Origin of the sequence: Methanobrevibacter ruminantium M1 (genome assembly GCF_000024185.1) — an archaeon.
Lineage (GTDB): Archaea > Methanobacteriota > Methanobacteria > Methanobacteriales > Methanobacteriaceae > Methanobrevibacter > Methanobrevibacter ruminantium.
On record NC_013790.1, the window covers coordinates 57,672 to 115,342 of the forward strand.

The 57,671-nt window shown below is 32.0% G+C and carries 36 protein-coding genes (1 of these 36 only partly in view); 10 read left to right on the forward strand and 26 right to left on the reverse strand.

Annotated elements, in window-relative coordinates; translation table 11 throughout:
• Window positions 1–851 carry the 5' portion of an ATP-binding protein gene (locus MRU_RS00205; RefSeq protein WP_012954848.1) on the reverse strand. 385 nt of this gene lie to the left of the window's left edge, so the window shows 851 of its 1,236 coding nt (coding positions 1–851); its start codon is at window positions 849–851; the stop codon falls past the left edge of the window.
• A 1,104-nt stretch (window positions 852–1,955) separates the two neighbouring features.
• Here MRU_RS00205 and MRU_RS00210 point away from each other — a divergent pair.
• Window positions 1,956–5,090 carry an SAP domain-containing protein gene (locus tag MRU_RS00210; RefSeq protein WP_012954849.1) on the forward strand — a complete coding sequence of 1,045 codons (3,135 nt, stop codon included), beginning with the start codon at window positions 1,956–1,958 and terminating at the stop codon, window positions 5,088–5,090.
• A 149-nt stretch (window positions 5,091–5,239) separates the two neighbouring features.
• On the opposite strand, the gene MRU_RS00215 is transcribed toward MRU_RS00210, so the two are convergent.
• Entirely contained in the window at window positions 5,240–5,533 is a 294-nt protein-coding gene (locus MRU_RS00215; protein ID WP_012954850.1) for a hypothetical protein, read from the reverse strand.
• 395 nt (window positions 5,534–5,928) lie between these two features.
• Here MRU_RS00215 and MRU_RS00220 point away from each other — a divergent pair, with 395 nt between their 5' ends.
• Window positions 5,929–6,429: a hypothetical protein gene (locus MRU_RS00220; RefSeq protein WP_012954851.1), complete on the forward strand. Its 501-nt coding sequence runs from the start codon at window positions 5,929–5,931 to the stop codon at window positions 6,427–6,429.
• Window positions 6,430–6,674: 245 nt separating this feature from the next.
• On the opposite strand, the gene MRU_RS00225 is transcribed toward MRU_RS00220, so the two are convergent.
• The 3 genes from MRU_RS00225 to MRU_RS00235 all read right to left on the reverse strand — a co-directional run bounded on the left by MRU_RS00225 (window position 6,675) and on the right by MRU_RS00235 (window position 10,367).
• Entirely contained in the window at window positions 6,675–7,484 is an 810-nt protein-coding gene (locus MRU_RS00225) for a LytS/YhcK type 5TM receptor domain-containing protein (RefSeq protein ID WP_012954852.1), read from the reverse strand.
• A gap of 503 nt (window positions 7,485–7,987) precedes the next feature.
• Window positions 7,988–8,293 (reverse strand): hypothetical protein, encoded by a 306-nt coding sequence (locus tag MRU_RS00230; RefSeq protein ID WP_012954853.1) that lies wholly within the window; start codon window positions 8,291–8,293, stop codon window positions 7,988–7,990.
• 529 nt (window positions 8,294–8,822) lie between these two features.
• On the reverse strand, window positions 8,823–10,367 hold the full coding sequence (locus MRU_RS00235) for an MFS transporter (RefSeq protein WP_012954854.1): 1,545 nt from the start codon (window positions 10,365–10,367) through the stop codon (window positions 8,823–8,825).
• Between the two features lie 593 nt (window positions 10,368–10,960).
• Between MRU_RS00235 and MRU_RS00240 the strand changes: the two genes are divergently transcribed.
• Window positions 10,961–11,695 (forward strand): DUF389 domain-containing protein, encoded by a 735-nt coding sequence (locus tag MRU_RS00240; protein WP_012954855.1) that lies wholly within the window; start codon window positions 10,961–10,963, stop codon window positions 11,693–11,695.
• Window positions 11,696–12,024: 329 nt separating this feature from the next.
• On the opposite strand, the gene MRU_RS00245 is transcribed toward MRU_RS00240, so the two are convergent.
• The 16 genes from MRU_RS00245 to MRU_RS00315 form a co-directional block, all read right to left on the reverse strand.
• Entirely contained in the window at window positions 12,025–15,030 is a 3,006-nt protein-coding gene (locus tag MRU_RS00245; RefSeq protein ID WP_012954856.1) for a HEAT repeat domain-containing protein, read from the reverse strand.
• 940 nt (window positions 15,031–15,970) lie between these two features.
• Window positions 15,971–17,944, reverse strand: coding sequence for a phage holin family protein (locus MRU_RS00250; protein ID WP_012954857.1), 1,974 nt, complete (start codon window positions 17,942–17,944; stop codon window positions 15,971–15,973).
• Window positions 17,945–18,681: 737 nt separating this feature from the next.
• Window positions 18,682–18,966 carry a hypothetical protein gene (locus MRU_RS00255; RefSeq protein WP_012954858.1) on the reverse strand — a complete coding sequence of 95 codons (285 nt, stop codon included), beginning with the start codon at window positions 18,964–18,966 and terminating at the stop codon, window positions 18,682–18,684.
• Between the two features lie 3 nt (window positions 18,967–18,969).
• A complete protein-coding gene (locus MRU_RS00260) occupies window positions 18,970–19,212 on the reverse strand; it encodes a hypothetical protein (RefSeq protein WP_143714273.1) in 243 nt (80 codons plus the stop codon).
• A 1,350-nt stretch (window positions 19,213–20,562) separates the two neighbouring features.
• Window positions 20,563–21,249: a radical SAM protein gene (locus MRU_RS00270; RefSeq protein ID WP_012954860.1), complete on the reverse strand. Its 687-nt coding sequence runs from the start codon at window positions 21,247–21,249 to the stop codon at window positions 20,563–20,565.
• The gene (locus MRU_RS12015; RefSeq protein ID WP_012954861.1) at window positions 21,242–21,721 is read right to left on the reverse strand and encodes a hypothetical protein; all 480 of its coding nucleotides are present in this window, start codon (window positions 21,719–21,721) and stop codon (window positions 21,242–21,244) included. The genes MRU_RS00270 and MRU_RS12015 overlap by 8 nt, the downstream gene beginning before the upstream one ends.
• Before the next feature lie 371 nt (window positions 21,722–22,092).
• Entirely contained in the window at window positions 22,093–22,728 is a 636-nt protein-coding gene (locus MRU_RS00280) for a hypothetical protein (RefSeq protein ID WP_048812326.1), read from the reverse strand.
• On the reverse strand, window positions 22,713–22,889 hold the full coding sequence (locus MRU_RS11805; RefSeq protein ID WP_012954863.1) for a hypothetical protein: 177 nt from the start codon (window positions 22,887–22,889) through the stop codon (window positions 22,713–22,715). The genes MRU_RS00280 and MRU_RS11805 overlap by 16 nt, the downstream gene beginning before the upstream one ends.
• A 221-nt stretch (window positions 22,890–23,110) precedes the next feature.
• Window positions 23,111–23,329 (reverse strand): hypothetical protein, encoded by a 219-nt coding sequence (locus MRU_RS00285; RefSeq protein WP_012954864.1) that lies wholly within the window; start codon window positions 23,327–23,329, stop codon window positions 23,111–23,113.
• Between the two features lie 15 nt (window positions 23,330–23,344).
• Window positions 23,345–25,402, reverse strand: coding sequence for a phage head morphogenesis protein (locus tag MRU_RS00290; RefSeq protein WP_012954865.1), 2,058 nt, complete (start codon window positions 25,400–25,402; stop codon window positions 23,345–23,347).
• A gap of 23 nt (window positions 25,403–25,425) precedes the next feature.
• Window positions 25,426–25,923, reverse strand: a complete 498-nt coding sequence (locus MRU_RS00295; RefSeq protein ID WP_012954866.1) for an XkdF-like putative serine protease domain-containing protein — start codon at window positions 25,921–25,923, stop codon at window positions 25,426–25,428.
• A gap of 695 nt (window positions 25,924–26,618) precedes the next feature.
• Complete coding sequence (locus MRU_RS00300; RefSeq protein WP_012954867.1) at window positions 26,619–27,641, reverse strand: hypothetical protein; 1,023 nt, start codon at window positions 27,639–27,641, stop codon at window positions 26,619–26,621.
• A 1-nt stretch (window position 27,642) separates the two neighbouring features.
• A complete protein-coding gene (locus MRU_RS00305) occupies window positions 27,643–28,212 on the reverse strand; it encodes a hypothetical protein (RefSeq protein ID WP_012954868.1) in 570 nt (189 codons plus the stop codon).
• A gap of 5 nt (window positions 28,213–28,217) precedes the next feature.
• Window positions 28,218–28,790 (reverse strand): hypothetical protein, encoded by a 573-nt coding sequence (locus MRU_RS00310; RefSeq protein ID WP_012954869.1) that lies wholly within the window; start codon window positions 28,788–28,790, stop codon window positions 28,218–28,220.
• 337 nt (window positions 28,791–29,127) lie between these two features.
• Window positions 29,128–29,289 (reverse strand): hypothetical protein, encoded by a 162-nt coding sequence (locus MRU_RS11810; RefSeq protein ID WP_171776150.1) that lies wholly within the window; start codon window positions 29,287–29,289, stop codon window positions 29,128–29,130.
• The gene (locus tag MRU_RS00315) at window positions 29,290–29,490 is read right to left on the reverse strand and encodes a hypothetical protein (protein WP_143714274.1); all 201 of its coding nucleotides are present in this window, start codon (window positions 29,488–29,490) and stop codon (window positions 29,290–29,292) included.
• A 522-nt stretch (window positions 29,491–30,012) separates the two neighbouring features.
• Here MRU_RS00315 and MRU_RS11160 point away from each other — a divergent pair.
• The 3 genes from MRU_RS11160 to MRU_RS11815 all read left to right on the forward strand — a co-directional run bounded on the left by MRU_RS11160 (window position 30,013) and on the right by MRU_RS11815 (window position 34,652).
• Window positions 30,013–32,781: an MrcB family domain-containing protein gene (locus MRU_RS11160; RefSeq protein WP_012954870.1), complete on the forward strand. Its 2,769-nt coding sequence runs from the start codon at window positions 30,013–30,015 to the stop codon at window positions 32,779–32,781.
• Between the two features lie 103 nt (window positions 32,782–32,884).
• Entirely contained in the window at window positions 32,885–34,528 is a 1,644-nt protein-coding gene (locus MRU_RS00325; RefSeq protein WP_012954871.1) for a DUF2357 domain-containing protein, read from the forward strand.
• Complete coding sequence (locus MRU_RS11815; protein WP_171776151.1) at window positions 34,479–34,652, forward strand: hypothetical protein; 174 nt, start codon at window positions 34,479–34,481, stop codon at window positions 34,650–34,652. Before MRU_RS00325 ends, MRU_RS11815 begins: the two co-directional genes overlap by 50 nt.
• Before the next feature lie 121 nt (window positions 34,653–34,773).
• Here MRU_RS11815 and MRU_RS00330 read toward each other — a convergent pair whose 3' ends face one another.
• On the reverse strand, window positions 34,774–38,298 hold the full coding sequence (locus tag MRU_RS00330) for a lectin like domain-containing protein (RefSeq protein ID WP_048812329.1): 3,525 nt from the start codon (window positions 38,296–38,298) through the stop codon (window positions 34,774–34,776).
• Window positions 38,299–38,746: 448 nt separating this feature from the next.
• Here MRU_RS00330 and MRU_RS00335 point away from each other — a divergent pair, with 448 nt between their 5' ends.
• Window positions 38,747–39,811, forward strand: coding sequence for an NAD(P)-dependent alcohol dehydrogenase (locus MRU_RS00335; protein ID WP_012954873.1), 1,065 nt, complete (start codon window positions 38,747–38,749; stop codon window positions 39,809–39,811).
• Window positions 39,812–40,056: 245 nt separating this feature from the next.
• Here the strand turns inward: MRU_RS00335 and MRU_RS12115 are convergent, their stop codons facing one another.
• The 3 genes from MRU_RS12115 to MRU_RS00345 form a co-directional block, all read right to left on the reverse strand.
• On the reverse strand, window positions 40,057–40,191 hold the full coding sequence (locus tag MRU_RS12115; protein ID WP_265101238.1) for a hypothetical protein: 135 nt from the start codon (window positions 40,189–40,191) through the stop codon (window positions 40,057–40,059).
• A gap of 2,848 nt (window positions 40,192–43,039) precedes the next feature.
• Entirely contained in the window at window positions 43,040–44,911 is a 1,872-nt protein-coding gene (locus tag MRU_RS00340; protein ID WP_012954874.1) for a PP2C family protein-serine/threonine phosphatase, read from the reverse strand.
• Between the two features lie 142 nt (window positions 44,912–45,053).
• A complete protein-coding gene (locus tag MRU_RS00345) occupies window positions 45,054–45,353 on the reverse strand; it encodes an STAS domain-containing protein (RefSeq protein WP_012954875.1) in 300 nt (99 codons plus the stop codon).
• A gap of 628 nt (window positions 45,354–45,981) precedes the next feature.
• Between MRU_RS00345 and MRU_RS00350 the strand changes: the two genes are divergently transcribed.
• From MRU_RS00350 to MRU_RS00360, 3 genes are all read left to right on the forward strand, one after another.
• A complete protein-coding gene (locus tag MRU_RS00350) occupies window positions 45,982–54,045 on the forward strand; it encodes a non-ribosomal peptide synthetase (protein ID WP_012954876.1) in 8,064 nt (2,687 codons plus the stop codon).
• A 100-nt stretch (window positions 54,046–54,145) separates the two neighbouring features.
• A complete protein-coding gene (locus MRU_RS00355) occupies window positions 54,146–55,606 on the forward strand; it encodes an MATE family efflux transporter (protein ID WP_012954877.1) in 1,461 nt (486 codons plus the stop codon).
• Complete coding sequence (locus MRU_RS00360) at window positions 55,603–55,881, forward strand: hypothetical protein (RefSeq protein WP_048812330.1); 279 nt, start codon at window positions 55,603–55,605, stop codon at window positions 55,879–55,881. The genes MRU_RS00355 and MRU_RS00360 overlap by 4 nt, the downstream gene beginning before the upstream one ends.
• Before the next feature lie 497 nt (window positions 55,882–56,378).
• Here the strand turns inward: MRU_RS00360 and MRU_RS00365 are convergent, their stop codons facing one another.
• Window positions 56,379–57,440 carry a LytS/YhcK type 5TM receptor domain-containing protein gene (locus MRU_RS00365; protein ID WP_012954879.1) on the reverse strand — a complete coding sequence of 354 codons (1,062 nt, stop codon included), beginning with the start codon at window positions 57,438–57,440 and terminating at the stop codon, window positions 56,379–56,381.
• Between the last annotated feature and the right edge of the window lie 231 nt (window positions 57,441–57,671).

A 57,671-nucleotide genomic window follows, 5' to 3' on the forward strand; every position in this document is an offset into this window, starting at 1 on the left:
TTTTTTCCTTTTAGATGGAAACATTTGCATTTTGAAATGAAGAAGGATTGTTTTAAGTATTCATTATATTTGAGCAATGTGTCTTCTGAAGTATAGATATCATTGCTTTTTAAATAGTTTTTTATGCTTTTAGATGAGAATATTTCTCCAGTGCTACTAATCATATAGCGAGAGAAACGTTGTAGTAGGTCAATATTGCTAATATTAAATCGTGAAACCACATCTTCAAATAATATTGAATTATAAATGTCTTTCAGAGCCAATCTTTTAAACTCATCACTGCCTAATGAGAGAATACCAGGCATGCCTCCAAAGTTGAAGTATTCCTCATATAATTCATCAATTGAATACTTAGTTATTTCAACACCCTCAATTTCATTTTTATATTGTAAAAACTCTTTAAATGAGAATGGATAAACATGGATTGTGAGATATCTTCCAGTCAATAGTGTTGCCAGTTCACCAGACAATAATTTTGAATTAGACCCTGTAATGTATATGTCACTGTCAATGGAAACCCTATAGCTATTAATGGATTTTTCCCATCCCTTTACTTGCTGGATTTCGTCAAAAAATAGATATATTTTGCCTTCAAGATTTTCAACTTTCTTATAGACGAGTTCATCTAATTGCTCGCTGTTGTTGATGTGGATATATTCTCTTGATTCAAAGGACATGAATATTATATTTTCATCATTTACGCCATCTCTTTTAAGTTCGTCTATGATATTATGCATTAAACTAGTTTTGCCGGACCTTCTAATTCCTATATATACTTTAACAAAATCAGTGTTAACATAATCTTTTAAATCACGAATGTAAGCTTCACGTTTGATTATTTTGCTTGGCATTATTCTCAACTCACTTTAAAATGTTCTTTCTAATTTTTCTTTTGTATCTTGGATTTTTGTTAATTAAATTCGTTTGTAGATAGGAAATTTTTTAATATTTTAGAAAAATTCTTTTACAGATAGAAAATTTTTTAATATTTTAGAAAAATTCTTTTACAGATAGAAAATTTTTTAATATTTTAGAAAAATTCGTTTGTAGATGGAAAAATTTCTTAATTATAATTTTTTCTTTATTATTATTTAATATTTCCTATCAATTATCACTAGTTCTAATGATTAGAAAACTTTCTCTAATATATTAATTCTCCATTAGCCTATAAATTTGTTTAAAATGAAGCATTTTTAATGGATTTTCTAGGATAAAGATACTAATCAGCTATTTCACTTATTGTGATTAAGAGGAACAATTTAATTTTTAATCTATTATTGATTATCAATTGAAACAGATTCTATATATTTTTACCAATTGAATTGATTTTACAATTTTTTTTTCATATTTTTTATTTTGTAGAAACTACTTTGTAATGGATAGTATATATAGTTTCTCTATTAAAAATTCGTTATTTGGCTAATGGTTTATATATAATTTAATATGGTAAAAAATAAGTCCAAATTGCAGAGAAATTTATAAATAGTTATATATGGTAAACCGTTCTATAGGTTTAAATTAATTTTATTTAAAAATATATTCAATTGTTTTCACCTAAAAATTCTTCCTTAGAATGTCTTAAAAAAACACATTTTAATCATATGCTTTGATTTTTCAAAGTGTTTATTAGGATGTTCGTTTTTTATTAAACAAAAAAAATAATAAAATATGGTTTTGTTCAATAAAATAACAATTTGTTAAGTCACTTAATACTTCAGTCACTTAACATTTAAACATTGTTTAGAAAAATTAAAAAAATTTGAAAAAAATTATTATATAGAAAATATAAATTATATATTATAACACTAAATGTGTCGGAACTTAACTTGAAAGTTAAGTGAAATTTTATAAAATTTCTTAAAATAATCATTTTATGGGGATGTTCTTTTGGCTAAAAAGAAAAAACTAAAAAAGAAGATGCCAAATCAGGCAGTAAGCCATTAACTGCTGAAGAGGTGTCTGAAAAATATACAGTTGCAGAACTAAAATACATTTTAAAGGAAAACGGCTTAAAGGTTTCAGGAAGAAAGCCAGATCTTGTTGAAAGGGTTTTGCCTATCTTAAATGCTGAAGCAAGTGAAGAGGCCGTTGAAGAAGTTAAAGAAGAAGTTAAAGAAGAAACTGTTGAAGCAGAAATTGTAGAAGCTGAAGAAAAAGCTCCAGTGGATTTGACTTTCCCAGATACTGAGGAAGCATTAAGCTCCATACTTGCTCTGTATGGACTAAGCTATGACGATTTATCAATTAAAGATATAGAATTTGCCGATGGTAAAATTTGCATAAACGGTGAAGCTTTCATTCAAAACGGTTTAAGCATGTCAGATTCTACCATGTCAATAATAAATGCAGATCCAACTCTTAATCTGACAATGAATATTCCAGAAGTCGCCTATAGTGACTTTGAAAGCACTATCTTTAGATTTAAAGACCTTGATTTAAATCTTATTCCTACTGATGATAGTCTTGAGTTTAAAGCGGCTTTGAAAGGCTTGGACATAATGACTGATTTGAATAATATAATCCTAAAGGGCCTTGATTTCGCATTCAAGTCTTTCCCAGATAGGGGTGTAGAAATAGGTATTGATATAGACGATTTCATTTATCCTAATTTTTATAACACAAGCTTTAACTTTGAAAACCTTGATTTCAATATGGCAATAGGAGTGGATGGACAAAGCATTGCCATATCAGTTAATTTGCCTGCATTAGACCTACTAAACAAAGACTATAGGGTAAAATTATCTGATTTAAGTCTAAATCTAGTGCTCTCTGATTTGCAATTATCAGACCTTGACTTATCCATAGCAATATCAGATTTCCATTACACAAACTTTGATGATGTTGTCATTTATATGGAGGACATAGGTGTATCACTTGAACATATTCCAGATACAAACAGCTTCAATGTCCTTATTGGCTTGAGCGCTATGGATGCAGTTGGTTTAAATTCATTTGATGCCTTGTTCCCAATGATGGAAATCACTGGAGTAAACTTTAACTCTAAGGATTCAGACTCACTAATTAACTTTACAGGTCTTATATCTCCTATAGATCTTACTCAAATTGATTTATTAGAGCTTGGCGCCCTTTTAGGTTCAGGATTTGACCTTGACGCCTACACTAGAAATATGGCATATTATCCAGACATTGCAAGTGAAGGAGCATCAGATTTAGGTATTCCAGGATTGGATTTAGGTGCCATAGTTGCAAACTGTGACTATTCATGTTTAGGCGCAATCGAGCTTAATCTAACTGGACTCCTTGATTCAGCAGATATTGATTTATCTGATTTAGGCATTGACTTGTCTGATTATGATATTTCTTCAATCAAATTGTCTGACCTTATCGGTGCTGTAGGAGATTCTGAGTTTGTTATGTCTGCCATTCCAGCTGTCTTAAACATATTCTCACTTGACTTAACTGACGTTGACGTCTCTGGATTGATAGCTGACTTTGACGAAGAGAACTTTGATATCTCTTCTTTACTTGCTAGCCTTAATTTATCAAGCACAGATATTGCTGCTATTTTAGATATCTTAGATAAATCAGATATTGATTTAGGAGCCATATTTGCAGGCTGTGATATTTCATGCTTAGATGCAATTACCCTTGACTTGACTGGATTCATTGATTCATTAGGCATTGATTTGTCTGCATTTATTGATTTATCTGAATTTGACTTGTCTGCAGTTAGCTTAACTGATATTATTGCCATATTAAACAGTTTTGAATTTGATATGTCTACCATTTCAGCTCTCTTAAAGATATTCGGCCTTGACATAGGAGATCTTGACTTGGAAGGATTGATAGCAAGCTTTGACACTGAAAACTTTGATCTCTCTACTTTGCTTGCAAGCCTTAACTTATCTGACTTGGATATTGATGCTATTTTAGCTATCTTCAATAATCCAGACTTCGATTGGGCTGGCATATTTGAAAACAGTGACTTGTCATGCTTAGATGCTATTACCCTTGACTTGACCGGTCTTCTAGATTCAGCAGAGATTGACTTATCTGCCTTAGGCATTGACTTATCTGATTATGACCTATCTTCAATCAAATTATCTGAGCTTATTGGCGTATTTGGAAATCTTGACTTTGACATGTCTGATATGATATCTGGCATTGACTTCGAAAGCATTGACTTTGAGAATATTGACTTGGAAGGATTGATAGCTGACTTTGACGCTGAGAACTTTGACATATCCACCTTATTGGAAAGCCTTAACCTATCCAGTACAGACTTATCTGCCATTTTCGACATGTTCATCAATTCAGATGTCGATTTAGGCAAGGTATTTGAAGGCTGTGACTATTCATGCTTAGATGCTATTGTGCTTAATTTAAGCGGACTTCTTGATTCAATAGGCATTGACTTGGCTGATTTAGGCATTGACTTATCTGATTATGACCTTTCTGCAATCAAACTCTCTGAGCTTATCGGAATCTTAAATGGATTCGATTTAGATATGAACACTTTATCTGCTCTCTTGAAGATATTTGGAATTGACTTAGAAGAGCTTGACTTGTCTGGTCTTATAGCTATCTTTGACGGCGACAACTTTGATATGACTGCATTGTTATCCAGTCTTAATTTAGGAGGTGTGGATATTTCCGCTATTGTAGAGCTATTTGATAATTTAGGCTTTGATTTCGATGGCATGTTTGAAAACTTGGATATTTCATGCTTCGATGCAATCACCCTTGACTTGACTGGACTCATTGATTCAACAGGCATTGACCTTGCTGCTTTCGGCATAGATTTGTCTGCCTATGACTTATCTGCAATCAAGCTGTCTGATCTTATTGGTGTTGTATGCAGTTCTGAGTTTATCATGTCTGCCTCTGGTGCTGTCATGAAGCTATTCAATATAAATGTGGATGACCTTGACTTTGATGGATTGATTGCCAGCTTTGACGCTGAGAACTTTGACATATCTCCTTTATTAGAAAGCATTGAGCTATCTGGATTTGACATTTCAGAGATGTTGGAAATGTTTGATATGAATGGATTTGACTTATCTCAGTTCTTGAATCAGTTCATAAGCTCATTTATGGAGAATGCTCTTTTGGAATCTGGTGATGAATGAGTTTTTAATTAAATAATAGTGGATTATATTTCACTATTATTATTACTTTTTTTCAATTTTATTTATTTTTAAACATCTGATAATATTTTTTCTAATTTTTATCTTATTTTACTTATTAATTGCTTTAAATGCTTATATTTCATCTCCATTTAATCGCTCTTATAAAAGATGTATGCATTTTTGCTAAATTCATCGATTCCATTATCTTCGCAAAATTTAATCATATGATCATAGATTTCATCACGTGTGGAATATAGAGTTTCATCGCTTGTTCCATTTAGATTATTGAAACAAAAGAAATAATCTGCAGTATCAATGTCTCGCTCTTCCACTATGGTAAAATCCCCTAGAAAATCGTATTTTTTAGCGAATTTCTTTAGTTCTTCTGTATAGATCCTTTTAGGCTCTTCCATTTCCATTCTAAATTCATCGATTTTTAGCATCTTTTTTCTCACCTCCTTTTTCGGTTGGTACAAATTACTTTGTAATGGATAGTATTTATAGTTTTCTCTATGAAAAATTCGTTATTTGGCTAATGGTTTATATATAGTTTAATATGGTAAAAAATAAGTCCAAATTGTAGAGTAATTTATAAATAGTTATATATAGTAAACCGTTCTATAGGTTTAAAACTAATATTTTTTTTAATCATTGAAAATTGATTAATTATTCTTATTTTTATAAATGGTTATATATAGTAAACTAATTAGTTTATAAATAGTTATATATGGTTAATTTTTAATTTAAAGAGTATATATTCCTTATTTTTTAAAAATATTTATATATAAGTAATTATATAATTATGTCTTACAAAAAGAATTTTTATTGGAGGGTGTATATGTCTCAAGAAGAAAATAAAATGATAGATGAAGTGGAAATGAGTTCTGTAGAAGAAATAGGGAGGGATTCTGTAGAAGAAATTAAAATTGGCTCTCAAGATGAAATAGGGATGAATTCTGTAGAAGAAATGGATTTAGACTCTGCAGATGAAATAGATATGGACGATGTAGAAGAAATGGAAATGAAGATAGAAAACTATGAAAATAGAATCAAATTGCAAGATATATTAATAGAATCTTTAGGAGAAAGATGTGAGGGAGAAAAGGAGAGAAATAAGCAACTTCATGATAGAATCATCCAATTAAATGAAGAGTTAAAGAAAAAACAGGAACTGGAAATGGTAAGCGATATCAATTATTGGAGGGGAATTGAAAAAGCCCATATAGAACTGCATGATAAGTACTATAAGAGGATAATCCAGCTTGAAAAACAGAATTTCCTGCTTGAAGTTGAAAACGATGAGCTGAAGGATGAATTAGAGAGGATAAAAAATGTTTAATTTTCTCTCTATATATGATTCATAAAATAAGTGGTTTTAGAGAGGATAAAAAATGTTTAATTTTCTCTCTATATATGATTCATAAAATAAGTGGTTTAAAGGTCTTTCATTATCTTCTTTAATTATGCTTAGACATTTATCAAATCAACAAGCTTCTACTTCATTATTAATTAAATCCCTTCGCGAACTAATTTAATTTATGTTTTTTTGGTTGTTTTTATCCTTTCTATATTAGATGTTTTTTTTTATTTGTCCTTTAATTTCTGTTCCAATTGATTAAATTTTTTGTCGTATTCCTCTAGTTTCTGTTCTAACTTTTTAACTTTATCTTTATATTCATTCAATTCTTGTGAGATTTCATTTATATTCTGTGTGTCTGTATTCCTATTGTCAGAAACAGTTTGTTCATCGCTTTTTTCGGCTTCCTCTTTTTTCTCAGTTAAAAATAGGGTGAAGAGTAAGATTCCAAGAACAGCGCCAAATGTCATTGGAGCATAAAGGGCATTAGCAATAAGAACTCCCTTTGGTTGAGGGGTTAATATGGTTATTAGAAACATGTCAAAGCCGCTATATAGAAGCATTAAAAGTGCAGCCTTATATGGCCTTAGGAATTCGCCATCGTTCCATCTATAAACGAGACTTCCTACAATTCCAGCCATTATTGTTGCAACGCCACATGCCAAGGCAGTAATGCCTCCCATGCCATATCTCCAGACTCCGGCTATTATTCCTACAGGTATTCCAACATATGGTCCTCCAAGCAATGCGGATATCATTACAATCAATCCTCTTGCATTTGCAGGGATTCCATTTACATCCATAGTGCAATATGATGCAAGAATTCCTAGAATGGAAAATATGATAATCTGCCAGATTATGGTTTTACGGGACTGTTGGCCTCTGATTATAACTTTAAAACTTTTGGATTTGGTGGCTATGTATGTTAGAATCAAGACTACAGAAAGCATTCTAAACATTTCTAAAAATGGCGCCCATAATGATTCTCCATTTGCGGATTTGTTAAAATAGGAAATGGTGAGGCTTAACAAACCCATAATGATTAGATAGCCTATCTCATAAACTGATCCGTCTGTCAGCTCTTTAAGTTTTGTTAGCCTGGTTGAAATAAATCCTAATATTATGATTGCAGATATTATTGTAGTAATCTCATGGACGACTGTTATGCTTTACATGCTGAACAATGGATCATATAAGCAAAAAAGTTAATAAATAGGGCTATATTGAAGATTAACAATATTGAAAATAATATTATAATCTTTTTATCACCAGAGAGTTTGTCTTTTAACATGTTATCTAGTTTTTAAGTATATAAAATATAATATGGATTTAATTTTATTCTTAAGTTGTTTAAGTTTGGTCTCTTTTTTGATTCTATTTATTTTTATTTTCTTTAGTTTTTAAAGTTTTATTTTTAATCGCGTTTTATTTAGCTTTTTAATTTTATTTCTTAAGCCGTTTAAGTTTTTTTCTTAAGTTTTTTAATTTTATTTTTAGGCTTTTAAATTATGGAAATTGAATATTAGGTTTAAATTGACTATTAATATTTAAAGAAATCCCTACCCCAACTAAGGTTGCGTTTAACCTCTTGGATTTTCATTTCAGGGGTTTTTTCATAATTTCGATATGCTTTTTCTATTATCTCTATTTTTTTTTCACCATTCATTGATTTAGTAATTTGGCTGACAATTTCAATATTTTCGTCAACTTCGTCCATTTGATTAAATGCTTCATCTTTTATTTCAAAAAGAAGGTCTATAGCTTCTCCAAGACTAATTCCGCTCTTTTCTAATTCTTTCACTTTTTCAATTTGTTCATCTGTTAAATCAAATTCCATTTTAGTCATTTTTCCCACGCTCTTAACCTGTTTACTTAACTTAATTTATATTCATTATTTATAATATATTTTATCATATAATTTTGTTTTTCTTTTTCTTTGTTCCTTATTTCTGTGATTTAATCCTTTTTTTTATTTATTTTAGATTTAACAGAATTATATTTATTCTCATAACTGTTTTTAATTGCTAAGTTAAATGGAAATTTTTTAAAAGCTAATAAAAAGAGTTTTATTATTTTAAAGTAGTTATGGTAAGTTTTTTATTTAGAATTAGTTAAAAAGAGTTATTATTATTTTTAAACTAGTTATGGTAAGTTTTTTATTTAGAATTAGCTAAAAAGAGCTTTTATTATTTTTAAACTAGTTATTTAAGTTTTTTTTATTTAGAATTAGTTAAAAAGAGTTTTTATTATTTTTAAACTAGTTATTTAAGTTTTTTTTATTTAGAATTAGTTAAAAAGAGTTTTTATTCAAAAATAGTAAAAAAATTTTAATTTTAATTAAAAATAAAAAAAAAAGATAATGAGAGAATAAACTCTCATTGTTTTTTAAGTTTATCTGGTTTTTTAATCTCCTTATCCGAGAGCCGCAATGTCAAGACAAAGATTATGGCCATCAGAGCCATCGTTACATACATTACAAACGCCATGGAATCTCTAACAATGACATTTACAATATTCTGAATAGTGCTGTTCTCTGCTTTAACATCGTTTATGCTGCTTATTGATTGGAATCCCTCATAGACATCGTGTTCGAATGTCGCATTACCGGACTGATCCGGCACATAGGTATCAACTGCATTGCTGATTCCTCCAATGATGCCCAGAATAAGGATTACACCAATGATTGCTGTACCCATAGACTGACCTAAAGTCTGACCGGTTGTAACAATACCGGATGCATTGTTTTGACCTTCCTGCGGAATATTGCTTAATGCAATGTCCACACCTAAAGCCATTACAAAACCAAGTCCTGCTCCAAGTACGAAGAGTCCAGGCATTAGCTCAAGCATTGATGTCGCCATTGTAAACTGCTGGCTTAAAATAAGACATCCTATGATTGATATTATACATCCTATTGACATGAGGATCTTGTGGTTCAGTTTTGCAGATAGCTTTGGGGCTGTCAATGCAAAGAGAAGCAAACCTAAGGTCATTGGAAGCAAGGTCAAACCTGTGTTGAATGCAGATAAGGCCAATACGCTTTGCAGATAGACTGAGACTGCAAACAATGCACCGCCCATTGCAAGGTTAACCAACAGCCTAAGGAGAGTACCTACACGGAGATTTCTGTCTTTTAATAATTCAACATCAAGCAACGGTACGTTGCCTTTTCTTTTTCTTTTGATTTCAAAGAGTGCAAAGAGTGCTAGAACAATTAATCCTGCAGCCATTATAGCTATGCTGAAAGTGGTATCATCAGTTAGCATCAAAATACCCATAACAAAGAGGACAAGACCTACAAATGAGATTATAGCACCTGTAATGTCCAATTCGCTTTTGGATCCTGTAGCTTCGAAATAAGGTATTTTGCCCTGCAGTGCAAATACGATCAGGACGATTATAAATTCCACTGCAAATCCTAATCTCCAAGTGAAGTATGTTGTAACGACCCCACCGAAGAGCGGGCCGATAGCTGCTGCAATTGCAACCAGTGCGCTTTCAATTGCAAGGGCGAATGTAAGCTTTTCACCCTGATAGGTTCCGCTTATGATGGAAACTGCAGTAGGTGTCATCAATGCACCGCCTATACCTTCCAGCAATGCCCATCCTATAAATAACATTAGAGTATTGGCACTTAATGCTGCAGTCAAGGTACCGACGCCATAAATTCCAGCACCGATTAAAAAGAGCTTCTTTTTACCAACTATATCCTGAAGCTTGGTACTTAAGAGCATGAATGAGGCAGTGATGAGAGTATAGAATGATGAGATTGTTTGAATGGTACTCACATCAGTGTTCAAGTCAGCAACAACTGAGGAAATGCTGACGTTCATGAATGTTGTATCCAAAGCTATGATAAAGGTAGCAAAACAAACAAGGATTAAGGGAATCCAAGAGTGCTCCTTAATGGTTTCATTCATATTTGCAATTCTCCATATTTTTTAAAATCTATTTAGATGCATATGATTATATAAAAATCTATTTAGATGCATATGATAATTTTATTTATATATAAAATCCGTTTATATACATAAATAGGTTTAGTTATATTATTATTTATACTTAGTTTTATTAAAGCATATTTGTAGAAGAGGATAATTTTAATTTTACTTTGTTTTTATTGGGCATTTAGCTTTTAAAGGATTTTCTTTTAGTTAGGGAAGAATTTGTGGATTTTAATACTTTTTCATTTTGCTTGATTAGTTCTTATTGTACTTAATTTAATTAATAATGAATGCCAATATTATAATTAGGAAGAATATTCTAATGAAAGTCTTTTTTTAGTGAAAGGCTATTATAATTAGGAAGAATATTCTAATGAAAGTCTTTTTTTAGTGAAAGGCTATTATAATTAGGAAGAATATTTTTTTAGTGAAAGACTATTATAATTCTCATTTAAAAAGTCTTTTAAGTAAAAGACGATTATAATTCTCATTTAAAAAGTCTTTTAAGTAAAAAGAACGGATTATAATTATTAATTTTATTCCAAAAAAGATAGGGGGAAAATGACAACATGACTACTACTAATGATCAAGATGAATCAATAAGCGAACATATAAAAAAAGCGTTCTCCTTGAAGGAAGATACGGCCTCTAATGAAGAGATTCGCTCCCGCCTTTTAGATGGAGGCAAAATCACAGGAACAAACATGCGCGTTCTGGTATGTGCTATGGTGATTGCATCTGTAGGGCTTAACATGAGCTCAACTGCAGTAATCATCGGTGCCATGCTGATTTCACCTCTGATGGGAAGCATTCTTGCCTCTGCCTATGCAAGCGTGACCAATGACCGTCCCCTTCTTGGAAAGCATTTAACCGGATTTGCAATGCAGATTATAATAAGCGTAACTGCAGCAGCCATCTTCTTTTTCCTCTCTCCAGTTAAGGAGCCAACAGTAGAGCTATTGGCTAGAACATCTCCTTCATTTTATGATGTGTTAATCGCATTCTTCGGAGGACTTGCAGGAATCATAGGACAGACCAGGTCAGATAAGGTAAGCACAGTTATCCCAGGGGTAGCTATTGCAACAGCCCTTATGCCTCCTCTATGTACCTGCGGTTATTCAATTGCAAACGGAAGATGGGACATGCTTCTAGGAGCAGGTTATTTGTTTTTAATTAACTGCTATTTCATATTCCTCTCATCAAGCCTTATTTTAAGTGCATTGAAGATTCCAAAATTGAAGGAGTATACAGAAAAAGAATGGAAAATCCATAAGTGGAGAATGAGTTACGGAATACTATTTTAATTTGCTATTCCTAGTGTAATTGCGGTTTATTATATGCTTTAATCCTGTGCTATAGTAACGGATATAAAATTAATTTTAGGGTGTTTTTATAAAACACCTATTTTTACTTATTTTTAATGTTCGAATTTAAATCTTTTATTTTTTGTTTTTAATTAATTTATTAACTCATCCTTTTTATGTCCATATTCATTTTCATCGGATACTTATTTACCCATCTCATTAATGTTGGCTGGCTGATTGTTTTTAAATTTACAATTGTCCTCTTTTAAGATGCCCTTATTTACTATGGCATATCCGCTGTTGCCATCAAACCTTGGAACTTGCCATCTCTAAAGGCTTCCCTCATTTGCGATTGCTCCGCCGCTGCTAGGCACCTCCAATGAAAATCTCACTCCTCCCGCTTCAAAGTCCTTCCTTGAAGTGTTATTGTTAAACTCACAGTCAAATATTTTCAAGGATGAATCTTCACTGTTAAATACGCATGATCCGGCATTTGAAAAGTTATTTTTAAAGCTGCAGTTTCTTAAGGTCAATGAGGCATTATTGATTATGCATCCTCCTTTTTGATAGATTACCTTATTGTCTCTAAAGTTGGAATCTATGATTTCCAAGGAATCTGAATTGTTTTTCACGACTCCTCCAGATTGTCTGGATTCGTTATTTGAAAATTCACAGTTTATGATTTTTGCTGAAGCACTATGGGTTATGCATAATACTCCTCCCCCATCTTTTGAATTATCAAAATAATCCTGATAGTAATATCCGTTTTTAAACTTGATGTTTTTAATGACAATGCCATTTCCGGTTATATGGAATATTCTAGAGAGATTGTTTGCATCGATTGTATGGTATTGCCCATCAATTGTCAGATTGTCTTCGTAGATTTCTATTCCCCCTTCATAGAATGCCTGCTCCAGTTCATGCATTTGGATATTGCAGTCAAGGGTTATTTCACTTGAGCCGTCGTTAATCAAATCATCAAGATATTCAAAGCCCTTGAAGTTTTCTAAAATGCTTTCTGCATCTATATCTTCATTTTTAGAGCTTACTGTTGTTTCTTCACCTTTATTTATAGAGCTTGTTTCTTTAAGACCTTTATTTGTAGATCTTCTTTCTTTAAGACCTTCATTTGTAGAGCTGGTTTCTTTAAGATTTTTATTTATAGAACCTGTTTCTTCAGGACCCTCATTTGCTAGGTTTATTTCTTCAACATCATCAAAGGAAACTTTAAACTTCGCATTATTAAAGTTCAATCCTCCCTCTATTGCATCAACAGAAGTCTTTTTATTAGTTGAAAATTGACAGTTTTCAATATTGAGATAGCTGTCTTTACCGAATTGGGCAATGATTTCAGGAGCGTCATTTATCTTATCAGTGATGAACTGACAGTTGAAGAGATCCATAAATGCCAGGTTTAAAATGGAGTTTCCATGCTTAATGAAATGATATCTTCCAGTTGCGCGGCTAAATGAGCCATATCTCGGAAATTCAACCAGATTGTTTTTAAACTTGCACCTTGAAGCTGTTAGCCTGCCCTCATTGAAGATGGCTCCGCCGGATAATCCGGCCTTATTGTCTTCAAAGATGCAGTCATATAGGTTTATTGAGCCTATATTCCTAATGACTCCTCCATTCTTGTCGGTAGAATTCTTTGCCAATATGCATTTTGTAAGTTCCATTGAAGCGTTCTGCCCATTTGAAATGGCTCCTCCCCCATCATAAGGATTGCTATAATTTCTGCTTGCTGATTCCACTTTAGAATTTTCAATCTTGCATCTTCCATTGTTGTATAGGAATTCGTTTATTGTACAGTTATCTATATTGCAGGAATCATCATTCTTAATGGAGCCTATTATACAGCCTTTAAGGCTTAGGGAAGATTCATTGAAGATTTGATCAATATTGCAATCTGTCAGATTCAAGCTTCCATTAATGTTTTTGATTCTTCTGTCAAATGTGGAGTTTTCTCCAGTCAAGTTCCCCTCATTAATTTCAATGGACTTGTCTATGATGGAATTGGAGATGTTTAAGGAGCCTTCATTAAGGCGAATCAGCATATTGGTCTCTATATTCTTTATGCTGAAATTGTTTGCTTCAATCCTAAGCTCGATTTTAGGGTTGATGCATTCAAGCTTATGGTTTTTCCCATCAATTGTCACATTGTCCCGATTTATGGTGATTGTTTCATATATGCCGTCCCCATCCAATATGAAATGATCGTCAAGGATGATTTCATCATTGTTGAATAGATCCATAAATTTATCCAGGCTGTTTTTGCAGGTGGCTCTGATTGCTATTTTGCGCACGTTCTCATTAGGGTCATTGACGAACTCCTTTAACGCTTCTTCGCTTTTAATGTATTTTGCAGCAAGCCTGCGAAGAGTCTCATCAGTCTCATTATGCATCAGGTCCACTAAAAGGCTATCGTCATTGATTCTATCAAGGGCCATTCCAATCTCAAAGTAGTATCTGTCATAATCCAGATTGTAATATTCCAAGGCAATATTCAATAGGGTCTCATCATCGCTCATGAACTCTATTGACTTGTTGAGCTGATTCTTTCCTTTATGGGCGAATTCGTATAATGCTTCATTTGCAATTTTCTCATCCTTCATCTCATTTAAGGCATATTCAACGGTGTTGTTCCAATCATTTTGGGATAGGATGTATTTCTTTAGTTCCTTGTCATTGTTTATGTATTGGGCTACTTTAGACTTAAGCTCAGGGCTTCTGCTGGATTCCAGGCATCTTCTCATCACTTCTGGATCGTTTTTAAATCTTTCCACAAACTTGTCTCGTATGCTTTCATACCTTGTAAGGCATACGATATCAATGAGAAGCTCCTCATCATTTATCTTGTCATAGATGCAATTTGCATTTTCCTCATTTGAATATCGTATTATCTCTCTCAATTTCCTTTCATCATTTATTTCCATTAGTTGCTCTTTGGTGAACTTGCTTGCGATAGCGTTTCTTAATCCGATGCCCCATCTGTCCTCGTTAAGGTCAAAGAGCTCAATCAAGTCTTCTCTTGAGGCATGTTTTATCTTTAGGATTGCGTCACGTCGAAGTTCAAGAAACGGATGGGATTTTCCAATTTCAATCAATAGGCGATCGTCACTTATTTTTCTTAAGATACTATGGACGACTGGCTCGTCCCTATAGGACATTATGCTTTCAAATAATTTGTATTCCTCATCGCTACCATCAAAAGATGCCTTGTCAATAGGTGGAGATTTCCTCTTCAATCCAGTGTCCTTTTGGGTATCTCTTTTAGAGCTTTTTTCTTTATTTTTTCTGCCTATTCCTTTTTTTAATTTATCTATAAATCCCATTTAAACACCTTTTTTTCACTTATTCCTTTTTTTATTTTATCTATAATGCCCTATTTAAACACCTTTTTTTCATTTAGCTATTTTTAAGACCCACTTATAAGTCTTCATTGATTAATTGTTTTTTATCCCTTGTTTTAATATTTCTTTAAGATTTATTTCTTTTTATAGTTATTAGTATATTTTTATGGCAGTTTTATTTATAACTTTTTAAAAAATCTTTAAAATTATTGAAATATCTTCAATTGATATGGGGTTTCTTAAGGGGTGATGGTGAATTTATTTAAAATTTTCCTATGGGATAGGGATTGCTAATATAAATAAAAACAATAATCCAATTTAGGAATTAGAAAATATATAATAAAAATAGTATGAGAAATGTCAGAACCTACAGCCACCTAATTGACCATAATAATTATGGAAAGTCGTCGCAAGCGACAAGGACTTGTAGGCTGAACTCTATGAGTTTTTACCTTCCAATCTTTCATTTAGACATTTGTTTTTCACTAAATATAAATTTAATTGAATATATGGGCTTTTTATAAATAGTTATACATATTAAACCATTATTTTGGTTAATAAATAGTTATATATGGTAAACTTATCATTTAAAGAGTATTTAAGTTTGCATATTTAAAAATATTTAAATAAAATGCTTTATGAGAATCATATTATAAAGGTCATAAGATTGCAAATAAAATGAAAATTTAGTATATTTATTTATACTAAACCCTATTTAGTATACTTTTTTTATACTAAACGCTAGTTAGTATAAATTTTTATACTAGTATACTTAGTATATTTTTTATACTAAACCCTATTTAGTATATTTTTTTATACTAAACCCTATTTAGTATATTTTTTATACTAAACACTAGTTAGTATACTTTTTTATACTAAACACTAGTTAGTATAAATTTTATACTGGCCTATCACTATCTTACTATTTTTCTTTCATCTTAGCCAAATTATCCTTCAATATCCTATATATATTCTCAGCACCTACAATCTCCTCATCTGGAATGTCCCAATCTGATGGATATAAAATAAATGGCTCTGACTGGCTTCCTCCAACGCCTCCATGGCTTCCAACCAGCTCTTCAAATGCACATACCTCATCATTTTCCACATCATAAAAGCTGTTTACAAGAATGTCCGGTGTGTACTGGAATGAGCTGTTTCTTTTAAGATGTTGGGTAACATTGTCTCCAAATCCAATGAGAGGATTTTCCCCTTCTATCTCATCGCTATCCAGGTAATAAATTCCATTCTTGCCTATTGCCATATCACCATTTTCAGATGAGCGGACTAAAACAAATCCTACATATTCATTATTCACTATTTCACTTATCATATCTGGAAACATCTCATTGATCTCTTCATAAGTCAGCCTATGGCTCCATCGGGTAAGATAGATCATTGCAAGGTTTCCAGAGGCAAGGACAATAACTTCAGACTCTGAAATCAGCTTATCCTCATCTGGCTTGTTCCTGTTTTTAAATTTATCTATTCTATCTTTAAATGGAATGTAGACCTCTGCAAAGTGGTCTTCGTTTGAGGACATCTTTGCATAGATATTGGTCTCGTGAGGAAGCAAGGACTTTACAAAGTCCTCAAATGACTGGCCATATCTTTGCTTGAATGTTGCACCATTGGTTTGGCCATGGTCTGACTGTATGACAAACTCATATTCCCTTGGAGAGTATTTGTTTCCATAGATCAAGCGCCTTATCTGCTTGTCCATTCCCTTAAGGGCAAACCATACATCCTCATCTCTCACTCCTGAATGGTGGGCAATCTCGTCATAGCCTAGATATGTTGAATATGCAACGTCAATGTCTCCAATCAGCATGTCCCCAATAAGGGTTTCGGTATTGATTTCCCTCATGAAGACATTTGTTCCGGCCCTTGTTGGAATATATGCGATGCCCCTTGAGATTCTTGGACGGATATTTAGTATGCTGTGCTTAAGTTGGGAATAGATCTCATGGACCATGTCTTCTATGACTAAAATTACTATACGTGCGAATTCGCTTGGATTTGAAAAGATTGAAAACCAAGCGCCATTGTAAAGCTTTCTAAGGTCTGTTATTTTGCTGAAGGTAAATATGACATTGTCTGTATCCCCTGAAAAGAGGTTTGATCTGCTTGCCCCATTTTCAACAAGCAAGCCGTTACCGTCTGATATTCTCTCTTCAAGAACCTTTACCTTTGTAACTCCAGAGCACTGCATCATCTGATTGTTGTTTTCCTTTTCAATCCATCTGAAGGCGGTGATGTTTTCATTGTTTCCATGTAGGATACCTGCTTGGCTGGCTCCGGTTTGAGAGGAGAGGTCAGTCTCCCATTTTTTAAGGATATGGGTTTTGTTGTCAATCATTGACTTGACAGTTGGCATGACTCCTTTCTCTACAGCTTCCAAGAGCACGTCATATGCAAGCCCATCGATTTCAACAATGATTAGCCCAGGATAATCCTTAATCTCTCCTTTTCTTTTAGTTTGGGCTTCTCTAAGAACAGCCTGATAATATGTGCCATCATCCTCAGCGTCCATAAGGGTTGATAGGACGATTGTAATAAGGGCAATTGTTAATGGGGCAAGGACTATTCCCCATCCTGATATGTCTAAGCCAAAGTATGGGCCGAAGAAGGCAAAGACCCCTCCGTTTAAAAGGAGTGCTCCGATTCCAAAGGTCCAAACCATAAGGGGCATGTATATCCTTGTTACCAGAGGCCATATTGCTGCATTGAAGATGCTTATGAAAAATATGAATATTATGACTCTGCCTAGATTGGTGACGGTGAAATCCAATCCAAAGCTGATTAGATACAATCCGATAAGATTTGCAATAAAAAGAATAAGATATCTTTTAAGTGACAGTCCTGGTGTCTTTTTAAGTTCTTCAATGTCTCTCATGGCCCACTCCCATTATATTTAGATTTAATTGCATAATTTTTAATGTTTTATTCTAAAATGCTATGAATTAATTTATATTTATTATTTAGGATTTATTTAAATATTTTGACTACAAATATTAAGTCATTTAATAATTAAGTGGCTTAAATTCTTTTTTTAGGGCCAATATGGATGGGTTGTTTTTATAAGGAGGGTTTGTCTTTTACAGTTCTTAAAGGGTGTTGTTTTATTGTCAATTTTTTGATATGAAATAATTAATTTAAGCTATCATAATTTTGATAGTAATCTTTTTTTAGTTGTTTTAATTAAAGCAATTTTTAATAATTTGATAGTTATATAATATTTCTAGTTTTTGTTTAATCGTAATCTATACATTCTTACACTTTAAACTTTAATTAATATTAAATTCATATCAATAAGGGATAAAAAAGCTGATTTAGATAAAAAAAGTATGTATTTCAATGCAATAGCCTAGATGGTCTTAGTGATTTGCATTAATTGGTCTGTGATGTAATTGGTTTGGTTTTTGAAAAATAGAATATTTTTTATTTTTTTAATGAGTGATTTGTGCCTTATTAGCATAGTTACTAATAAGGCACTGAAGAAGTAATTTAGAATACATCAATATTCTAAAAAATGACTGGATTAAATATATATTTTTGGAGTTTATATATTTTTCTATTATTTCCAATATTCAAATTTGTACATTATATTTTTGATAGTTCATCCACATCATTTTAATGATTCTTTTTCTCCTCCCTTAAGACATTATCCATCATCTGCACATCAAATGATACAACATCGTCAAGATATATCCAGCTTATGAAATCTCCTCTTCGAAGTTCCAGCAAAAGCTCGATGCCCTTGCCATACTTTGACATATCACATTGCACTATGCTGACTTGATCGCATCTTGTGCGGACATTGTTCACTGTTACTTTACAATCCATATGATAATCCAAGCCTTCCTGCCAATAGTCATTTCCAGTTTCTATTTCCTTAATCATATCCATTACATCCATTTATTATTCCTCCTTATATTTTTTGCATATTTCTTCCATCTTTTGGTAGTATTCTATCTTGTTCATGATGAGCTGAAAGTTCAAGTCATCCTCATCCTCGCTGCCGGATTCAATGTTTTGAATGTCTATGAAATTATACATAAAGTTCACACATAGAGCGATGGCAGTGAGGAAGTCCCCATCAACTGAATTCATGCCCTCTTCATCTACAAAGCAGCAATGGCTTGTAAATTGTTCTATCTTCATCATTTCATCGATCATTTCCTCTTCATAATCGTTTATGATATTATCGTCCCCCTTTTCTTTAGAGCAGCTGATATTTATTCTTTAAAATCTTTTTTCTTAAAAATAGTCCTATAATCATTTCATTATTGTCTTGATTATAGCATTTATCTTATGGATATCGTCGTTTATAAACTCTTCCATTTTAAGAATAATTCAGAATATAAAAATTAAATGTCTCTATTTCGTATGATCAAGTCTTTGGCTGTAAAGTGAAGTATGGAAAAATTGTAAATTAAATGTGAGAAAAATTGAGATAAAGTTATTTTAAATGATTATTCATTTATTTTTTTAAAAAATAGTTAGTTTAGAAAAAGAGATTTAGAAATTGATTGGAAATCTCTATTCTATTTTTAAATAGACTAGAGATTCAATCATTTGTTCAATATCTTATTGCAAGAAAAAATTCCTGCAATACACTCGATAGATATTGAAAAAAGCAAAAATTTTAGTTAGAATTAAAAATTCCAATTAAAGAATTTTTAAACTCTAAATAAAATTATGATTTAAATAATATATAAATTTATTTAATCATGATGTAAATTACAGGAAGTGTCTGTTACAATATAAACGGGAACCCAAACACATCGAGTGTAGTGAAAAAACTAAATTCTTGTAATATTTGTTTATTCCTGTAATTTATATCTGAGGATTAATTGTTCATACTAGCCTTAAAAAAACCAGCATGAGCATGCTGTATATTACCAACAAATAAAGTAGGTAAAATACTACTCCAATCCAAAATTTCTTTTGAATGGACACATCAATCCTCCTAAAATTTTTGCTTTGATGGTTGCGATTTTTAACAAAATTGATTTTTGCTCGGCAAAAAATAAAATTCCTTACCATAAAATCACCTCCAGATTTTTTAGGAGTTACCGTTTGATTTAAAATTCTGTAATTCCTCTTATTTATACTTTATTTTTAATTTAAAGAAGTTAAAATTGATTTTATTTCGTAAAATTGTTGTGATGTTGTTAAATTGATGTGAAAGTGTGAAATTGATTTTATTTCGTAAAATTGTTGTGATGTTGTTAAATTGATGTGAAAGTGTGAAATTGATTTTATTTCGTAAAATTGTTCTTATTTCGTAAAATTTACTTTATGGTGTGAAATTGATTTTATTTCGTAAAATTGTTCTTATTTCGTAAAATTTACTTTATGGTGTGAAATTGATTTTATTTCGTAAAATTGTTCTTATTTCGTAAAATTTACTTTATGGTGTGAAATTGTTTTCTTGTATAAAATCAATTTATTCGTATCAATTAAGACTTAAAGTCTTCGAATTTTTTAAAATTTATTTAAGTTAAGAAATTATTCTTTTATTCTTTCTAAAAAGTCTTTTTTGTTTCTTATGGCCTTATCAGATATTGGCTTATGGATTTCAACATCATCAATGTAGTCAAATATTTCTATATTTGTAAATCCCATCTCTTGAAGCACTTTAAGGTTTGATTCAGCTTCATCAGATTTATGCAATCCCTTTATCCTTGGAACTCTTATCTTTATTTTGTTATTGTCCACATGTTCCTTTAGATAGATTAGATTGCCGAAGAAGAGATCGTAGTCTCCTTTTGTGTATAGCTCATATCTGGTCTTGTCCATGTCCTTGCAGTCTATATAGAAGTAGTCGATAAGGTCGATTATATCTTTTAAGGAATCTGTCTTATATGATAGGGAGCTTTCCAAATAGAATTTCCATTTGGTGGAGCTGTACTTTTCTATGAACTTCCTTATGAATTTATGGTATAAGAGAGGCTCTCCTCCGCCGAATGCTATCCCTCCACCTGTTGAGAGAAAGTAGATATTGTCTCTTTTTAGCTCTTCGTATAGCTCATCCACAGTCAAGGATTTTGGATAGGCCGTACCATCCCATGAGCTTGGATTAAGGCAGTATGCACATCTTAATGGACATCCCATAGTTGCTACAAGGCTTGTTATTCCATCTCCATCTGTATATGTTCTAAGGCGAGATACTGATAGGATGTTGATTTTATTCATATTCGTCCTCTTTGATTTCAAAAACAGTTATATCTCCATCATATTCCTTCTCATTATATGGAAGCACTATCTCTTCATCATTCCCTAAATAAAAGATTTTAAGGTATGTAAAAGCATAATCTTTATACTCTATATCGCCGAAAGTTTCACAATATGGGCTCTTTTCTAGAATCTCCATTTTAGGTCTTACAGGTTCAAAATTTCCAAAAGGCACAAAGACATCTTTGCATAATAGTTTAGTAGGCTCTTTTTCCTTTAATGTGAATATTCCTTCAATGTCTATCTTTTCGCCATTGTCCTGTTTTTTTTCAAGCTCTCTTTCAAGGTATGCAACTTCGCTTTCACATTTAGGGCATGTCCCGCTGCAGTTCCCTTCGAATGTGCATTCCTCAAAGTCAAATTCAATATTGTTCGCTTTGGCTATCCTTTGCCGGACTTCGTTTAGAAGTTCGCATTTATCCCTGCCATTCATGATTAACCCCCTTTAAATAAAAAAAGCAGTGAGATTGCAATTAGCTATTGCAATATCTTTTTAAACAGTATTGGTATTTGCTGTTTATAAAGCTTTGCAAATTATGCTTTGGGGAAGTTAATTTTTTTGAAGGAAAAAAATTATGAGCTTTGGAAAGATTGTAAAATTTATATGTAGGAAAAATTGTAGATAAAGTTATTTTAAACGATTATTCATTTATTTTTTATAAATTAGTTAGTTTAGAAAAATAGATTTAGAAATTGATTGGAAATCTCTAATAATTTTTAAATAGACTAGAGATTCAATCATTTTTCAATATTATCCGAATAAATGAACTATCCAGTTTAAAATAATCATTTCTTATTTTAGGCTTATTCACCCTCAAACTCCTCTATAAGTTTTTCTTTATATTTAATAAAAGAGCTGTAATCCGGAATCAATCTAGAATATTGAGGATACTTATCAATGAAATTTTTCATCTCATCCATAACAAATATCACTGATTCTGTAACAGAATCAAAACTATAAATCTTATCCCTATAAGAGGTTTCTAGCTCAAATATATCCGGTTTTTCATTATATGTCAACCAAAACCTTTTTTTATATGCATATTCAGAAAGGAATTCAAAAGGCACAAAATCATCTAAATTAATTAAATCATCATTTATTTGGCATGAATAAACATCATCCACCATATCATGGACTGGCTTAAGAGCTTCTTCCATTTGATTAATACGCTCATCAAGAGAATTATCCATTTTTGAAGATGTGCCGATATCTTTAACTTTTTTAAGGTAAATAATATCAGAATGTTCTGGATATTTCCTAACAAGATCTAAGAGCATCCTGCAATTATCCTCTTTAATATCTTCATAATTTTGTCCACGATGGATTTTTCCAAATAGATTACACCATTGATACAAACCTAATTTCCCATCAGACAGATTTAAATCTAACTCATATCTTGTGCTTATGAACTTTTTAGCCTTCCCTACTGTTCCAGGCAAATCACATAAACATCAGGCAATTTTATTAACTTTTCAATGTGATCTTCCAAATAAACCCTATTGATTTCATAGTTTTTGTAATGATATGTGTCATATTCAATCAGCAACACACCGTCGTAAGTGTATTCAAAATCATAACCTGGCACTAATTCACTTTTCATATTTAATCTCCATTAATTATTGCCTTAAGTATAATCAATTTATTATCTTGATTATCAAGGGTTGTAACGTCATATAAGAGATCAATGAAGTCAATAATTCCTTATTTATCAATTCCTCAATATTATTTGAATAAATGGACTATCCAACCTATAATTATTGCTTATTTTTTTAGAATTTATGCCTATAAAATTCCCCAATAAGTTACAATTATTGATTCTTTTTAATCTTCTTTTAATTCTTCTCTATGAATTTTTATATTCGGCCATTCATTACGGGTAGGAGAAAAAGGGCACTTATTATTTATTTCCTCAAAACGTTTGCGTTTCTCTTCAGTCCACTCTATATCATCAGTAGGGCCAAAAACCTCTTCTAAAAAAGAATCTAAATCAGAATAGTCTTCAGCGCTCTTTTCTTTTATTTTCTTATTATTTTCATTCATTTTATTCCCCCTCATCTAAATATCATAAACATATAAATCAATACTTGGATTCGCTTTAAAGAAATAACTCATCACTTTTTCATATTTATCATAATTGTTAATTACTACATATTGATGTATAATTTCTTCGGCATATTCTCTTTCAGCAACTGTTAAATCTATTTTATCCAATCCTCTTAAATAAGGTTTTTTTTCTTTTTCTATAAATTCATTATATTTTTTTTCAATTTTTTCTAATTGATTAAGTAAATATTTTCTTTCTTTAGAAGATAAATCTTCTGCAACTACAATATATTTTTTAGTATATGATTTAACTATATTTAATTCTATTCCTGTTTCAATTTGAGTATAAATATCTGAAATAGAATGCATATTATCAAAATTAGTAGGATGATTATGTACTGAGATTTTCCCTCCTTTCCTAACTGCTTCAATTATTTCTTCATTAGGCACATCAACCTCATGCATTTTACCAATATACAATTTTGAAGCTTCCCTACCATCAAAAGTATACATTTGAAAATATTCAATATCTTTATCTTCTAAAAATTTGTCAAAATTGTCTAATTCTCTTTTTAGTATAGGATGCTCTAATTCAACTAATGGAGTGTTATCGGATTTTATAATGGGTTGTTTTAGAGATTTTTCACGAATTTTAAGTTCTAAAAGCTCTTCCAGTTCTTTTTTTCTAAAATTATGTCCTTCTTTTTTTAATTTATTATTTGGAACTTTCAACACATTATTAAAACTATTTGATGAAGAATTAATGATTTTTCCTCTATCTTTACTAGAATCATAATCTGGAATAGGTATCAGTTGATCTTCAGTAAACTCTTTTACTCCTGGAGGGGCCATCATACCCAACGGAATAATATAGGGCACACTAGTGCAACGACAATTAATCCACTCATTTATGGGTCCTGATTTGTCTCCAGGATGCAACAAGCCATTGCTGAAAGTGTTACCAACTGCTACTATATGGCTATGCAAAGGCTTATGTGAATCTCTTACACGGGCATCATTGCCTGTCCACCACATATGGTATTCTACACCAAGTTCATCGTAAACACTGAATGTTCCTACATTGCTTGCGGAATTAATCTCCGTCCTTGCTATTCGCTTTGCTTGCCAACCTTTCAAACCAGTGAATTCCTCAGTAATCTTATGCCCAACATCCTCGATTCCTAATCCTTTATGGTAGCTATCTGCTAGGTTGTTGGTGATATTTTTACTAACACGAATCAATGTGGAATTACTAGCTTGAAATGTGCTGTACCTTAGGCTGTCTTCTATTTCTGGGTTGGTACGGAACAATCCGACATCAGTTTCTCGCATGATTTTTGGTTCGTAGAGGCCTGTCTTACTGGAAACCTTTTTCTGTTGAATAGTGTACAATGTGGTGGCAGTTTCCCGGGCATTGTAGAATACTGTCAACCCATGCTTCAAGAGTATGGTATTGTATTCTGGCTTCATATCCTCTACGATAGTGGTAACCTTGTTGATATGGAGGAAGAACAGTTCATTTTCATAGTAGATGTCTATGAGGTTCTGTATTCTTCTTTCCAGTTTGTGGAACCATTTGCTCAAGTCTTTTTTAAGATTATTTTCTTCTGCAGAACGCATCTGTGACTGTTTGTCTAAAAGTTTTAGAATCCTTTTTGACTGATGCACTTTCAATGACATTCTTACTAATGTGTTCCTCTTGTCCAATCGGTCTTCAATTGTAATTTCCTTGCCTAAAAGTTCATTATGCAATCCTTGCAACAAAGTATCTACTTTATTGACAATCTCAGCATAGTCATCTTCAGGGTCTCCGAATTTTTCAGAGGCTTTAATAAGATTATTGGCCTTATTGTTCATTTCAGTTACAAACTCGAGGGTTTCGATTTTGAACTCATTAAATTCTGCTACAGTTATGAATTCCTGTGATTTTTTAGTGTTATCATCTTCAGGATCTTCATTTTCTTTTTTAGTTGATTTTGTGTTTTTAAATATTTCTACTACACGTGTGCCGAATCCTTTGATCTCTTCTTCGAGTTGAGTGTTTATTTTTTCATTTATTTCTTCGGTCATGTTAGACACCTTATTTTTGCTTTTTAAACTACAAAATTTGCAAGAGGAACACAAGGAGAATGAACAATGCTTATAGTGATCACCACTGGGTTTTTAATCTCGCTTATGGGTATGCGTTTGATTTTTGACTTTGTTGTTGATGTTATTGGAACATTTAAGATTTTCCTTAGCTTGTCAGTATCTTCTCTTTCGATAGTGGTTGCACTTCCGCCGGTATAGTGTTCGTTATGTATTCCTTGAATCACATCTTGGTTTGTAATTTTCAATGTAACAAACCATGTGCCGGTAGGATATTCTCGTGGTGTGCTGTCAATGAATTTCACGGTGACTGGTTCTGTGTTAACATGTGATTTTATTACTGTTCCTATTACCTGGCCAGTATAGAGGAATTCATGTTCAAGGTCAACTATCAGCCATTCTTCATAATCCCTTGCGAATTGGATTATTTGATCTGCGGTCAAGGGCTTTTCCCCATATTGGTATTCACAATCCGGTAAGTTTGGTATGAATACGGGTAGCATGATTATGATATGGTCTGGTGTTTCTTCGATAATGTTGATCAAGGTGATTGCACTCCCATCTTTCTTTTCCTACGATTTTGTTGTTATCGTTTTTTGGTGAAAATAGATATTTTTTTAAACTCGTGCGAAAGATAGTGAAAAAAGTAGTAAGTGTAATCTATATGTCATACAACTAGGGTACCTGCTTTTCACTATCTTCATTATACATAGTGGAAAGTTAGAGGCTTAATGGATAGTGCTTAAAAAAGGTAGTGGGGGGTGGTGTGTGCTTGTTTAGGATAATTTATATAAAAATAGTGATTGGTAAAAAGTAGTAAAAATAGTTAAAAATTGCTTTTTTTTTTAAAAATAAAATAGAGATTCATTACCAACTGGTACTCAGTAACGAAGTTATATAAGTTGAGAAGAATTTTTAGAAAAATTAGTAAAAATTTTATAAAAAATTAGTTTTCGTTAAATTATTTAACGTGCTATATTCCATTATTAAAAAATAAGTTTAAAGTTTACTAAAAAAATCTGATAAACTGGATTGATTTTCATCAATAATTAGCAAATCATCTTTTAATTTTATATTATCGTTAAACATTTTTTTATTTTTAAGATATTTGCCTATATTTTTATTTTCAATAACATGATTATTTACTCTAGTTAATTCTTGACTTAAAATACTTGAATTTATAATATCTGATAATCCGTTAGTTTGTAGAATTGACTTTGAATTTAATTCTTAAATCAGATGGATATTCTAAAATACTAAAATAATAATAGCTTGATGAATCAAAAATACGATTTTTATTAATTAAATTTTTTCTTTCAAATTCCCTTTTTTCTTTAGCGGTTCTTTTAATATTTTTCCCAGGAAAACCTGACTCTCTATTTGAACCTAGAAAATCACAACCGAAAAAAGGCCCTAAAAAATCAGATGGTAAAGTGTAAACATCATCAAGATGTTTATTAATTTCTTTTTTCATATTAGAAAAATATGTTACTGCATTTCCTTTAAATAAACGATTGATTAATCTTAAAGAATAACGAATGATAGAAATTTTAGTATTTATTTGATTGGAATAAAAATTAAACCAAATATTGCTATAGTTATTCTCTTTATAAAAATGTAATAATTTTTCAAGATTACTGTTGTCCAATTTCATAGATAATGGAACAAAAATAGGTTTATTATTAAATGAAGAAACAACATTTACTGCTTTTTCAATATACTCCATATAATTATCCATAGAATCAAATGACTTAAAATCAATATCTGGAATCAATACAAATAAAGTTGAATATTCATACATATAATCTAATAAATATTCGAAATTAGAAAATGAAAGGGGTTTACTGTGCCCATGAGTAAATTTATTAGATTTAAATGGGTTTTTTGAGAAAGTCAAAGATATAATTGATTTATATGATTTAAATGTATTATCTACCTTAAAAAATTGATTTAATTTTGATTTTTGATTATTAGGAGAATTTTCAAGTAAATTATATAATGCATCATATGATTTTTTATTATTGATAAATTTAGTAGTTTCAATAATATTTCCTTTAAGAGGCAATTCTAATTTATTTAATTTTACTTTAGACACATTAAAAATCTTATATGGTGTGTTTAATATGGTTTTATCGTCAAAAGATAATTCTTTAGTAACATAATTACTATCTTTTGCTTCAATAACTTTTTCTACATTAATAAATGAATCAAATTCAACCATTTTACTCTACATCCAACATTTTAATCGCATCATCGATTATTTTTTTATAATTTTGTTTCCCAAGACTACAAATGAAATTCCCTTGAGTTTCATCATGATTTTCGATTGCAAATTCAATATCTTTTAATATATTTGCAGCATCAATTTTTGAAATAAAATTATCTTTTGAACAAAATATAATAATGCCTATTGTTCCAGTAATATACTCTTGTAATTCTTCAAAATTTCTTTTTGCAAATTTTCTTGCTCTTTTATCATCAATAATTATGTATTTCACTTGATTTAAAGACAAATAATGTAAAGATAAACCTATTACTTCATATTCTCCTTTATTTTTATTTTTTTCTTCGTTAGATAAAAGAGGAGCAATTAAAGCAGAATAATTGTAATTATTGTTTGGACAAAAATGTAATTTATTAATTAAGTTATTATCAAGGTGTTGATTTATTTCTTCAAAAACTTTTGAACCAATAGCAAAATTATAATAATCTAAAAAATTATAACAATTGCTTTGTTTTAGTTCCTCTAAAAAACCATATGAAAGAAACCTTAGGAAATCTGCAAAAAACAAATTTATTATAAGATTCCTGATAACTCATTATATTTTTCCTCGCTAATAACTTTTTTTTCAAATAAATTTTTTGCAATATTTGTTTTTTTAGATATTATATTTGAATACACTTCTGATTTTTCAGTGTACTCTGGGAACTCAGTATAAATCAGCAGTAATAATTCTTCACAATCTAAAGAACCATATAACCTATTTAACATACTTATAGCGGTATTTATATGAAGTAATTCTTCCTGATTTTCATCTTTAATTTTTTGAAGAAATTTTAAATATTCTTTATAACCTTTATCAGTGATTTTTAAAAATCCTCCACTAATTTTTTCTTTCGGTTCAAAATATTCCCAACAACCATCTAAATAAAATGGAGTTTCACAGCACGAATTAATTAAATCTAGATAGGGTCCTTTATAATGTTTTACAAAGGAAAATAATTTTTTTAACTCTACATCAAAGTTATATAACAAATATATTTCTTTTTGAATATGCAATACAGATAATTTATTTTTAAAGTCCCCTAATAATAATAAAATTAAATATTCAATATATTTTTGTTTATATTCTGCATTCGATAAAGTCATAATGTTCACTCATTAAGATATTTAATATTTTCCTATTTTTTTATTAGGAATCTCCTATTTTTCTAATTCAACTGAATTATTGACATAATGATGATTAGATTCAATAATTTCGGAGTTTAATTCTCAATTTTTTTTCAAATAAAATTCTCTTTCTAAATTTTCAATTGTAAACTCTTAATTTGTTTTCTTTACTCTTATAAGTTTTCCAGGTATTCCAAAAGAGCATAAACAGTTACTAGCAAGGTTTATAATAAGAATTATGTTAAAAGTAGTATAAAAAGATTTAGAGATAGCATCTGAAAAGTAAAAAAAGAAAAAATCAGGATTTATAAATAACTTAAACTTTAACACCCATTTTTTCATATAAAGACTTTTTATAACTTTCAAAAATAAGTTCCTTTTCAGCATCGGATATCTTAGGGTCATCAAGAAGTTGCATTATTCTATTCCATTCAGAATCATCAAAGCCCATTGAATCTACTTTTTTCTGATTATCCATTTAGGCATTTTTTATCATCATCTCTACTGAAATATATCTGCTTATAATAGAATCTCCGTTAAATTTCATCCAAGAATTTTCAGGACTTGAACTAGCTCTAATATGGTTATATCTATCAATAAACTCATCAAAATCTTCATAAGATTGAGGAACATCATTAAATTGAGTTATAAATATATACTTATTAGTATGTACTAGCACGTATTTAATATTTTCCGACGCATAAAATCCCTTAGAAAAATCTCCAGGGCTTAAAAAAGTTCCATCTTGATGATTATGTAACACAATTAATATGTCTTCGCCAAAATCTTTTTGATTAATGGATTTACTGAACTTCTTTTTCCATCAGTATATAAAATTCTTGGTTTATAATCATTTGTAAGTTTTTCAAATCTGCCTTTACTTATATTATATACCATTGCCCATTCATTATCATCTTTAATTTTTAGAAAAATTTATTAAATTATTAATCAAGAAATTTAAATTTTCATCTTTGTCTAATAAAGGAAATCATTTTTTTTTAAAAAGTTTTTTATAATTGTTAATATATAGTTAACTATATATAAAAAGTTTGAATATTTACAAATATTTTTAATAATTTTTTCTAACAATTTGTATCTTATCAAACATTTTAAAAGATAAGGGGGACTACTTATTTTAAAAGAAGGATTTTGAAAAGGGTACTTTAAACGAGTATCCGTAAAGGGCCAAAGAGCGTTCTGGGTGGAACCAACAATCTCATCCCGATTGCTAATTTTTATTAGAAATGATTTAAAAAATGATATAAATGAGCTACTTGGTGAGCCAAAATGTGGTAAAGGTTCTGCAGGTATAGGTAATTTAGCTCATATGCCTTGGTTAGATTTTACATTGCATAATATTGATGAAAACTTAGGTGCTATTAATGTTGCTTATTTATTTAAACCAGATATGTCTGGATTTTATTTAACATTTAGAGCTTTATTTTATCAAGAAATTGAGAAAAAACATGGCAAATATTTATTAATTTATTTAAAAAATAAATCAAGACATATTAGAGAGTTTTTAGAGGAATCTAACAAACTTAGAGATGATTTTTTATTTAATATGGACTTCTCTGAAGACACAGCTGTACTAAAAAAACATAGTGCAGGAACAATTGTAGCAAAATATTATGATGCAAGTAATGTGCCTTCCGATGAGGAATTAATAAATGATTTAAATTATTTTTTAGATTTATATGCTTTTGTCATTGACAATTATGAAAATAAAACAGATCTTTCAGTAGATGAATGGGTCAAGGTTTTAGAAAATAAAGAATTAATTGATGATAAGATGTTTAGCATTTTAGAAATCATGAATGAAATGGATAATTATTCCGCTACTACAAGCCAGATTTCTAAAAAAAGGGAAGAATTAGGATTTTTGGATGAAAAGTCTTATAATAGTATTATTATTTCTAATTCAAGAAAAATTAAAGAATTCTTAAATAAAAAACCTATTTATAATGACGATGGTACCGAAAATTATTGGACAAGGTTCTTTTATGGAAAAAATGTTGATGGTGCTTTTGAATTTAAAATGAAGGATGAATTAGTTGAAGCTTTTAAAAAAACTAATGTGGAAAAACGAAAAAAAGGTGGGGAAGAAGTGACTAAAAACTATAACTCTTTTTATGATTTCCTTTTAGATAATGGTTATTTGTTTGATAAAGGAACTATTGAGAATTATTTGCTTTCTTTAAAGGTTAAGCCATTTGCTATTTTGACTGGTAACTCTGGAACTGGGAAAACTAAATTATCTCAATTGTTTTCTCAATATATTTCTAATAATAATCCTATTTTAGTTTCTGAAATGAATAGATTATCAAAAGATACTGAAGATTTTGTAGAGGTTCAGGTTACTACAAGAAGATCTTCGTGGAATATTTTTGAAAAAGGTAAAGAAATGAACCCTGGTTGGACAATATCAAATGAATTTTTTAGTAATTATTTGCCTATTGATCAATTTAGTGGTGAATATCAAATTGAAGTTGATGGAATTGAAGGTAATGGGATTATTAGTCCTGTAATTCAAGTATATTATGATAAAAATAGTTTAAAACTTAAAAAAGAGTTTGAAAAATTGTATTTATCCGAATTAGAATCAATAGAAAAAGATAAAGAAAATAAAGTTTCACACGAAATTCAATTAGTTGGTTTAGAATTAAATGTTAATTCTCTTGAAAATATGGTTAATACTAATTTTACAAAATTTAAGGGAGATATAAGTTTTAAAAAAGAAATTACAACAACTTCTATTAAACCAGGAGAATTCATTGTTCCTTATGAAATATTTGATTATATACCTTTTAATAAGAATCAAATGGATTGTAAAATAATTTCTTGTGGAAGATTTTCTAATGCTAATATCCATATTAAGTTTAAATTAAGAAAATTAAGTAAAAATATCCGAGAGTATTTGGAAGAGAAGGGTGTAGGGGCTGAAATTGATGTTAAAATTAAAAATATTGACACTTCTTTAGAAAGATTTAATCCAGATTGGAGTTCAGCTAAAAGATATTCTTCAGAGCAAATTGCACAATTAAACGAAAAGAATATTGATTTAATCGACTTTAATTCTCAAAATTACAAAATAATCCCTGTAGGTGCTAATTGGACTGAAAACAGAAACATAGTAGGCTATTACAATGTAATAACCAATAAATATCAATCCACTCCAGCATATGACTTAATCACACAGGCACAAAAGTCTGATGAACCTCACTTCTTAATTCTTGATGAAATGAACCTTTCCCATGTAGAGCGCTACTTTGCAGACTTTTTATCAGCTATTGAAAGTAAAGAAAAAATACCTCTCTATGGAGAAGAAGCTTTAGAAATCCCTGATAATCTGTTTATCATAGGAACAGTCAATGTAGATGAAACAACATACATGTTCTCTCCTAAGGTTCTAGATCGTGCTAATGTCCTTGAATTTAAAACATATTCTGCTGCATCCTATATGAATGGCGATATTAAACTATCTGGTCCTGATGGAAACCTATCATATTTAGAAAATCCATTGGATGGTAATAATATTCGTAGTAAGGGAATAGATGAATTAAGAGAGTTATTTGATGGAGTTAAAGTAGAAAATAAACCTTTCTGGAACATTTTATCTTCAGAGATTGAAAAGTTCCAATCTGTATTAAAAGTATCTGGATTTGATTTCGGTTTCCGTGTAATTAATGAAATAGTTCGTTTCATGGCTGTAGCATGGGAATATGAGAACAAGCCTGATGAATTTAGCAATTGGGAAAGATATTTTGATGCCCAAATAAAGCAAAAGATGCTTCCAAAATTACATGGCTCCGAAAAGATCATTGGAGATACAATTGATGAGCTTCACAAGATCTGCTTGGACAGTTCCATTGATGATGTGGAGATGGCTAAATATCCAGAATCCTATAAGAAATTAACTGAGATGAGAAAAGTGCTTCGTAAGCAAAGATATGTTTCATTCATTAACTAAAATCTTATCAGTTTTAAAAGAGATAATCATTAAACTATTTTTCAGTATGTGCATAATTTGCACATACTATTTAATCAAATCGTCATTCAATTAAAGGTGCAACATGGAGCAATACATTAAAATAAATGCTATCGATAATGAATCTAATCAATTGGGAACATTCAAAATCTCAAAAGAATATGATGGATACATACCATCTATAGAAAACTTTAATAAAGAGATTATTTTAGAAAACCTTATCCTATACAATGTTCCAATAGTTGAATATTTTGATAATAAGACTCCCATTCAATACTATAAGAATGATAGCTTTAATGCAAATATTCTTCTTCTTGAGGAATATGAGTATACAATTGAATTTGAAGGCGATCTGAATCTTGATGTTTATGAAAGTTTAAAGAACAGCAAAAACAGTCCATTGAAGTTGCTGTCAAACACTAATTCTGGCTTTTTAAACTTTGGAAGCTATGTAGGCAAGACATTTATAGACATTTATAAGGATGAAGGCCTTCTTTTCAAATGCCCTATAGAGGTTCGTTCTCGCAAGATAAATTATGCTAAAGACTATGCCACTATGATTGGGGATTTGTCTCGTTTTTCTTCTGGTCTAATCTATGAGCTTAACTCCCCTGTCTATCAGTCATTGGAAGTAAGTGACATCAATAAGACTCCATATGAGGATTTTATGCTTCTTGAGTATCTATTTGAGGATGAGAATCTTCCATCCACTGTTGAGTATTTGTCTCGCAATTTGTATACTTTGCTTGAGGAGTCCAGGGAAGAAGTTCCAAGCTCCCTTGCATCTAATATTGGGCCTAATGAGCTTGTTGAGGTCTTTTCTAACAGTGATAATTTGGAAAGGTATGATGGCCTTGATAATGGTCATTTGGATTCTGTTTTGTCTAGAACTAAAGGATATCTTCCATTAAAGATAAATGAAATAAAGTATGTGGACAATATAGACACTCCTGAGAATCGATTCTATAAAAACTTTCTATTGTATATAGATGACTTGATTGATGATTTAATAAAAAGGATAGATGAAGGCTACTCTTTGGATAAGCTTCATGAATATAAGGAAACACTTAGCTATTATCTCTCTTCACGCTATTTTTTAGACATTTCTCCTATGGATTATCCTCCTCTTAATTCACAGGTTTTGCAGAAGAAAGAGGGTTATCGTGACATTCTTGAATATTATCTTTTATTTGAGTTCGGTTTCAAGCTTAACTGGAATCAGGTTGTTGATGATTTTCGTGGCTATGAGAAGAAGGTGTATCGTCTTTATGAATACTGGTGCTATTTTGAACTCTTGGATATAGTTGGTGAATTGACAGATACTGAAATACGTTTTGATGATCTTTTTATTGAAGAGAACTTGAACATCTCCCTTAGGGAAGGGGCTATCAAAAGATTTGACTTGAACTTGTCTGACTTGTTGGACAATGATTTGCCTTCATCTGATGATTTGGACATAAGGATAGACTTGATGTATAACAAGACCTTCAATAAGGATATGGCTTTTCATTCCTATTCAGTTGCCTTAAGGCCTGATTATACCTTGTCAATAGAGTTTGGGGGTAATGCTTATCGCATTCATTTCGATGCAAAGTATAAATTGAACATCAATGATGAATCCTTTAAGAATGATGATATTGTAAAGATGCATTCCTATAAGGATGCTATTGGGGATACAATTGCAGCATATGTGCTATATCCTGGAGATAGAAAAGAGATATTTTTATGAAGATGATGTTCATTTAAGGTCTGTAGGTGCCTTCCCCTTAAATCCAAGTGAGGATAGGGAGAATAAAAAAGAGATATTGGACTTTTTAACTCGTCAGATTATTAAGTTGCTAAGTGTGGTTTAGTTATTAAGATATCAAGAGTAATATTGGTGGAAAAAATTTAAATAAAGAATGGAAGTCCATTCTTTATTTTTTTTTACTTATTTTTAACATAGTTTTTAAGCTATTCCATTGGCATTGAATTCTATATTATTTTCACCTTGAAATTAGTGCTAGTTGCCTTATACATTCCATCTCCTGCAAATTTGGCTGTACAGGTGTATGTTCCTTTTTTATTTAAAGAAACCTTTACGCTAGCAACTCCCTTATCATTTGTTGTGCCTGTATAGGTCTTGCCGTTTATAACAAAGTTGATCTTCTTGCCTTTTACTCCATGTCCTTTATCGGATAGGAATGTTGCAGTGATTGTCTTTGTCTTTGCACTGGCTTTATATGTCTTTGCAGGTGCGGTTATCTTAGGAGCTTGCTTGCTGACTTTGATGATTGCAACTTCAAATGAGCCTGCATATTTATTGTCTCCCAAGAATGCTATTGCAAAGGTGTATGAGCCTTCATATCCAAGGTTGATCTGTAGTTTTACACCGCCTGTAGCATTTGTTGTACGATTATAGACTGCTCCATTGAATCCTATTTGAACTGGCATGTTATTTAACGGCTGTCCTTCATCGTCGGTTAGGTTTACTTCAAAGTATTTGCCTATCCTGCCATCGACCTTGGAATTGACAGCCACTGTGCTCATGTTCTGATATAGGATTCTTGTGCTTGTTCTTTCTCTGCTAATTATTGTTATATTGTTTTCATAGCTTTGATTATTGTAGCTGCTTGTTATCTTGTATGTTCCTGGAGCTTCGCTTATCTTTATTTTGGCCACACCCTCATCATTAGTTTTAACTGTTGTTGTATTATTATTGATGGTGAAAGTGACTTCCTCTCCTGGTCCTACAGATATATTATTCTCTGTTGCAGCCCTTACGCTGAAATAGGAATCTTCGCCATATTCAATAATCATGTCATTGGCGTCTGCTAATTTTGTAGTGTCATTGAGTGTGTATACTTTAAGACAGACAGTCTTATTTAAAGGAGCAAAGTCGGTCCAAGTGCTTCCATCAGCGCTTACAAGGGATGTTCCATTTAGGTAATGGACCCTAGACCATGCCTGATAAGGAACTGAATTGCTCTTGAAGACTACCTTGAACTGGTCTCCAGACTTAATAGGGATGTAATTATTTAAAACTATTGTCCTAAATCCTGCATATTCGCTTGTTCCGTTTTGGGTTTGGACCTTTTTGTCGTTTACAAATATGTCAAAGGAGTATTTTATTCCTGATTCATTGAAATAGGTTCCTACTGCTCCTATCAGCTCGTCGTACTTTGAAGTGAACTCATTTGAATAGATTGTATAGTTTTGGTCAAATCCTGCAAGGCAGGTAAGGTCTGTCTGATAGTTTACATGATAGTCAATGTCGTTTTCAAAGATATAGGCTACTGCAACCCTTAAAGGCACAATGGCAAAATAGTCTATGTCCGCGAAATTGATGTATTCTGTATTTGAGTATCCGAAAAGGGAATCCTTGGTTATCCAACACCCTGGGGCTCCGCCAAAATCATTTGTAAAATTGTCGTCCCATCCTACAAGTGAAATGAAATGGGTGTTATGTTCCATAATGGAAATGTCCTCTCCTTCGCTTAGTATTTCCTCACCTTCTCTATATGCCCAGTATTGCACAGTGACAGCGCCGTATTTAATTATCGCTTTTTTCAATTGATCTATTGTGTTGTTTTCTCCTGTATATATGAACATTGCATCCTGAACGTGGATTCTAGGAACATTCATATCACTATCTGCAATCATTCCACGGTCATCATAAGCTGCATCTGTAGGCAAGACCCCATACCAGCTTAATGCATAGCCTAAGCCGCTGGTTATGAATCCTGTCAGGCTGTTTCTCAAATCCCCCACTTCATAATATTTCAATTGAAGCTTCTGCACATAGTTCTGTGAGAGATTGTAGAGCACTCCTGTGGATTTGCCAAGGCCTGTTTCAATGGAGGCTATTGTTGCAAATGCCCAGCAGTCGTCATTGTCTCCCTGGACTTTTCCAGGTGTTGTCCATCCCCAATCCTGTGAATTGAATTTGGATGGGAGGGAGTCAACAATTATTTCATTATTTGTTAGATTGAGTTTTATTCCAGGGGTTTCAACTGAAACGATGTAATTATGATTGTCCATGAGGAATATGTCATCATTCTTATTGACGTTTGTGAAATTTGAATGGCTTGCAAAGTCTGCATAGACTGCAATTCCCCCATTGTCAAATGTGGAGTCACTGAAATCCGCTGCAACGTCATGGGCATAGATTGCATTTGCGGTAGTTGGGGATTCCTCAAGAGCGCTGTTATTGATGATATCGGAGGATTTGATTGATAGGTTTCCTTTGTCAAAGTATATCGCTCCTGCATTCTTTTCTGCCTTATTGTTTTTTATGCTGGAATCTGTAATGTTAATGTTGGTCCATGAGGAGTATATTGCACCTCCCTCGAAGCTTGCATAGTTATTTAGTAAATTGCTTTTTTCGAGATTCAATCCTCCTCCTAGAATTGATATTGCCCCTCCATATTTGCTGCTGCAGTTTGTGAAATTGGAATCGATAATGTTTAGGCTTTGGGCAATCCTTTGGGATCCTGAGTCAAAGTCAAAGTGAATTGCTCCCCCGTCGTTGAGGCAGGAAATGTTTTCAAATCTGCAGTTTTTGATTATCATAGGGTCTGATGGAAGGTATTGGGTTTTATTAGCTACTTTTATATAGGCGGGGAAGTATTTTCCAAGTATTGCTCCGCCACTTAAATTGGAATGTATATTATTGAAACTTGAGTTTTCTAGATCTAGGTAATATCCCTTGAAATCAATTATTGCACCGTTCTTGAAAGTGAAATTTTCAAATCTGGAATTGTGGATGACCAGCTGCCATCTGTTGGCTGAAATTGCTCTTTCATAATTGCCATTTCCAGAAAAGATTGAATTGTTTACGGTTATATTTGACTGGGATCCGCTTATGATATTCTTTGCGCGGTTTGAATAAAAACTGCAATTATTTACATTCAAGACGCCCTTGCTTACAAATATAATGCTTTCAAGTGATTCAAAGCTCTCTGTAAAGTTGACATTGTTTAATGTAAGCTTTCCGTAAATTTGTAAAACTGTTTGGTTGAAATTCTTAAATGTCAAGTCATTAATTACAATTTCTCCCTTATTGTTTTCAAAATCAAATTCTGCCCCCATTTCATTTCCGTCGATGATATGGCCATTTCCATTGATTGTAAAATTGGTCTTATTCACTGAAATTAATGGGCCGTAATACATTTGGTATAAGCTGGCATTGTCATAGCTTTTATTGAATATATAGTCATGTGTGAGGTTTAGCTCATCATCTGATTGATTGATTTCCTGATATAAAGTTGTAAAGCATGTTTCATCTTCTATTTCTGGGGGGTTTGTGTTCTCTTCTTTTAAAATATGTTCATTATTGTTTTTCAGATTTAAATCCTGGTTTTGATTTGATTCATCATTGCAGATAGGATCAAATTCCATGTTTGTTTGATAATCATTATCTATATTTGATGCATCAGCTTGGAGTTCACTTGCTGAAACTGATGAAATGCTTATTAGAATAGAGATAATGATTAGAAGTATAAAAAGTTTAGATTTCATAGTTTTCTCCATTTATAAAATTAATTATTGTTTTTCCTTTATAGATATGAGGTAAGTGTTTTTCATAAAAATTTAATTTTATTGCATTGATTTATTTAAATTAATCTATAATATAAATCATTTAATTGCATTAATCTATTTAATAAACTTATCTATAATATAAATAATTTAAATAAGTTTCTAAATTATTCCGGCACCTTAACTTTTGACTTGCTATTGTTTAGTTAAATATGGCATTATTATTGGACAATTTACTATACTTTTTTAAATTTCTTATAATTGTGTATAATTTTGTTATTATTAATTAACTGTTTTCCTAGGTTAAATAATCTTTCCTAAACGATATTCAAGCCATATATAAAGATTTAAATAATTATTTGTTCATAATATTATTAGAGAAGACTTTCCATTTTGGATGTTTTCTATATACTTTTAGGAGATAAATAAAATGAAAGGATTGGCAAGAATCGAACAAGATGTACTTGGCTGGGTTGATGCTGAGCTAGACGAATGCGGACCTTATGATGCTATCTGTAAGCCATTGGCTATGGCACCATGTACCTCTGACGTCCATATTGTATGGGGTCATGCATACATGAGCGATGCACCTAACCGTGTAGTTGGACACGAAGCAACTGGTGAGGTCATTAAAGTTGGGGATAAGGTTAAGGACTTCAAGCCTGGAGACCGTGTAATCGTTCCTGCAATCACACCTGATTGGCTGACTGTGCCAGCTGAACAAGGATTCTCCCAACACTGTTATGGTATGGGTACAGGAATGAGTTTTGTAACCTTTAAGCATGGGGTCTTTGCAGAGCAATTCCATGTAAACCAAGCTGACGCTAACTTGGCTCACTTGCCTGATAATGTAAGCCTTGAACAGGCTGTAATGATTTCAGACATGATGACCACCGGATTCTATGCTGCAGAGCTTGCAGACATTCAATTTGGTGATACTGTAGCTTGCTTTGGTATAGGTCCTGTAGGACTTATGGCATTAGCTGGTGCTCAAGTTAAGGGTGCTTCTCACCTCATTGCTGTAGGAAGCCGTCCAGCAGCTATCAAGGTTGCTAAAGAATATGGTGCACATGATATTGTAGACTATCACAACGGCAGTACAGTAGAACAGATCATGGAATTGACCGATGGAAAAGGAGTAGATAAGGTTGTAATCGGTGGAGGAGGTAAGGATACCCTCTCTGAAGCTTTGTCTGTTCTTAAGGTCGGTGGTGTAATTGGAAACGTATTGCACTATGACGGTATTGAAACCATACCTGTAGACGGTCTTTCATGGGGTCAAGGACTTGCTGACAAGACCATTCGTGGAGGAGTATGTCCTGGTGGACGTGCCAGAATGGAAAAATTAGCTAATCTTATTGAATATGGTCGTTTCGACTCTTCTAAATTGATCACTCATAAGTTTGATAAGTTTGAAGACATTGAAGAAGCTATGATTCTTATGAGAGATAAGCCAAGGGACATGATTAAGCCTGCGGTTATTTTAGATGAATAGTTGTAAGATTTAGGCTTATTTTTGATAGAATTTAAGCTTTAGGCTTATTTTAGAGAGAATTTAAGCTTGCTTTTATTGTTTTTATGGTTAATATTTAACCATAACTTTTTCTTTTTTTAATCTGTTTTTTTTTGTTTATATTAAAAATTGGCAAAACTATATATTTATGAAGCCATATAAAACTTAAATAGAATTCTTAATTTAGACTCTTTTATGAATTCTAATTTTCACTGATTTTTTTAGTCCTATGGTGTAATGGCAATCATACGAGTCTCTGGAACTTGTGACTCCGGTTCGACTCCGGATAGGACTACTTTCTTTTTTTCTTTTACTATCAATGTGTTTTTTTGCTTAAACTTGAAGAAATAATGAATTGACACTCTGACTGTTTTTATCTGTGGCTTATTTAAGCCCTGGAGAGTAGGTTTTTCCCCGACTTAGCTTAAGTTTGTGGTTTAATGTTGGTTTTGTTATAACTTACCTATTACTTTATATTTGCTTAATGGTAGTTTTGTTATGACTTACCTATTACTTTATATTTGCTTAATGGTAGTTTTGTTATGACTTACCTATTACTTTATAGTTGTTTAATGGTAGTTTTGTTATGACTTAACTATGGCTTTATAGTTGTTTAATGGTAGTTTTGTTATGACTTAACTATGGCTTTATAGTTGTTTAATGGTGGTTTAATCATTGCTTACTTCTTATTTTATTATAACTTGACTATAATTTATTTATGATTTATTTCTTGTTTAACTAGTGGATACTTATGTCTTTATTATAAGTTTATTATAATTTACTTATGGTTTATCTATTGCTTAATTATAGTTTACTTATAGTTTACCTATTACTTTATTATGATTTAGTTATAGTTTACTTATAATTTACTTATAGTTTACTTATTGTTTTATTGTAGTTTAGTTATAGTTTACTTATAGTTTAGTTATAGTTTAGTTATAGTTTACCTATTGTTTTATTGTAGTTTAGTTATAGTTTAGTTATTGTTTACCTATTGTTTTATTGTAGTTTAGTTATAGTTTACTTATAGTTTAGTTATAGTTTAGTTATAGTTTACCTATTGTTTTATTGTGTCTTAGTTATAGTGTACTTATAGTTTACTTATTATTTGCCTATTGCTTTGCTATGGCTTACTTATAACTTACTTATAGTTTAATTATAAGATTACTAGTGCTTAGTTATAGTTTACTTATGGTTTAACTATATGATTACTAGTGCTTAACTATGTCTTTGCTATATCTTAACCATAACTTATCTATTGCTTTATTATAGCTTAACTATGGCTTTATTATTATTTGCCTAGTTCTTTGCTATGACTTTATTATTGTCTGATCTCTTCACTCTTAAGGCTGAGTATATTTTTCTTTAATTAAAGAAAGATTAATATATTGGTTAAAACTATATATAATAATTAGAATGTTATTATTTATTAAATTACTTGATATTTAATGGTTATTTACTTATCTGATTGATATAAATTAGTTATCAGATTACTATGGCTTTATTATGTCTTTGTTATCACTTAACTATTGATTAATTATAGCTTTATATGGACTTAACTATGGCTTAATGTATGGTTAGTTATGCTTTAGCTGTTGTTTAGCTATTGCTTATCTATTGCTTAATTATGATTTAACTATGGTTTAGTTATTCCTTTGCTATAGTTTACTGGTGATTTAATCAATGCTTTACTATAACTTAATTATAACTTTATTATGATATTGTTATGGGTTAATTATGGCTTATCTATTGTTTAGATGCTATTTAGTTGTTGTTTTGTTATAACTTTGCTATTGTTTAGTTATTATTTGGTTATAACTTGCTTATTGCTTTGTATTTGTTTAGTTATAACTTTGCTATTGTTTAGTTATTATTTGGTTATAACTTGCTTATTGCTTTGTATTTGTTTAGTTATAACTTAATTGTGGTTTAATTATTATTTGCTTCATATTTAGTTCTTATTTAACTATAAGTTTCTTATAAGTTTCTTATAATTTGCTTATTGCTTTATTATATCTTAGTTATTCTTTAGTTATAACTTAACTAGGACTTGATTATAACTTTATTATAAATTTATATTTGCTTTATAACTGCTTTATTGTGGTTTTATTACAATTTACTACTTACTTATTGGTTATTTTATTATAATTTACTTATAGGATTGCTATAAGTTTCTTATGCTTTACTTATGACTTAACTAGTGGTTTATTATGGCTTAATTATTATTTGCTTATGCTTTACTTACAGGATAGTTCTAGTTTAACTATTGCTTTGTTATGGCTTTGCTATGGTTTAGTTATAATTTAATTATTGCTTTATATCAGTATTATTGTCATTTACCTATAGTTTAGTTATAATTTAACCATTTCTTTAATATAAGATTGTATTTACTTTATGATTGCTTTATAGTGGTTTAATTATTATTTACTATTCATTTAGTGGTGGTTTTGTTATTATTTACTTATAGGATTGTTATAACTTTATTATAGTTTAGTTATAGTTTAACTTTAATTTACCTATAACTTTATTATTGTTTTATATTTGCTTAATAACAACTTAATTGTAGTTTATTTATAATTTACTATATATTTACTAGTTATTTTATTATAACTTACTTATAAGATTATAATAATATACCTACTACTTACTTATACTTTAACTATAACTTGCATATTACTTGCTTATCTTTTACCTACTAATTACTTATAGTTTAACATAATTTACTACATATTTACTAGTTATTTAATTATAACTTACTTATAAGATTATTATAATTTACTTATATTTTACCTACAACTTATTTATACTTTAACTATAACTTGCATATTACTTACTTATAGTTTACTTATTTTTTAGCTATTACTTACCTATTATTTACTTATAGTTTACTTATAATTTAGTTATAACTTACTTATACTTTACTTATAGTTTACCTATAACTTAACTATCCTTTAGTTATAACTTAACTATTATTTTACTATAAAGATTCAAAAAAAGATTAATTTATACAAATTTTAACTTGATGAGAGGGGGGGATGAGAATAAGAAAAATTTCTAAAGTGGTGTATCAAAATCATTTTATTGTATTTAGCCCTAATTAAATACACAGTTACAAAGATCCTATTGATTTGATTTCACAATCTTTTAAGGAAAAAATACTCTCATCCAATATGATATGGTGCTTAGCGCATAAGTCTATTTGGAGCCTTATTATTTATTCAACTTCAGGCATAGCAATGTCATGTCATCGAACTGTTCAACACCTTTAGAGAAAGTGTTTACATCTGATATCAATGGTTTTATAGGGACTTCATCGCCTTTAAACTCATTTAAGAATTTTAAAAGTCTATCTTCGCCATATATATTGGAATCCTCATCTGTGGCATCTGTTATTCCATCGGTATATACTATCAGCTCGTCCTTTAGTATTATCTCTTCGTTTATATAGTCGAAGTCTCCAGTTATCCCTAAAACAAGCCCTGTATCAATGTCCAAATACTTGAATTTCTTGTCTTCTTTTACTAATGGAGGGTTGTGGCCGCCATTAGCAAATCTTACTTTTTTAGTCCTTGTATTATATATTCCAAGCCATAATGTTATGAACATACATTCAGGGTTATTTTCACTTAACTGATTATTTAAAGAATATAAAACCTCTGAAGGGTTTAAAGTTTGTTTTAAAAAGTTTTTGATCATGAATTGAGTTATCATTGAAAGTATGGCTGCTGGGATTCCTTTTCCTGAAGCGTCACCAATGACTATAGCCAGATTTTCATCATCTACCATATAGTAATCAAAGAAGTCTCCCCCTACCTCTTTTGCAGGAATGGAATAGCCTTCCACTGTAAAGTCATTTGTTTTTATTGGATTTTCTGGAAGTGATGACTCTTGAATTTTAGTTGCAATGTCCAGTTCTGCATTGATTCTTTCCTTTTCCCCTTCTATTTCTCGAATATTTTCGATATAGTTGTTATTGTGCTTTATCAGTTCGGTATATGAGCGGGCAAGTGTTCCAATCTCTGTCTTCTCATCGGTATACTTGGAATAGGTCTTTACCAATCCGTCTTCATCAATCTTCTCATTTTCCTTAATGAATCCTTCGATTTTGGAAAATGATGAGATAGGCTGAACTACTTTGTCTTCAATATATCTTAAGATAAAAATGCAAGGAATGAGGAACAGGAGCAATACCGTATCGGTTATTATAGGTCCCCACATTAATACTAAGTAGACGTTATCGCTTTGACTATATGCACTGTAGCTGATCATGGAAATTGCTATTCCCAAAACTCCAAGGATAAATGTGATTATAATGAAATTCCGCATTATCCTTCCGCTGATTGTATCCTTGTCATTCGGTGTTATATCATATTCGAATGGCTTTGTCAGATAGGCAAATAGGAAGATTCCCAAAACTATCAACTCTATGATTCGCACCGTTGTATCATCAGTAGTTATAAATGATGTGGCTAGGATTATTGATGTGATGATTATCATGCAGAATATTGCCTGATATATTCTCTTGTCAACATGTCTTTTTGATTTTTTTGGTGTTTCGAAACAATCATATCTGTTGCAGATCCAAATGCCTATTATTCCATAGAGAAATGCCATTGTGGTAAAGCTCATGAAATAAAAGAGGATCATTATATAAAATCTATCAACCCAGAATATAAGGTTAAAAGAGATTCCTTGGACTGTTGAATAGATAAATCCACAGATGATGATGCTTACTAAAAATAGGGAGATGTGGTAGCTGTTATCTAGTTTTGGCTTTGTAATTGTATCGGTTTTAAATCCAGAGTACCAAAGCCTGTATCCTAAATATGAGACTCCAAAGGTGAATATTTCAAAGGGCAGTGTTTCCATAAGTGTGAATCCGTTTATTAAATTTAATGTCACGATTGCCAATGCGACACCTAAAGCACCATATGGGCCGAATAGTAATCCTAAAACATATATTAATCCTAAATCTGGGGCTAACATTGACATTCCGCCAGATATGGGCAATAAAGTGACTGCGAAACTAACCACTCCCATAATTATAAATGATATTATTGTTTTCTTTAGTTTAGATATCATTTTTCCACTTTTTTAAGGATCTTTTATATATTTTAGGACTTTTTTGTTAACTTTAAGAGTCTTAATATTTTTAAATGGTTTTTCTATTTATTTGCTAGTTATTTTTGTACTTTGGATATTTTAAGTGTTATTTTGATTGAATTCATTCAATATTTAGGATTTTTATAAAACCGGACATTTTAAATATTTCTTTAACTGCATCATTGACGTTTCTGATGACAAATGGTATGTCCTCTGATTTTAATTTCTTTTGAGTTGCAATCAAAATCCTTAAACCGGCACTGGAAGTATATTCTAAATCGCCTAAATCCATAATTAATGAGTCAAAATTACCCATTTCAGCATTAATTTCTTCCTCTAGCTCTTTAGCACTTATTGTATCAATACGGCCATCTACTGCCATTGTTAATTCTTTTCCATTGTAATTTTTTATTACATTCATTCTATCATCCCTAAATTTGATAAGTATTATTTTTTTTTTATATTATATGTTTTTTATTATGTGTTTTTTTATTATGTGTTCATTGACTTTTTGTGCAAATAATTCATATTTCTCTTAATTAGATTTGTTTTAATTGCTTTTTTTATTTTTTTATTTATTTATTTAATTTTTTGCTTTTTTAAGAATTAGGCATCAGGAAGTGTGCATTAGCTCTTAACAATATTTGAAAAATAGATTAAAGTTTAATTCACGTGAATATTTTCTTTTTTAAAGATTAAGTAATTAATTGCACTTAAAAACATTATTACTATTAAGAATATGTTTAAACATTAATTAATATTTTTCGATACATAATGAGCTTAATTATTGAATTGCGTAACTATGATAGGATTTATATGTTGTTTTTTACAAAATTATTAATGAATAGTAATATTATTGTAAAAATATTATATTAATAATATATTCTTCATTTAGAATTTGATTTTGAATTTGACTTAAATGTTGATTTTGAATTTGACTTAAATGTTGATTTTGAATTTGACTTAAATGTTGATTTTAAATTGGATTAGAAATGGATTTAGTGTTTGATTTTGATTAAGATATGGAATAAGAAATATGGGTGAAAAATATGGATTTGTTTAATTTGTCTTCGGCTCAGAAGATGCTATTGTTTTCTGAGATAAATAATCCTCAAAATGATTCTTTCTATCTTAAATTTAGAAAAGATTATGATTTAGGAGATTATGAATATGTTAAATCAGCTATAGAACTTATTTCTCGGAAATATTTGAATCTGCAGATTAAATATGATGAGAATGCTGATTTCAAACAATATTTTGTAGATGCTGATGAAGTAAATGTCGATTCATTTGATTTTTCAGGCAGTGACCTTGATGGAATCGATGGTGATATTGGGGGCTCTGGTGTCGGTTCATTTGATGGTGATATTGGTGGATCTGATGTCTCTTCATTCGATGGAGACCTTGATGAGTTTATAAAGAACTATTTGGATAAGCCTTTTGACGATATATTCGATTCTCCATTATATAAATGGGCTGTTTTAAAAACATCTGATTCTACAGTACTTATAGGGGTTGTTCAGCATATCTTGCTTGATGGAACATCATTATATTCAATCGTTCCTAGCGAAATTGAAAGATGCATTGACTCTCTTAAAAGCAATGAGGAATTCATTCCAATTGACTATTCATATGAGACATATGTCAATGACGAACTGGAATATCTCAATTCAAGCCAATCACAGGAGGATAAGCAATATTGGCTTGATAGTCTAAAGGGCTATAGTCAGGACTGGTATTCCTTTGATGACTCTGAACTTGGATTCTACGAAATTCTTTTAGAGAAGGTCCCGGATTTCGGATATTCTCCATTCGTCACTGCACTGGCACTTAGCTTTTTATATTTCTCAAAGTCTAAGGAGGGCAACGAATCATTTAAGGATATGGTATTTAACACTTCAGTTCATGGAAGATACTTCTCCCAAGGGGATGCATTGGGAATGTTTGTAAACACAATTCCTTTAAGGCTAAGCTATGATGGGGATATGACCTTTGACGAATTGCTTGCCTATTCAAAATCCGTCTTAAAGGAGGGCTTAGGCCATGCAAAGCTCCAGTTCAGCGAGTATACAACTGACTTAAGAAATGAGGGCATTGACCCTGATTGCATTTCAATGTTTTCAATCGTATCCAACTCCACTGACATGAACTCTAAGTTTTTAACCCTTCAAAAGGACATTAAGTTCCCATTGCACTTTAGGATAAACAAGAATTACTCTGATAAGAAGGGACTCCAGTCAATCTTCATAGAGTATGATAAGGCCTGCTTCCATAAGAGGGAAATAGCTTCCATTGCAGAGGGATTGAAATATTTAATAAGACAGCTTATTGACGATTCTGCTAAAAGATGTGCCGATTATATTGTCCATGAGGCTGAATTTTTCAAGGGAGAAAACTATTATAACAATCTGATCAATTCATTTGACAATCCGACAGCAATTTCACCTGATTTAAGTGGAGATAAGGTAAGATTTGTCAATATATCCAAGCATATAGACATTGACAAGCTAAAGAACTTATCTAACAGATATCATCTCTCAAAGGAAAAGCTGCTCCTTGCGATTTTCTTATATGACTTAAGCAAATTCTCATTTTCAAAGGATATATTGATAGCATATAACCGTGTTGCAGCAGGATATCACTTCAACACAGATTTGACTGTTGAAGAGTATTTGAATGACTTCAAGCAATCCTTTGAGGAATATAATAATTATCCTCTTTTAAATAATAGAAAATTAAACTTTGAAAGCGAAATATTATTCTTCATTAATGATTATGACGCTAAAGACTATAAGCTTGTGTTTAATTTTGAAAGCGGAAAGATCAATATAAGCTATGACGAATCATTCTATTCAAAGGAATTGATGGAAGCTTTCTTGGATTCAATGGATGTCCTATTGGGTAGATTTGATTCATCTGATGAGCCTCTTAAGGAGATTTCAATAAGACGTGAGCTTGAATTGGATGAGGGATTCGAGATTGAGCTTGCAAATGAAGGTACAGTAAAGGAAATGTTTGAAAATATTGCAAGTGAAAATCCGGATAAGACAATTCTTTACTGTGAAGATGGCCAGCTCACATATGATGAATTAAACAGAAAAGCAAATAGGATTGCTAATGGATTACTCAAGCGTGGAGTAAAGATTGAAGATAAGATAATGTTTATGATGAGAAGGAACAGTGACTTGATTGCAGCTGTTCTAGGAATTGTTAAGGCAGGAGCTGCCTTCATTCCGATTGATCCAAATTATCCTAAAAACAGAATCCAACAGATTTTAGATGATAGTGATTCTAAGTTTGTGATTACCTCATCTGAAATAGATTATGATGGGGATAATAGGATTGATGTTGATGAATTGCTTTTAGATGGCGATTATTCAAACGAGGATAACGTTGATTCTAATCCTGATGTTGATTTGACTCCAGATGATTCTAATCCAAAACTTGATGCTGATTCTAATCCAAAACTTGATGCTGATTCTAATCCAAAACTTGATGCTGATTCTAATCCAAAACTTGATGCTGATTCTAATCCAAAAGTTGACCTGACCCCAGATAATTTATGCTTCCTGATTTATACTTCAGGATCCACTGGAAAGCCAAAGGGAGTAATGATAACTCACCGTGGAATTACAAACTATATCGCAAATGTTAAGGAAAATGTTCCTATTTATGAATTGAACCATAAATGCAGCGGCTTTGTATCAATCTCAACAGTTTCATTTATCGTTTTCCTAAGGGAGATATTGGGAACTGTCCTAAACGGATTGCCTGTGGTCTTTGCCAATGACGAACAGGCAGTTGACCCATTGGAGTTTGCTGAACTTTTCAACAATAGCGATGCTGATGCTTTCGGTTCAACACCTACCAGATTGCTTGAATACTTGCAGCTTGAAGAGATTCAGGATCTTGTTGGAAAATGCAAGGTCATAATCGTTGGAGGGGAAGGATTCCCTCCTGTATTATACGACAGGCTTAGAAAGCATACAGATGCTGACATCTATAATTCATATGGACCAACTGAAGTGACCATCGCTTCACATTATAAGCTTATCGATTCCAATGAGGTCACTGCAGGTTGGGAGATGCTCAATGTGGTTGATAAGATTATGGATATTGATGGAAACCAGCTCCCTCCTTATGTCACTGGTGAAATCTATGTTGGAGGTGCTGGAATTGCAAGGGGATACCTGAACAATCCTGAACAGACTGAAAAGGTCTTCTTGACATTAAACGATATTCCATATTACAACACTGGGGATTTAGGTAAAAAGGATGCAAATGGCGAATTATATGTTGCAGGACGTAACGATACTCAAATCAAGCTTAGAGGATTAAGGATAGAGCTGTCTGAAATTGAAGGGGCAATTGCAAATTATGAGAATGTCTCCCTTTCAAAGGTCCTTGTCAAGAAGCTTAATAATGTGGAGCATCTATGCGCCTATTTCACTGCATCCTCTGAGATTGGCTTGGGAGACTTAAAGCAGCACCTTATTGATTCATTGCCTGAATATATGGTGCCATCATATTTCACACAGCTTGAGTCATTCCCTAAGACACCTAACGGAAAGACAGACTTTAAGAATCTGCCTGACCCTGAAATCGATGCTGATGAATTCATAAGCCCTAGAACCGACCTTGAAAAGGAGCTCTTTGACATTGTATCTGATATTCTTGGAATGGATGAGTTTGGGGTAAACACTGATCTCTTTAGCATTGGGCTCACTTCACTTTCTGTAATTAAGCTGACCTCTGCAATCTATAATAAGTTAAATGCACAGATGAATGTTACTGAAATATTGAAATATAAGACAATTGAAAGGATCGCATCTGAAATCAAGATTGAAGATGATGAGTCAAGGGACATTATGGAATTGTATCCATTGACTTCAAATCAGCTTGGAGTCTACTTTGACTGCATTAAGGATTTGGAGAACACTGCCTACAACCTTCCTAAGAAAATTGAATTTACTGAAGGAATTGATGTGGATAGGCTCAAGTCATCAATCATAAAGGCTATTGATAATCACCCATATTTGAAGACTCGAATTGTAATGAATAACGGTGAAGTCTATCAGCAAAGAAGGGATGAGCTTAAAGTTGATGATTTAATCGAGATTTCAGATGATGAGAACCTCGATGACTTCGTAAAACCATTCAAGCTTGATGAGGGACCGTTATTCAGATTTAAGATAGTTGGAGACTCAATACTCCTTGCCGACTTCCACCATATCATTCTTGATGGAACTTCCTTAAACATACTGTTTGATGAAATTGCAAAGATATATGATGGAAAGGATTATGAGCTAGAGGAGCTGGACGGATTCGAATACTCATTGGATGAAGTCAAGGTAGAGCAATCCAGCCTGTACAAGGAAGCGGAGCTCTTCTTTGCAGATAAGATTAAGGAATTTGATAATGCAAGCCTGATTCCACAGGACATCAACGGAGACGAGTCAAAAGGCAAGGCTGCAATCTGTGACGTATTCCTTGAAAAGGATTCAATTGACGATTTCTGTTCTAAAAAGAACATCAGCCAGAACAACCTATTCCTGGCAGCCACATCCTTTGTAATAAACAAGTTCGTATTCAATCGTGACACTCTGATTGCAACAATTACAAATGGAAGGTTCAATCCAAATCAGCAGAAGACATTGGCCATGATGGTCAAGACCCTTCCATTGGCTTTAAAATTAAATTCCGATTCAACCCTTAAGGACTATATCGAATATGTCAATTTAGAATGGCTGAATGTATTGTCCTATTCCTCATATCCATTAACCGAAATCTCAAATGAGTTCGATATCACCCCTGAAATATTCTATGCATATCATGGTAAGATCATAGAGGAGATTGAGATTGGAGGAATGACTGTTGAAAGGCAATCCATTGATTATGAGGGCTTGAAATTCAAGGTCAACATCAATGTCGTTGAAGAGGACGGCCAATATAGAATTTTCTGCCAGTACAATGACCAGCTATACTCTGAAACCTTAATCGACACATTCCTTGACTGCATCAGGATTGTCTTAGACAAGTTCCAAAGATTTGATGAGAATACATTGATGAAGGACATTTCAATCATTGAAAATGATGATTGGAGCGTTGATGATTTGGAATATGATGAGATTCCAGAGGACAGGCTAAATAAGATATTCGAAAGTCAGGTTGAATTGCATCCTGACAGAGTTATCTTATATGCCACCGATGGGGAATTCACTTATCGCCAATTGAATGAAAAGGCCAATAGGATTGCACATAGCCTCATTAAAAAAGGCGTCGGCCCTGAAGATAGGGTAATGTTTATCTTAAATAGAAACAGCAATGTTGTAGCTTCAATATTCGGTATCCTAAAAGCAGGAGGGGCATTCATTCCAGTGGATTCCGAATATCCTTCAGAAAGGATTGAGCATGTCCTGACAGACAGCCAGTCAAAATTCATCATTGTGGATGATGTGATTCGGAAGAAGGGCATTGACCTATCAGATTACAGCGAAAACCTATTGGATGTTAATGAGCTTCTATCTGAAGAGGATACCTCTAATCCTGACCCTGATGTCCATGGAAATAATATGGCTTACCTTATCTACACCTCCGGTTCAACAGGGCTTCCAAAAGGTGTAATCTTAGAGCATGGAAACATTGCAAACTTTGTCTATCCTGATCCAAGAAATGTCTGTACATATGAACTGGTCCACAATCTTGAAAAAGAGGATTATAAGGTTCTTTCAACAACAACTGTCGCTTTTGACGTATTCCAGCAAGAGATTATGGGCTCCCTTTTAAATGGGGTTCCTATGGTATTTGCCAATGACACAGAATACAAGGACCCTATTGAAATGATGGACCTAATCCATAGGACTGGAGCTAATGTTTATATTGCAACCCCTTCACGTCTGCTTCAATATTTGGAAATCGAAGCGATGCAGGAGACAATGTATGGATTTAAGGTATATATCCATGCAGGAGAGCCATTCTCTGCAAGATTATATGATTTGCTTTCCCAAAACTCCAAGGGTAAGTTCTTTAACATGTACGGACCGACAGAAACAACAGTTTACTGTAACGGACAGCTGCTTGAAAGCTCAGACATTCACATTGGAAAGGAGCTCTTCAATGTCCATGAGATGGTTATGGACTTCGATTCCAATCCTTTACCTCCAAATGTCATCGGAGAATTATATATTGGAGGAAAGGGCGTTTCAAGGGAATATCTAAACCGTCCGGAGAAAAATGCCGAGTCCTATGAAGTGATCAATGGAATCAGATTCTATCATTCCGGAGACTTTGTCAGGGTCACTGAAGAGGGAAATTATTATGTCTTTGGAAGAATGGATAATCAGATCAAGCTTAGAGGATTGAGAATTGAAATCGGAGAGATTGAAGTTGGCCTTTCAAAATTCCCTGGAATCAAGTCTGTTGCTGTTGTCGTCAGAAAGATTAAGGGCAACGATCATTTATGCGCTTACTTTACAGTCCATGATGAGTATAAGGATGAAAAGCGTGGAGAAAACGGATATTCCATTGACATCGATGATTTGAAAGCCTCCCTTGCTGAAAAATTAGTATATTATATGGTTCCGACAGTCTATATGGAGCTTGAAGAGATGCCTCAAACTGCAAATGGCAAGACAGACTTGAGAAACTTGCCTGAGCCTGTCCTAATCACAGAATACGTTGCACCTGAAAATGACATTGAAGCATTCTTTGCAAACTTGTTCGGTGAAATCTTAGGATTGGATGAGGTCAGCGCCACTGATAACTTCTTTGAAATTGGTGGAACATCACTTTTAGTTACTAAAATCACTATGGAAGCATTGAATAGAAATTATAACCTAAGCTATGGGGATGTCTTCTCAAATCCTACTCCAAGGGCATTGTCTGAATTGATTCTATCAGATGAGACCGCTGAGAAAAAATCAGAGTTGTCTTATGATTACTCAGAAATCAATGCGCTTCTTAAGAAGAACAATCTTGAAAACATAATAAATGGCGAGATTCAAGAAAGCTTAGGCAATACATTGCTTACAGGAGCCACAGGATTTTTAGGAATACATGTCCTTAGGGAACTGATTGAAAATGATATCGGAGACATTTACTGTTTCATAAGAGCCAATAAGGTCTTAAGCGGAGAGGAAAGATTGAAGTCATTGCTATTCTATTACTTCTCTGATGAATATTCCGACATATTCTCTGAAAGGCTCCATGTCATTGAAGGGGACATTACCAGTTTCGATGACTTTGAAAAGCTTGTCCATGAAAGAATTGACACTGTAATCAACTGTGCAGCTAACGTAAAGCATTTCTCCTCTGGAACCGATATTGAGGATATCAACCTTGGAGGGGTTATAAACGGACTTAAGTTCGCTAAAATGAAGAATGCAAAATATGTTCAGGTATCTACATACAGTATTGCCGGTGAAAGCATAAACAATTATCCTCCAGTTGATGTTAAGTTTAGCGAAAATGACCTCTTCATCGGTCAGGCTGTGGATAATCAATACCTTAATTCCAAATTCCTGGCAGAACGTGCAGTCTTAGAGGCTGCCGTCAATGATGACTTGGATGTTAAGATCATGAGGGTTGGAAACCTGATGGCAAGAAGTTCAGACAGCGAGTTCCAAATCAACTTTGAGTCAAACGGATTCATTAATCGTCTGAAGGCATTTGTGACAATTGGAAAAATGCCATATTCAATGCTTATGAACAATGTGGAATTTTCACCGATTGACATGACTGCAAAATCCATTGTAGCTCTTTCAAAAACTCCTAAGGAATGTACTGTATTCCATCCATATGATCATCATAGCGTTTGCTTTGGTGATATAATTGAAATTATCAAACCTTTAGGATTGGATATCGAACCTGCTGAAGAGGAAGATTATGAAAAGGCTTTAGATGAGGCTCTTGCTGATAAGGACAAGCAAGACGGTGTTTCTGGACTTATTACTTCAATAGGATCTGGAAAGGTTAAGAAGATCTGGGTCCCTGTTGAAAATGTATACACTATTCAGGCATTGTATAGATTAGGCATTAAATGGCCTTTCGTATCTGAGGAATACATATATAATTTTGTAAAATACTTGAATGATCTTGATTTCTTTAGTGTTTAGAGGTTGAAGATGTATGGATTTGTTTCTTTAGTGTTTAGAGGTTAACAATTATGAAAGAATTATATTGAGGGCAAATTCTTTAGTGTTTAGAGGTTAAACAATGTATGAAAGGAATTATAAATTGTTGAGGGCAAAATTCTCTGAATTTTTCCTTCCCACATTATTTACATCAATGGCAGGTAACATATGCCTATTTGTTGATGGTTTGATTGTAAGTTTTTTAATTGGAGCCAGTAATCTTGCTCCTATTCAGATTGTAGCTCCAGTAATCACATTTGTCAATCTTATTTATTGGATGATCGGATTGGGAGGAAGCGTCCTATGTTCTGTTGCAAAGGCAGAATTTGATGATGAAAAAAGCAATAGCTACTTTTCAGTATCAATCATATCCCTCATATCCATCGGGGTATTGATTACGGTTATAGGACTCTTGTTTTCAGGAAGCATTGCCCAGTTCCTATGCTCTTCACAGCCTGAATTGGTTTCACAAGTGTCCCAATATTTCATTGCATTGGTTATTGGAATGCCATTCTTATGTTATATGATGAGCTTATCTTATTTCATAAGGGCGGATGGTATCCCCCAACTGCCATTCAGGGCTATACTTATAGCAAATATTGTCAATATTTGCTTTGACATTATTTACATTAAGTTTTTCAATTTGGGCCTAACAGGGGCGGCGCTTGCTACCTCAACCGGTTATCTTGTAGGTTCCATTTTAATTTCATATTACTTCTTTAAAAAGGAACGTACTTTGGAATTTATAAAATTGAAAGCTAACGCTTTCTTTAAATTCATTAAAAAGATAGTTACTTCAGGATTTTCTTCTGCGTCAACTCAACTCTATCTGACTTTAAAATTGCTTGTCATAAACTTTTTAGTTGGCCTTTACGTTGGAAAGTCAGGGGTTGTCGCATTCGGAATTTGTTATAACAGTCTGTTCATACTATACATATTCCTGATTGGAACTGCACAGACAATGTCTCCAATCGTATCTGTTTACTTTAAGGAGGAAGACTATTCTGGAGTTGACTATATTATAAAGAGGTCCCTTAAGATAGTGGTTGCTTCAAGTTTGGCTCTGTCTGTTTTATTCATATTCTATCCTCAGGCCTTGCTTTTCTTGTATAGTGTTAAAGACCCGGCAGATGTTCCTGTAGTATTGAATGCATTGAGAATTTTTGCAATAAGTTATGTAGGAACTGCAATTACATTCTTATATACCTTCTATGCTCAAGCAATTCAAAAGAACAGATTATCCACAATCATTTCATTGCTTGAAGGATTTCTATTGCCAATTTCAGCAGCAGTCATATTGTCTTTTGCAATTGGTGGAAATGGAATTTGGATTTCATTTGCAATAGCTGAGCTATTGACAATATTATTCATATTCGCTTATTCAAGAAACATCAATAAAAAGACAAATGGGGAATACACTGGATTTTTCATAAACAAGCACAATGATGATGAAAGGGTATTTGAATATACAATCAATGGAAATATTGAAGAGGCAGTAAATCTCCTTCAGAGGAAGTCCCAAAAATTACCTTATCTGGGGTGATAAAGTCCGCCACTTTAGTTGCTTTAGCTATTGAGGAGATGCTTGTAAATATCATTAACATTAATGATGTAGTCGATACGATTGATATCATCGTTAGAAAGAATGTTGATAATATTTTAATTTCAGTTAAGGACACTGGGGTTGATTTCAATCCTGTGGTGGAAAATGAAGAGCTTAAATTCGATAATATATCTGTGTTGAATAAAATTGCAGATAAGATTGATTATTCTAGAGTTTTAGGCTTGAACAGTACAGTGATAACTATAAAGAATTAATTGGGCTTTTTCCCAATTTTTATTTTTTTCTTGTTTTAATTGGAATTCGTTTTTTATGTTTTTATTTTTTTTCTTGTTTTAATTGGGATTCCTTTTCCTAACTTTATTTTTTTCTTATTTTTCTAAAAAAAGATGTTTTAAGGCCCTATTGATATAATTGCATAAAGATTATACAATTTTTGGGGCCTCCGATTGTTTGATTTTTTTAAGGATTCCTTAATAAAATCAGAATCATCTTTAATAATTTTTTGGAGGATATGGAGACTTTGTTTTCTTCTAACTCTTCATCTTCAGTTATTTTTGCGGAAATGCTTTGATATATTTTAAGAACTGGTTCTAAAAGTCTCTGCATGATTTTTTGACTCAATAGGGGATTATTATTTTATTATTGCTTATTTATTTCTTGCTCATGATTTAGTTTTATTTTGCAATTATAAAATTGCTTTAGAAGAATTATAGTTTAGGGAGTAAAGTTAGAATATGTTTTAGGGCAATAGTTATATTTTGCCTTTGATTTCATTTAATTCCTGTTCTAGCTTTTCAACCTTATCTTTATACTCTTTTAGTTCCCCTTCGGTTTGGTTGGCTTTTATTTTATATTCTTCCAATTCTTCCGACATTAGTTCTATCTTTTTATCTTCATCTCCATCATCAGTATCGGTTTCAGCTTTCTCTTTTTTCTCATCTAAAAATAGGCTGAATAGTAGGATTCCAAGGACTGCTGCAAATGTCATCGGGCCATAAAGATTGCTTGCAACGATGAGTCCAGTTGGTCTTGGGGTCAATATGGTAAGCAGAAACATCTCAAAGCCGCTGTAAAAAAACATTAAAAGCCCTGCCTTGACTGGGGATATGAATTCATTCCCATTCCATCTGTGGATGATGCTTCCAGTGATTCCGGCTAGAATTGTTGCAATGGCGCATGCCAATGCTGTAGGACCTCCCATTGAATATCTCCAGACTCCAGAGATTATTCCTACAGGTATTCCAATATATGGCCCTCCAAGCAATCCGGATATCATTACAACCAATGCTCTTGCATTGGCTGGAAGGCCGTTGATGTCCATTGTGAAATATGATGCAAGGATTCCAAGGACTGAACATAGGATTATCTGTGAGATGATTGTCTTTCGGGAGCGGTCTCCCCTTACTACGGCCTTAAAGCTTTTGGTTTTAGTGGCTAGGAATGTTAAAATCAGGACGACAGATAGGATCCTGAACATTTCCAAATAGGGAGCCCATAATGATTCCCCATTGATGGACTTGTTAAAGAATGAAATGGTTATGCTTAATAGGCCTATGATGATAAGATAGCTTATTTCATAAATTGAACTGTCACGCTTTTTAAGATTGGGGAGCCTGGTTGAAGTAAATCCTAGGATTATGATTGCACAGTTGATTGTGACAAAGTCGTGTATGACCGCCATGTTTATGTCCTTGATGTCAACCATATACTTGAATATGTTGATGTATAAGGCTATGTTAAAGATGGCTAATATTACAAACAATATTAGGATCTTTCTATCTCCGGTCAGTTTGTCTTTATAGTTGTTAAACATAGTGTATATTTTTGTTGTTAGTATGTATTAAATGTTTAATATGATGGGGGTGGTTGGTGGTTTTGGGGTTTATTTATTGCTTTAATAATGATTTAGTTTATTTTTTTTAATATTTATTGTAAAATTGATTATTTTTCTACATAATCACTTAGCATAATTTAAAATAATAGTAATTTTTATTTAATACATAAAATATAGTCATTATTATAAAATTCAATTATTTTCTGATAA

What these genes read in the sequence shown, in the direction of transcription:
- MRU_RS00260 (WP_143714273.1), bottom strand. Translation starts at nt 19,212, where the DNA reads ATGAAGATAGAACAATTTACAAGCCATTGCTGCTTTGTAGATGAAGAG.
- MRU_RS00310 (WP_012954869.1), bottom strand. Translation starts at nt 28,790, where the DNA reads ATGACTTTATCGAATGCAGAATATAAACAAAAATATATTGAATATTTA.
- MRU_RS11810 (WP_171776150.1), bottom strand. Translation starts at nt 29,289, where the DNA reads ATGGATAATCAGAAAAAAGTAGATTCAATGGGCTTTGATGATTCTGAA.
- MRU_RS00365 (WP_012954879.1), bottom strand. Translation starts at nt 57,440, where the DNA reads ATGTTTAACAACTATAAAGACAAACTGACCGGAGATAGAAAGATCCTA.
- MRU_RS00245 (WP_012954856.1), bottom strand. Translation starts at nt 15,030, where the DNA reads ATGGGATTTATAGATAAATTAAAAAAAGGAATAGGCAGAAAAAATAAA.
- MRU_RS00355 (WP_012954877.1), top strand. Translation starts at nt 54,146, where the DNA reads ATGTATGAAAGGAATTATAAATTGTTGAGGGCAAAATTCTCTGAATTT.
- MRU_RS00235 (WP_012954854.1), bottom strand. Translation starts at nt 10,367, where the DNA reads ATGAATGAAACCATTAAGGAGCACTCTTGGATTCCCTTAATCCTTGTT.
- MRU_RS00325 (WP_012954871.1), top strand. Translation starts at nt 32,885, where the DNA reads ATGGAGCAATACATTAAAATAAATGCTATCGATAATGAATCTAATCAA.
- MRU_RS00225 (WP_012954852.1), bottom strand. Translation starts at nt 7,484, where the DNA reads ATGGGTTTGTTAAGCCTCACCATTTCCTATTTTAACAAATCCGCAAAT.
- MRU_RS00335 (WP_012954873.1), top strand. Translation starts at nt 38,747, where the DNA reads ATGAAAGGATTGGCAAGAATCGAACAAGATGTACTTGGCTGGGTTGAT.
- MRU_RS00230 (WP_012954853.1), bottom strand. Translation starts at nt 8,293, where the DNA reads ATGACTAAAATGGAATTTGATTTAACAGATGAACAAATTGAAAAAGTG.
- MRU_RS00220 (WP_012954851.1), top strand. Translation starts at nt 5,929, where the DNA reads ATGTCTCAAGAAGAAAATAAAATGATAGATGAAGTGGAAATGAGTTCT.
- MRU_RS00295 (WP_012954866.1), bottom strand. Translation starts at nt 25,923, where the DNA reads ATGCTACCCGTATTCATACCAAACTTACCGGATTGTGAATACCAATAT.
- MRU_RS00345 (WP_012954875.1), bottom strand. Translation starts at nt 45,353, where the DNA reads ATGAATGTAATAAAAAATTACAATGGAAAAGAATTAACAATGGCAGTA.
- MRU_RS00340 (WP_012954874.1), bottom strand. Translation starts at nt 44,911, where the DNA reads ATGATATCTAAACTAAAGAAAACAATAATATCATTTATAATTATGGGA.
- MRU_RS00290 (WP_012954865.1), bottom strand. Translation starts at nt 25,402, where the DNA reads ATGACCGAAGAAATAAATGAAAAAATAAACACTCAACTCGAAGAAGAG.
- MRU_RS00255 (WP_012954858.1), bottom strand. Translation starts at nt 18,966, where the DNA reads ATGGATGTAATGGATATGATTAAGGAAATAGAAACTGGAAATGACTAT.
- MRU_RS00250 (WP_012954857.1), bottom strand. Translation starts at nt 17,944, where the DNA reads ATGAGAGACATTGAAGAACTTAAAAAGACACCAGGACTGTCACTTAAA.
- MRU_RS11805 (WP_012954863.1), bottom strand. Translation starts at nt 22,889, where the DNA reads ATGAAAAGTGAATTAGTGCCAGGTTATGATTTTGAATACACTTACGAC.
- MRU_RS00285 (WP_012954864.1), bottom strand. Translation starts at nt 23,329, where the DNA reads ATGAATGAAAATAATAAGAAAATAAAAGAAAAGAGCGCTGAAGACTAT.
- MRU_RS00330 (WP_048812329.1), bottom strand. Translation starts at nt 38,298, where the DNA reads ATGAAATCTAAACTTTTTATACTTCTAATCATTATCTCTATTCTAATA.
- MRU_RS12015 (WP_012954861.1), bottom strand. Translation starts at nt 21,721, where the DNA reads ATGAATGGCAGGGATAAATGCGAACTTCTAAACGAAGTCCGGCAAAGG.
- MRU_RS00350 (WP_012954876.1), top strand. Translation starts at nt 45,982, where the DNA reads ATGGATTTGTTTAATTTGTCTTCGGCTCAGAAGATGCTATTGTTTTCT.
- MRU_RS00270 (WP_012954860.1), bottom strand. Translation starts at nt 21,249, where the DNA reads ATGAATAAAATCAACATCCTATCAGTATCTCGCCTTAGAACATATACA.
- MRU_RS00215 (WP_012954850.1), bottom strand. Translation starts at nt 5,533, where the DNA reads ATGCTAAAAATCGATGAATTTAGAATGGAAATGGAAGAGCCTAAAAGG.
- MRU_RS00240 (WP_012954855.1), top strand. Translation starts at nt 10,961, where the DNA reads ATGACTACTACTAATGATCAAGATGAATCAATAAGCGAACATATAAAA.
- MRU_RS00300 (WP_012954867.1), bottom strand. Translation starts at nt 27,641, where the DNA reads ATGGTTGAATTTGATTCATTTATTAATGTAGAAAAAGTTATTGAAGCA.